The following is a 42,796-nucleotide window of genomic DNA, read 5'->3' as shown; positions in this document are numbered from 1 at the left end:
GGGGGGGGCCCGGGGTCACCGCTGCAGACGCATCCGTTGGCTCCGCCGCCGACGTTCCTACCCGCGGAAATTCAGCAGTTGTTCGTCCGGGCGTTCACCGAGGGGGTGCGCGACCCCGGTCGCCGGCCGAGCGCGGCGGAATGGCGGGACAGCCTGCTGCGGCTGCGGTTGACGACGTGTTCGTCAGGGGCGCACCGTGTTCCGGTCGGTACGGAGCGGTGCCCGTGGTGTGCGATCGACGAAGAGCGCCTCGCACGCCGGGGCGCGCGCAGCCGGCCGCGGCCCGTGGTGCGCGCGGCGCCGGTTGTCCGGTCGGCTTCCACCTTCGGGGTGAGCACGAATATCGTTGTTGTCGGATTGATTTCGGTGTCGGTGATCGTCGCGATACTCGCGGCGTTCATCGTCTGGGCGATACTCAGCGGCGCGTCGACGTTCGGGGTCTGACGCTCGCCAGCGATCAGAGGTGCGCGCGGACGAAGTGGAGCACCTCGTCGGCGGTGGCGAAGCCGCCGAGATGGCTCTCCTCGGAGCGCAGGACGAGTTCGGCGTCGGGCAGCAGCTCGACCGCTTTCTGCGCATCGGTGAGCGGGACGATGTGGTCGGCGTCGCCGTGCCACCACCGCACCGGGGCGGCCACCTCGGCGAGGCGAAAGCCCCAGTCGCGCCCGAAGAGTCGGGCGTCGTCGACGATGGCCTGGAAGCGTCCGCGGGCGACCAGGACGAGGTCGTCGATGAACATGCCCTCCATCTCGGGGTCGTGCAGCACGCGGCGGTCGCCCTCGGGGGTGGTCATCGCGTAGGCAAGGCAGGCGTAGTGCGCGGCCGGGAGCAGCGGGGTGAGAAGCGTCGAGATGAATCCCGCTAGCGGACGGCGCAATTCGTGTAGGACGGGCGCGAAGCGGCGGGCGAGGTCGACGGCGCCGGTGGCCAGAGCGTCGGGCCCGACGGAGGGGACGACACCGCCGAGGACGGCGACGGCGGCGACGCGGCTGGCCAGCGGTGGGATGGCGGCGCAGGCGAGGGCGTAGGGTCCGCCGCCGGAGAGGCCGACGACGGCAAGGCGGTCGGCGCCCAGAGCGTCGGCGACGTGGGTGACGTCGGCGGTCCAGTCGGCCACGGCGTCGTAGGGGTGCGGGTCCGACAGGCCGGTGCCGGGCCGGCCGAGCAGCACGACGCGCAGGCCGAGTTTCTCCGCGGCGCGGCGGCCGAGGAGCGGGAACTGGCGGCGTCCGCCGGGGGTGCCGTGGAACCAGAGCACCGGGTCGCCGGACGGGTCACCGAACTCGGCGTAGCCGAGGCGGCGGCCGTCGGGCAGGTAGAAGCGGCCCTCTGCGCGCGGCTTGTCGACGCGCGGCACCCGGTAGGGGTGCCGCATCAGAGTGTTCATAGGTGTCACCTCGCTGCCTGAATGTAACGGGGTGCAGGTGGGTGGCGGCGCGAAATTAGCGGAGTTCGAGGCGGCCGTCCGGGCGCGGGACGACCTCGAGGCGCTCACCCGCTGATACCGCCTCGGCGAGAGTGGCCCGGCCGACGCTGAGGACGCCGGACCGCGCGCGGTCGGGGCCGTTGCGCGGGTCCCACCGCACCTCGAGTTCGCGTCCGCGGAGGACGAGGAGTACGGACGTGCGGGCGCCGGGGAGGGCGGGTTTGGTTGCGACTGGGATCCGGATGCGCCCTGCGGCGAGGTCGGGTGCGGTGACCGGTTGGGTGAACAGCGTTCCCGCCTTACCCGCCAGCGGCACTCCGAGTTCGGCGGCCCGGGCGGCGAGCTTGGCGTCGAAAGTGGCGATGGCGGCTGTGTGATGCTCGGCGGTGTAGAGGACGCAGCAGTCGGGCATCCTGAGGCCGGTCGTGGCACGCAGTTCACCCAGGCGCCGAGCGCTGCCGGCGGGTAGATCGAGAGACTCGACCTCGAGGCGGCTCAGGAGATAGTCGAGGAGGTCTGCTCGCTCCGCCGCTGCCGCATAGATCTCGGCAAGCGTGACGACGCTGGATCCGAGTGGCTCGGACGCATGATCTGCGAGCAGGTCGGCGGCATCGGCGTGATGGGCGTCGGCGGATTCGAAGTGGGCGATCAAGACGCTCGCGTCGAGGATGATCACTCGGGCCAGTCCTCGCGGAGCTTGTGGAGATGGCTGGCGCCGAACACCCCGGTCAGCGCGCCGCCGGTTTCGTCGATCGCTTCTTGGCGGGCGCGACGCATCTCGATCTCGTTGTGCGCGAGCGTCTTCTGTCCAACCAGGATCAGTTGGCGCAGCAGTGCTCCGGGCCTGTCTGCGAGCTCGGGCCAGGCGCGACGTGCGTCATCGAGAGCGCGGCTGATGTCGTCGGTCTCGGTGATTGCGTGGCGCCGGTGGTCGGTCGGCATAGGGAAGAGTGTAACACCGAAGGCGTTGGTGTAACACCGTCGATGGAGATTAGCGGAGTCGGGGGTGTCCGCGGTGCCGCAGAATCAGAACATCATGGAAGCGGGTGCGGAGGGTGGCGATGCTGGTCGATCCGGAGATTCTGCGCGCATTTGCCGGTCGGGTGGATATCGCGGCCGGGGATATCGCCGCGGCGGACGTGGGCGGCAAGACTTCTTCCGCGGGAGATGCGCTGCCCGGGTCGACGACGCAATGGGCGGTAGAGGCAGTGGGGAAGCACTTCAATCAGATGGCGACCCGTCTAGCGGAGAACGTGACGAAGATGGGGACAGCGGTGCGCGGCGCGGGTGACACGTTCGAGGTGGCCGACGACGCGTTGGCGGGACAATTTGACGGGCTGTTCTGAGCGGTGTTGCCGTCACGAACCACCTTGAGAGGCTGGAAGCCGGATGCGCTCGCAACCTCCGCGGATGCGGTGGCTGCCGCCGCGGAATCGGTCGAAGGCTCGGTGAAAGGGATCGACAGCGCGTGTGGCGCGGATGCCGGAGACACGAGCCTGGGAGGGACGCTCCCATGACGCCGCGAGCGCAATGTTCGGACGTGCGAACAAGGACGCGACGAAGCTGTCGGAATACGCCCGAGCTGTCGCGACGGCGTTGAGAACAGGGAGCTCAGTCATCGGAGGCGCCAGATCGGCGTTGTTGAGTAAGGCCGACGCCGTCGACGCCGGGCCGTTGAACGTGTCCGATCAGTGGGTCGTGTTGATCGATCCGGTGAGAATGTCCGCTGAAGACTTCGCGGAATTGGAGAAGCTGGCCGCGACCGAACAGGCTGCGATCAACAAGCTGTTGACCGCAGTCGGAGACGCCGATGAGGACACAGCCGGCTCCGTCACGGCGGCTGGTGGGCGATTCGGCTTCGTCGAGTCTCGACCGTCCAACGACCCCTTCGCCATCCCCAGCGCCCCGCATCGACCGGCCGACGAGGTGCCCAACCCGCGAGACCCGATCGGGATGCTCAACCAGCAGGCGCTGCGCAATGGAGACATGGCGGTCACCCTCCGCGAAGTCGTCGAATCCGAGAATACGATCGGCGAAGAAGTCACGACCGTTCACATGCAGGACGGCAGCAAGCAAGTCATAACCAAGAAGGATCCGTTCGACTGGCCAAGCCGACAGAACTTCATCACAGTGGAGCAGTTCGACAAAGACGGCGAGGAGGTGTCGCGGTCGAGCTCGTGGCATGACCTCGGAAACGACTGCGACTACACCTCAGTCACGTGGCCGGATGGGTCGAACTTCACCATGTCCATGGATCCGACGGGGCATCGCACCGCTGGCTTCACGACGGCGGGTGGCCGACATCAAGCCGTTCCGGTGCAGTTGATCGACAACATGTCGCTCGGCGCCGGCGCGGCGTTGTCCGGCCTCGAGGCGCATGTCGTCAAGGGAGGCAGTCTGCCGATGCTCACCGCGGCGTCCGTGGAGGACATCGGGAAGGCGGCGAAGTTGGGAGGCCCGGCGCTTGGCGTGGCGACCACCGTCTTCGACATGGTGATGGCTGAATCGGGTCGAGATGCATGCATCGCGGCCTTTGGTGGTGGGAGCGGTGGATTGGGAGGTTGGGCACTGGCGGAGGGCGGGGCGATGGCGGGCGCCGCGACCGGACCGCTGGCGCCGGTCATGGTTCCTACCCTTGCAGCCGGCGGAGCTCTCCTCGGAGGATGGGGCTTTGCGGAACTCGGGAAGAAGATCGGAGACGTACTTTGTCCGTACTGAACCTGCCGGAGCCGGCGGGTTGGGACTCGAGCGGGCGCAGGCTGACCTGGATGGCCGTTGTCGCGGTGCTCGTTTTCCTGCCGGGCGTCGTGTACGCCGGACGCGCTGCGATGCGGGGACACTATCTGACGGCTCTGGCGTTGACCTGTCTGGTTGCCTGCCCGGTTCTCCTCGTTGTGGCCTTGCAGTTGGTACGCAGCGGCCGGACGTCTCTTCGTGCCGAGCAGGATTCAAGCGGCACGATGCTGTTGCCGGATAAGAGATTCAGCGTGCTCACGCTGATGGGTCTCGCACTCGCAATCGTGGGCTTTCTTGTGATCGCGGTCGCTACGCCGTTGCGGACGTTGGACATCCCCATGTCCGACGGGATGCGTACATTCTCACCGTTCGTGGCGGGTTTCGGTGCGGTGGTCGGTGTCGTCGGCTTGATCACCGGCTGGCGGCGAGGCGGCGTCGGCTATATCGAACTGACGCCGTCCGGGATCGACATCGCGAACATCGCGTACACCGAGTCGGTCGACTGGGCGGACATCGACGACGTGACCGATACCGCGGACACGAAGAAAACGCGAAAAGCGGTCGTTCTCCGCCTCCGCGACGGCAGCGAGAAGGTTATCGACGGCGCCGACTTCTATGTACCGCAGGGTGTGCCGCTCTATTGGATGGTTCGACACTATTGGGGACATGCTGACGACCGCCGAGAACTTGTTGACGGTCGCGCGCTCGAACGGCTCGAGTGCGCCCGTTTCGAAACCTTATAGGGACAGCAGGAAGTGAAACCGAAGCCATCTTTCGGGACCTATTCGGAATTGCAGTCGTTGTGAATTCACCGGCGGCCGGGTGGACTTCACGCCACCTTGTTCCAGGGGCAGTACGTCATATAGGCGATGACGACGTAGTCCGCGGCGTGGTCCCAATCGAACGCCGGGTTGTCGCGTTGAACGAACTCGACGACGCGCGAGTGGGGCACGTTCAGGTCGAGCTCGCGGCAGACACCGCGCGCGTACATCGTTGTTCCGTATGGACTGGTGTAGGTGATCCCCACTTCGTCGAGACGATGGAGGAAGGCTTGGTCCTGCGGCGTCGCGCCGGCTGGGGGGCTTATGGCGGTCGCCGTTGACAAGCAGCTCAGGATCAGGCCGAGACCGGTGGAAAACCGGTTGAGGGCGTTGCGGTGAAGCATGGCGTTTCCTGGCTGTCGGGTGCTGTGCGCTGCGATAGATCATGACAGCAAATACGGGCTGAGCGGGCGTCATCAGGCCTTTAGGAGCCTGGCGGGGCGAGCGCCCGGCCAGCCGGACGACCGGGGCTGGATTCGGCAAAGTCACCATCGTCGGCGATACCCGTCCTGCGAATGTCGTTCGATGCGCATAATCTAAGCGTCCGGTTGCTGAGGGGGCGTGGGATGGCGGGTGACTCAACGCCGCAAGCAGGGTGGGCCGGAGACGGCGAAGCCCCGACCGTGCTGTGCCCACAGGGCCACGTCAATGCCTGGGACTACAAATTCTGCGGCCAGTGCGGATCTCCCATCGGAGTGATCGCATACCCCGAAACGGACATCGACCCGGACAGCGAGGCTGCTGAGCCATCGAGTCGGCGTCCCTTTGTCGTGGGCACGATCGTTGTAGTCGCGGTGGTCGCCGTCGTCGCAGCCGCGGTAGCACTTTGGTTGACTGCAGTGTCGTCGGATGACGACGCTGCAGCGCCGAGAGCGGACCGGCCCGACGGGGGAGCAACGCCGATCACGGGCGGGGCCCCCGCGTGCATCGAAGCTCCACTGATCGAGGCCGAATCCGTGGACATGACGCCGGACGGCTTGACCATCAGCGCCGCATTCACTTCCCTGTGCCCGGGCGGAAACACAGAATCTGGGTCGGAAGTCCGGATAACGGCGGCTGCGGGACAGCGAGACATCGCTTCGGGTCTGTTCGACTTCGCGGCGACGCCGTTGGCGATGAAGCCGGGAGTGGTGGCGCGTCGAGTTCTGGTGTTTCCGCCTGGTGCGTATTGGCGTACCCCCGACATGTTCTCAGGGGCACCTGATCTGGTGTTCCATGGCGGTGGCGAGTCGAAAGGGGGCGCGAAGCCATCGGACGCCGACAGATTGGTCGCAATAGGACCGGCCAAACCGGAGCACGGAAGTGTCGAGGGTGTGGCTGACGCCGTCCTTGAAGAGTTGCGCGACGCCGACTACGGGTACGCGTCAGCAAGCATCGCGAATCGTTGGGTTCCCCAGATCAGTTCGAAGAAGGCCGGGATCGTCGTGGACGGAAGGACGCTCACAAGCGCCGATGTGCTCCGTGACCACCTCGACGCGCGGCGGAAGTACAGCGGGGCGCGGCTGTTGTGGTCGGGGCACTGGACGACGTTCAATTCGCCCGACTGGTGGGTGACGGTAGTAGGTCCGCCCAAGCTGACGGCGACCGAGGCGAACGGCTGGTGTGATTCCGAGGATTTCGCGGTCGACGATTGCTTCGCCAAATTCGTGAGTTCGTTGTTCGGTGTCGAAGGCACGACGGAGTATCGGAAGTGAGCGGATGCCCATGACGTTCTGTGTGTTCTGCGGTGCCGCGCTGACCGACCCGCAACGGTGCCATGCGTGCGGGGCCGTCGAGGTCAACGGCACGTGGCAGGAGTCCGACAGTGGCGTCGACTACGGACCGGCGAACGTCACCGGAACGGGTTGGAGGCCGGACCCGACTGGACGTCACGAGGGCCGATACTTCGTCGGCGGTCAGCCCACCGACCTCATTCGTGACGGCGGCGAAGAAGCTTTGGACGCGACGGGCAAGCAGCAACTGGAACAGCTTGGGCACCAGCCGCAGTCAGAGGCTGTACCGGAGGTCAGGCGAGGACGGCGTCGGGCCTGGGCCGTGGTCGGCGCCGCTGCCTTGGTTGTGGCGCTGGCGGCCGGGGGCGTAGCGGCGTATCTGTACATCAATCGTGATCGCACGACCGTCGAGGACAAGTACCTCACCGCCTTGCGAGAGGAAGGGTTCTCGGCCGAATTCAACTCCGACGCCAACGCGGTCGCCCACGGCAAGCAGGTATGCCGGGAGATGGAGGAAGGGAGCCCCCAGCAGGGGATGCCCGCGGATGAAGTCGCCGTGCAGTATTTCTGCCCGCAGTTCGCCGAGGGCTTCCACGTTCTCGAGACGGCGACCATCACGGGGAGCTTTACGCTCAAGGACGACGACCCGAATCCTTATTCGCCCGCGATCGAACTCGACGGGTCATCGTGTACGGGGGCCGGTGGATACTCCGATGTCAATCCTGGAACACCGGTGACGGTGAAGAACGGTAAGGGCGAGATTCTCACGACCTCCTACCTTGAGCCCGGGAAGGGTGGCCGGTACATGTGTACGTTTGGCATCACCTTCCAGGTCACCGAGGGTCACGATCAATACGTCGTATCAGTGGGCCGCAGAGGCGAACTCAGCTTCACTTTTGATCAACTCAAGGCGAACGGGGTGTCGCTCGTTCTGGGGTGAGTAGGCCCCGCTCCCGACGGACTACAGCGGCAGCAGAATTCCCTTCACGCTGGGATCGGTGGCCAGGAACTGCTGCACCGCAGGGTCTTTGAACGTCTCCACCAGCTTCTTGATGTTGTCGGTGCCGGCCCAGCGGCTGCCGATGGTCAACTGCCCGGCGAACTCGTCCGGTGCGGGCGGGGCGAAGATCTGCTGCTGCAACGGGATCTTTGCCGCCAGGTAGTACTCGGTGTAACCGACCGCCGCGTCGAGGTCGGGCAGCGAGCGGGACTGTGCGGCGAAGTCGAGCAGCGTGAACTTGAGGTTCTTCGGGTTGGCGACAATGTCCTTCTGCGTAGCGGTCCACTTGTCGACGGTCGAGTTCAACGTGATCAGTCCCGCACGCTCGAGCAGCCACAGCCCCTGCGCCTCGTTGGCCGGATCCGAGTACAGCGAGACGTTCGCCCCGTCGGGCAGCTGGTTGACGTCGGTGTACTTGTCCGACGAGATGCCGAAGCCCCACCGGAACACCGGCGTGGCCGCTTCCTCCTGGAAGTCCGGGTTGGCCTCCAGCACCTGGCCCAGCCACAGCTTGTGCTGGTAGATGGTGCCGGCGACCTCACCGTCGCTCACGGCGCGGTTGATGGTGTTGCTGTCCGCCAGCCCGCGGAACCCGACCTTGATGCCGTGCCGGGGCGCGACCTCGCGGGAGATGTACTCGATGAGCGCCTGCTCGGCGGCGTTGCCCTCGTTGGTGGCGACGATCAACGTCGCCCCGGGAATCTCGTTCGCCGACTGGGCTTTCCCGAAGAACAGGAACCTGCCGGCGACGAGCACGGCCACCACGAGCACCAGGCTCCCGGCGATCCAGATCCACTTTGGTCTCTTCTTGAGTTCGAACCCGTGGTCGGAGCTGTCGATTTCGGTGGCGGTCATGCGTTGACGGTTCCTCTCACGCGGGTATGCGGGGTGGTGAAGCGGACCAGGGCGTCGCCGATCAACTGCACGGCGGCGACGGTGACGACGAGAATGACGATGGTGGCCAGCATGACGCCCTGGTCGAAGCGCTGGTAGCCGTAAGTCACTGCGACATAACCGATCCCACCCGCACCGATAGTGCCGGCGATCGCGGAGTACTCGATCATCGCGATGATGTTGATGGTCAGACCGCCCAGGATCGACGGCACGGCCTCGGTGAGCTGTGCGGTGCGAATGATCTGCACCCGCGATCCGCCCGCGGCGCGGGCCACCTGGACCACCGACGGCGGCACAGAGCGCAGCGAGTTCTCGACGATGCGGGTGAAGAACGCGATCCCGGCCAGCGACATCGGCACCACGGCGGCGGCGATCCCGATGTTGGTGCCGGTGATGAAGCGGGTGAACGGCATGATCGCGGCCATCAAAATCAGGAACGGCAGCGACCGGCCGATGCTGATGACCCAACTCAACGCCGTATGCAGCCCGGGGTTTTCGAACAAGCCGCCGGGCGCCAGGTTGTGGACCAGCGCGCCGAGCGGGACGCCGACGAGCACCACGATCGTCATGACGATGCCGACCATGATGAGGGTGTCCAGCAGCGCCGGAAACAGCAGCGCCGGAAGCTCGTTGAGCGGGACCTTGGCGTTGGCCAGCAGCGTCTCGGTCATGCCGCGCTCCGCACACGCTGTTCACCGGTGGAGAGGCCGTAGCGCGCCAGCACGTCGGTGACCCGGCCGCCCAGGTCGGCGGGGACGCCGAGGGTGGCGGACCCGACGGTGACGCCGTGCACCTCCTGCACCGACGCCCCCAGCACGGCGATCGGCGCGCCGAGATCGAGGGACGCGCGGGCGATCCAGTCCGACGGCACGTCGGGCGAGTCGTAGACGACGTGCCAGACCTGCTGGCCGTCAATGGCTTTCGATGCGACACCCTGCGGGCGCAGTTCGGCGCCGAGCGTCGACTGCGGATCGGTCAGCAGGTCCACCAGACGACCGGATTCGGCGATGCTGCCGCGGTCCAGGCGGGCGACCGAGTCGGCGATCTTGAGGACGGTGTCCATCTCGTGGGTGATGAACACGATCGACAGGTCGAGGTCGTCGCGCAGCTCACGCAGCAGGGCGACCACGGAGTCGGTGGTGGTCGGGTCGAGCCCGGCGGTGGCCTCGTCGGACAGCAGCACCGAGGGCCGCAACGCCAGTGCCCGCGCGATGCCGACGCGCTGCTTCTGCCCGCCGGACAGCTGGAACGGATAGTGACCGGCCTTGTCGGACAACCCGACCCGGTCGAGCAGTTCGGCGACGCGGGCGCGGGATTCGGCCGCGGTCACCCCGAGGTAGTCCAGGGGCAGGGCGACATTCTCGGCGGCGGTGCGCCGTTCGAACAGCCCGGCGGACTGGAAGACGGTCCCGATGCGGCGGCGGGCCACCCGCAGCTTCTGCGACGACAGCGTGGTCAAGTCCTCGCCGTTGACGACGACGGAGCCCGACGTCGGCGCGGTGAGCAGGTTGATGCACTGGGCCAGCGTGCTCTTGCCGGCGCCGCTGGGGCCGACCACGGCGAGGATCTCGCCGGCGTCGACGCGGAAGTTGATGCGGTCGAGGACCATGGTGCGGTGCTCGCCGTGGCCGTAGACCTTGGTCAGCTCGGTCAGCTCGATCATGAGTGCCCTTCGAGGGGAGATTGTGCGCAGGCGTCATCGCCGATGCGGCAACCGTGGCAAATCGGGCGGCCGCTCAACAGCTTTGCGATCACGGTGAGTAGATCGCGGTGATTCAAACTGTGGGCGGTGCGCCGATTCTGCGTCACAGTGCTGGTCTCATGAGCATTGATGAATCGGTGTCGGCCGCGCCGGCCGACCCGCATGGCTTCACGCTGAGGAAGCGCCGCCGCTGGCCGTTCGTGTTGATCGCCGTGGTGGTGATCGCCGCGGCGGCAATCTTTTTCGTGGTGCAGCGTAGTGGCGGCACGACGTCGGCCAACGAGACCGCCGGCGCCACGCTCGACGTCGTCTACCTGGACTCGAATCCGGCCGAGAAGGCGATCATCGAGTACATCGCCGAGAACGTCGCCCCGGACTACGACGTGAACGTCGGTGCGGTCGGTCTGGGGGACAGCACCCAGATCAACCAGGCGATCAGCGACGGCCGCTACGCCGGGACCATCTTCCAGCACCGGCACTGGCTGCAGCAGGTGCTCGACGCGAACCCCTCCTTCAAGGAGGAGGCAGCGACGGGCCCGTTCTTCCACTGGGTGTTCGGGATCTGGTCGGACAAGTACAAAAGCCCGCAGGACCTGCCGGACGGCGCGACGGTGTCGCTGCTGGCCGACCCCGCGAACAACGCCCAAGGCATCTGGTACCTGGCGCAGGCCGGCCTGGTGACGCTGCGGCCGGACGCGGACATCACGGCGCTGACGGTCAAGGACATCGTCGGCAACCCGAAGAACCTGCAGTTCACGTTGCTGGACTTCGGCGCGCAACCCCGGGCGCTGCGCGACCTCGACGCGATCGTCGGATACGCCGAGTCGTTCCTGGCGGCCGGGGTGAGCGAGGACAAGCTCATCTTCGCGCCGAAGTCGCCCGACGAGTTCGCGTCGGTGCTGACCGTCGGCAGCGACTACGTCGGCACCGAGAACGTGCAGAACCTCATCAAGGCGTTCAAGGATCCCCGGGTGCAGGAGTTCATCGCGACCGATCCCGAGGTGAAGAAGCTCGCGCTGCCCGGTAATCCGGCGTGAGCGCACGGCAGTTGCACCTGGGCGTCAACGTGCTGTCCGACGGGATGCACCCGGCAGCATGGCAATTCCCGGGCGCGGACCCGAATTGGTTCACCGATCTGTCGTACTGGATCGACGTCGCGCGGATCGCCGAGCGCGGCACGCTCGACGCGTTGTTCCTCGCCGACAGCCCGTCGTTGTTCCAGAAGCCCGACGAGCCGTTGGTGGCGCCGCCGCTGGCGCTGGATCCGATCGTGCTGTTGTCGGCGTTGGCGTCGGCGACGACGCATCTGGGGTTGATCGGGACGGTGTCGACGTCGTTCGAAGAGCCCTACAACGTGGCGCGCCGGTTCGCGTCGCTGGACCATCTCAGCGGCGGCCGGGTGGCGTGGAACGTGGTGACGAGCAGTGATCCCTACGCGTGGAACAACTTCGGCGGCGGTTCTGGTGCCCCCGCGCAGCCGGACCGCCGCGAGCGGTACCGGCGGGCGGCGGAGTTCATCGATGTGGTTCGGGCGCTGTGGGATTCGTGGGATGACGACGCGGTGCTGGCGGACAAGGCGACGGGGGCGTTCAGCCGGGTGGGGGCGATCCGGACCATCGACCACCGAGGCGAGTTCTTCTCCGTGGACGGGCCGTTGACGCTGCCGCGCACGCCGCAGGGGTATCCGGTGCTGTTCCAGGCGGGTGGCTCTTCGGGTGGGCTGGAACTGGCGGCGCGGTATGCCGACGGGGTGTTCGCCGCGCAGGCGTCGCTGCCGGATGCGTTACGCAATGCCGCTGAACTGCGTTCCCGGACAGTGGCGTACGGGCGTCCGCGGGACTCGATCCGAATCATGCCGGGGTTGTCGTTCGTGCTGGGCAGCACGGAGGAGGAGGCGCGGCGGCGCAACGACGAGCTCAACGAGCTGGCGGGGGAGCGGCGGCTGGCGCATCTGGCGGGGCAGCTGTCGGTCGACGTGAGCGAGTTGGCCTGGGACAAGCCGCTGCCGCAGTGGCTGCTCGACGGGGCGGTGACCGACACCGGGTCGCAGGGGGCGCGGGACATCGTGGTGAACCTGGCGCGGCGGGAGTCGTTGACGGTGCGGCAGCTGCTGGACCGGGTGATCACGTGGCACCGACTGGTGGTCGGCGGCCCGGAGCAGATCGCTGATGCGATGGAGGAGTGGTTCGTCGCGGGCGCGGTCGACGGGTTCAACCTGATGCCGGATGTGTTCCCGTCGGGCCTGGAGCTGTTCGTCGACCATGTGGTGCCGATCCTGCGGGACCGCGGGCTGTGCCGGCGGGAGTACGCGACGTCGACGCTGCGCGGGCATCTGGGGTTGGCGCGGGTGCCGGATGGTCGGGTGGTGGCGCGGGCGGGGTGAGGGGTGCGTGTGCGGACCGCTGCCTGCACGTCCTCTAATCGATTTTGCTGGCTGCGATGGTTTCTCCCCAGAAGTGAGAAGTTGGTTGAAATCCGGCGAAAGCTGGAACCGTCGTGGGCCGTCCCCCGACGCCCGGCTGCTGGGTGGCTGACCGCCGCGTCCGTGCTAACGGCAGAACGTTGCTTCGGATAACGAATGTGGGCCTTAGGTGATTACATGTAGTGGCGTCACCAGCGGTGAACTGGCAATTTGTTCATTCGATAAGTACGGCGAGATAGTTCGCTTTAAGCTGCGACCGTGGTGATAGACGCTACGCCTACCGGACCGCTTGATCGGTGACGTGCGCTTCAATGCGCACCGGTATGTGTCGCGCAGGACAATTTGTCGGAGTCGAACGCTATTGTCGCCACCACGGCGAAGCGAGGTTTGCCGAAACACGATTGTGCGAGGCGAATTGGGGGACCTGCGGTGACTGACGTCAACTACAGCGGGGCAGTGGGTGAAGCGGCAAGGGAGTTGAACGGCTGGCTTTACGCACTGTGTGGGCACCCGATCCGGCGGTCAGCTGCCGCGGCGCGCTCATACTCAGAGGCTCATCAAACGAGGGCTGCTGCGGCCGTCACCGGCCCGCAACATCCTGGCTCCGGCCGTTCGATGAGGTAGCGACATGTCCCTGTCGGAATGGATGAGCGATGCCGAATACGACTGGCGGCAGCGCCTACAGCCGGTGAATCTCGTTGTTGAAACGAACTTTTCGATAGACGATATTCGGCACGCTCAGCAGCGGTACGGGGCAGCAGCGAGGCAGCTCTTCCTACGTGGTGTGCCCTACAGAAAGTTCATCCGGCGGTACCCGGCGCTCACACTTCTGGTCTTGGTCGGACATGCCGCACTCGAATACGAGCAGGGCAAGTACTGGGACAGTTTCTGGGACGAACTCGGAATTTCGCGCGACGCCGACTTCGAGGCCGAGATCAGGAAGAACCTCTTCGGGCTGCTCGACAAATTCTCGCTCGCCCGCTTCCCGCGGATCGAGGAAGCCTCTGCGTTCAGATACGTCATGACGCTGACGCTGCACGCCGGCATTCCCGTGCACTGCCTCGGCGATCTCCTACGAATCATCAACGACCACACCAACCAGGGGCGGCCTCCGCATGGAGCGGCTCTCATCGAGTGGCTGGAAGAACCCGGGAAAGAGCATCGGTCGGCTCCACTCGACGTTCCCGTACGTAACTTCCTGGCTTATGGTGCTCAGTTCGCTGTTGACATCCTCGACCGCATCATCGAGTTCATCGAGGAGACGACGGCTACGCCCACCCTCTTGGATGAGCACCTCGATGCATCGACTACCGGGCTGCCCGACGTCCTCCTCGACGAGCTCGTCAAGCAATTGCGTGAGACCCCCGTTCAAATGCGGACGGCACGGCGCATCGCACGGAGCGCCCGACAACCAGCGATTGAGTACAACGTCAGCGACGACGAAATCGTGTTGGTTCTACCCACCCCGGAGACCGATGCGGACTTGCCATGGCGCGTGTCCTTCGACGGTGACGTCCGCCAGGTACACCCCGCGCGCACGTGGGGCGCCGACACTGCAACGGCCCAGATAGCGGTCCCGAGCCCAGTCCGCGAAATCGTCATCTCACATCCCAGCGGAATCAAGGCGGCACTTCCGCTCGTGGTCAAGGCTGACCCTCTGTTGGCTTTTGACGCGTCCGGCCGGTGGATTCCGCGTCGAGACGGCCTGAAAGAGGGCGTGTGGACGGTCTTCCCTGAAGAATGCCGGCTGATCGACACTCGAACGGGCGAGACTGTCCACGCCCAAGACTCGGGGTCGCCTGGCGGATGGCATGGCTGGCGCAGCGCCTTCATCGACCTCTCCAACATCACGGCATTGCAGCTCGTCACCGCCGACCAGGTACGGCTCGGCTCACCGCACCCCGTTCGTAAGGACGCCAGACCGTCTTTCGTACTCGGATCTCCCGTCGGAGGTGCGTCGGCCCCGGATGGCCGAACGGTCTACAGCACACGGCCGTGGGTGATGCTGCCCCCGTCGCAAACCGATCCCGCGCCCGAGTGGGTCGTACGAGTGAGACGCCTTGGGGCGTTGGAGTGGATCGTCGAAGAAAGCTGGCGCGCGGAAGACGTCGAGACCTGCGTCGACCCGTTCGACGACGATGAGAACCCGCAGCTGGGACACTTCGAGATCGTTGTGAACGGACCGCTAGGTGCTGATGCGCGCTGCGTTCTCTTCATGGCGGAGGGCTTGGAACTTCATTTTGATACACCGATTCGCGTGCCCGGGCCGGACGGCCTGACACCCTGTATCGCTGAAGCAAAGGCTGACACCGTCGCGATAACTCCTGCAGAGCCCCTAATCTTCGGTCCCACCCAGCTCGAGCGACAAATCACCCTGCGGTCAGAAGACTTCGAGTCGCGGATCGCAGTGAAACCGCCCCACATCCAGATCCGCGCCGGTGTGACCGGCGAACCAGCGGCATGGAGGATGACGGCTGAGGTTTGCGACCCCGCAGACTTCGCCGAAGACCGCTTCGTGGCAGTACGCGCCTCCGGCGTCGAGCACGTCGAGTTCGCATACATCTCACCCCATGGCGACGTGCTCCAGAAGGATCTCAGCGCGAGGCGACGCCACGGTGACGTTTTCGAGTCGCGAATCCAACAGTTCGCTGACACTGTCCGGAACAACCCGGGCGGCCGGATAGTGGCGACCCTCCACACCCTTTCGGGCCCGCTCGACGTAACGGTTCTCGTCGCGCACCCACGTCGGCTGGCTTCGTCTGCTCATCTACGCGAAGACATGTTGATCTTCTCCGATGTCCCGCTCCTCGACGACCTGGCGGTGTACGTGTGGAGCAGCACCGCACCCTGGAGGGCGCCGGAGGTCCTCCGAGTCTCCGACGGAAAAGCCGTTGTCCCAGCCAATCTGATTGATGCCGGGGAGTTGCGCTGCCAGTTGTTTATCGACGACCCTTGGGTGGTCATCGAGCCGCCGCCCATGCCCCCTGATTTCGCGTTCGTCGTTGAGCAGGTCGGATGGCGCGAGGACGGTACGCCGAGCCAGGTGAAGCTCTCCCGTTACCTCGGCACGCAGCGTTCAGCGCCGGTGGAAATCGGCGCCATCCCCGAGGTCTGGGCAGCCATGGCCCGGCTCCACGCTGACGGTACAACGGAGCGATTCGAAGGGTTGACTGAACTTCTCGCCGAGGATCCGCGCTTCGCGCTTGAACGTCTGGGCAACAGTATGATTCCCGCTGGTGACAAGATGGCCATGCTCATCCGCAGTGAGCTCGTAAACCATAGTTTTTCCGCCGAGAACACTCTCAACGACCTCCACGCCCACCCTTGGTTCGGGTGCATGGTGGAACTCGCCGACCTCCCCTCTCTGCACAACCGCCACAACGAAGTGCGAGACGAGCGTGCACAGACACTTTCCTACCTCCAGGACAGAGGCGGAGTTCCGTTGATGGATCTCCTGCGAACGGGCAAGAACGACCACGCGTACGGGGCGTGTTTCGACGGCAACGTATTCCGTTGGACTGCAGTGCCGGGTGACCGAATTGCTTCAAAGCTGCGGGAGATTCAGCAGGTCCCTCTTCCGCAGCTCCACCACGACAACCTGCGTGCCGGTGTGTACGAGGCATTCTGTCGGCGCAGCGAGTGGCTCGCCTCAGGGTGGACCGCCCACTTCGCCACGCAGACCGGGTTGGTGGTCACGCCAATCAAACGCGCCTCACTCCTGGCGCACGAGGCGATCGTCACCCGCGTCGATCGTGTCCGCAAGATCGACGCTGCGGCGGATCCATGGATTCGAATGTCTGTGGAGTCAATTACTTTGGCGCTGCTCTCTCGGCTGGAAGCGCACGGGCGGATCGACGGCCGGTACCTCGACCGTGGACTGTTGCGGACGTGGTCCCGCATGGCGAAGCTCTGCCCGACCATGGTTGCCAACGATCTGTTGATCGCCGAAGCCGTTGTGCTGTACGACCGCCGCGGCGATCTCACCGGAGAGGACACATGAACGACCGTCTCGACCCCCTGAAAGCGGCAGACTCGATAGAGGCATCCTACAAGCGATATCTCAAAACGCTGTTGGCGCCACGGGACGAGGCGTTGGCGACCGCCTTCGACAGTGAGATCGATGCCAGCACGATGCTCGCCAAGGGCCCTATCCTCGAGCTGACACCCCCGTATGAAACCGGTGCGACGTGTCGAGACTTGATTAACGAAGGCGTGCTGCACCCTGATTTCGCGCGGCTCGACAGCCACGCATTCAGCATCGATCAGCCCCTTTACATTCACCAGGAAACTGCGGTTCGCAAGTTCGTCTCGGGCCGGAATTTGGTTGTCAGTACGGGAACTGGTTCTGGCAAGACCGAGAGCTTCCTCATTCCTATCATCAACGCCCTGCTCGAGGAGTCAGCCCGAGGCGCACTCGGCCCCGGCGTAAGAGCTCTACTGCTCTATCCGATGAACGCCCTGGCCAACGATCAACTCAAACGACTTCGTGGGATTCTCGCGGGGGTCCCGGAAATCACGTTCGGGCGGTACACCGGTGAGACACGCGACGACGCGCGCACAGCGGAGAGCGACTTCCTCCAGTACAACCCGGGCCAGCGTCGCCTGAGCAATGAGCTTCTCAGCCGAGAAGAGATGCGAACCACTCCACCGCACCTGCTGCTCACGAATTACGCGATGCTCGAGTACCTACTCCTGAGACCTTTGGACATCGATCTGTTCGACGGCCCTCATGCGGGCACATGGCGCTTCATCGTGATGGACGAAGCCCACGTGTATGACGGTGCGCAGGGTTCGGAAGTGGCGCTACTGATCCGCCGTCTGAAACAACGGGTTGCGCCCGACTCGAGAGTCCAATGCATCGCTACATCAGCGTCATTGACGGGTTCGGTTCGCAACGATCCCCGCGGAGAGGCAATGGAATTCGCGTCCAACCTCTTCGACGCGACTTTCGAGTACGTCGACGGCGATACAAGTAGGCAGGATCTCGTCGAGCCGAGGCGCAAGAAGCACTTGGCGACACCTGAGTGGCGACTGACGGGCGAACAATTGTTGGCACTACGCGGCGGGTCTACCACTCTTACAGAGGTCATCGGTGCGGGGGCCGACCCAGCCGAGGCGCTCGCTCGGGAAGAATCGATCGTCGAACTCAAGAACGCGCTCAGTGGCGGACCCGACGCTGTCCGGTCACTGCGTGACAAGCTCTGGCCCGATGATCCTCGATCGGCCGAGAAGCTGGATGCCCTCGTGGAACTCGGCAGCAGCACGTGCGACCAGTCTGGCCATCCGGTGCTGTCCGCTCGCTATCACTTCTTCGTCCGGGCGACTGAGGGCGCATTTGTGAGCTTCAATGGCGACGGGCCACGGATATTCCTTAGCCGTCATGAAGTGGATCCGTCGACAGGCCGGGCGGTGTTCGAGTTCGGCACCTGTACACGCTGCGGTGCGGTACATCTCGCCGGAGAACTCGAGCACCGCGACCGGCAGGAGTACTTCACGCCCTCGAAGAAGGCGGATGCGTCCGTGAACTGGTTGGTGCTTGCCGACGGTGATCATGACGTGGTGGTCGACGAAGACGAAGCCACACTGGCGAGCGACGGACCGAAGGCTCACGCCGATCCGACTACACGGCGTCTGTGTACTGGGTGTGGCCAACTCGCCGCAGCCGAAGCGGCCCGCTGCGCGACAACAGGTTGCCGCGGCGGGCAGATGCTGCTCGTTCGCGAACATCCGCGGCCCACGCGGATCATGAATCGCTGCACCGAATGCGGTACGCAATCCCGGCTCGGTATCCGCCGACTACGCACAGACGTGAATGCGGCGCCGGCCGTGGTGACCACGGCGCTGTATCAACAGCTCCCGGAGGCGGCTGGCGAAGCCGCCGATCACGTGGGTGGTGGTCGAAAGCTCCTCATGTTCTCCGACTCCCGGCAAGCGGCAGCGTTCGCGGCTCCCTACTTGGACCGTACGTACTCTCGGATGCTGGAGCGGCGCTACATCACCGAGGCGCTCCGCGACCCCGTGGCTAAAGGTAGTCATCTCACGGTCGGCGACCTAGCGATCCTTGCCCGCGAGAAGGCGCAAGCAGCAGGACATTTTGACCGCAAGATGGGCAGCATCGAGATCAGTCAAGCGGTCAACCAATGGATCTCCGGGGAGTTGATGACACTCGAGACACGCCAATCGCTCGAAGGCCTTGGGCTGATGCGGGTGGCTCTTCGGCGAGACGCCTCGGTACCACTTCGGGGGTTCACGTCACTCGGTCTCACCGAGGACGAAGCATGGGGGTTGATGAACGAGCTCGTCAAGACCGTGCGCCTTCAGGGCGCGGTGACGGTACTCGATCGGGTTGACATCAAGGACGAGCGTTTCGCGCCCCGGAATACACGGGTGCGGATGCGGTCAACCGGGTCTGACAGAGCCCGGCAGGTCATCAGCTGGAATCCTAGTGGGACCGGCACCACAAATGGGCGCATCACTCTCCTCCGGAAAGTTCTGCAGGCGCTGTCCAACACCACTCCAGCAGAGAAAATTCTCGAAGGCTGCTGGCGATTGCTCGAATCCGGCGGGTTCCTAGTCGCGGAATCCGATCGGGTTCTCGGACAGGTCTACCAACTCGACCACAGCATGCTGACTGTCACCAACGGCGCGGAATGCCGGTGGTTCCAGTGCGATACCTGCCGATTGATCACGGCATTCGCGATCCGCGGTGTCTGTCCGAACAGTCGCTGCACCGGACAGCTAAAGGACTTCGAACTCCCGACTCCAGCAGACGATTCCAACCACTACCGCACGGTGTACCAAACGATGGCGCCCGCGCCGCTGAGGGCGCACGAGCACACCGCGCAATGGGACGCCAAGACAGCAGCCCACATCCAACGCGAATTCATCACAGGAAGGGTGAACGTGCTCTCGTGCTCGACGACGTTCGAGCTCGGGGTGGACGTCGGCGACCTCCAATCCGTCGTCATGCGAAATATGCCCCCGAAAACCGCAAACTACGTGCAGCGCGCCGGTCGAGCCGGGCGCCGCGCCGCGTCGGCGGCACTGGTCGTCACTTATGCCAACCGCTCGGCGCATGACTTGGCGATGTACCAGGAACCAAACGCGATGATCGCCGGCCAGATGCGCATTCCGTGGGTGCCGGTCGACAACGCGCGAATCGCCCGACGCCACGCGCATTCGGTGGCTCTAGCGGCGTATTTCCGGCACTGCTACGAAAAGCGGAACGACCGGTGGAAGTCGGCCGGCGAGTTCTTCTCACCAGGTCCGAACGGCGAGGATTCACCGGCACGCCGAGTGGGACAGTACCTGTCGCCGGTTCCTTCGGCAGTGGAGAACGCACTTCATGCGGCACTACCGAGGAGCGTGCAAGCGGAGATCGGCGTTACCGACGGGTCCTGGGTTGGTGAGCTTGTCACTCTGCTGGACTCAGTGGAAGCTGAGCTGACCAAGGACGTCGCAGACATCGAGGAGCGGATCGAGCAGACGATCAAGGAACGCAAGTTCGGCTTGACCAAGCGTCTCGAAGACACCAAACACACGATCGTCGGAAGAGAACTGCTCGGATTCCTCGCCAACCGAAACATCCTCCCCAAGTACGGATTTCCCGTCGACACTGTCGAGCTCAGCACGCTGGCTTCGGCCGATCCGGTGGGCCGTCAACTCGACCTGTCGCGAGATCTCAGCTTGGCGATCTACGACTATGCGCCAGGGAACGAGGTCGTGGCGGGCGGCAAGGTGTGGACGTCCGTCGGTTTGAAGCGGCGTCCCGGCAAGGAGCTGGTCCGCCACAGGTACCGCATCTGCCCGACATGCGGGCGATTCCAGCGCGGGCCCCAGTTGGATCCGGCAGATACATGCCCTAGCTGCGGGGACCCGTTCCGGTCAATTGGCACGCTGGTCATTCCCGAGTTCGGTTTCATCGCAGCGAGTGATACTCGGGAGGTCGGTAGCGCGCCACCCGAGCGGCGTTGGCACGGTGGAAGCTACGTGGAGACTCCCGGGGACGACGCCGGTCTCTATCGATGGTGCGGGCCCAGCGGTCTGCGGGTGAATGCCCGTGCGGGAGTGCGTGCGTGGCTTGCGGTTGTGTCGGACGGCCGGGGAGACGGTTTCCAACTCTGCCAGTGGTGCGGGTGGTCGACGCCGGCCGAACGAGGCAGCCGGCGGCGCAAACACTACAAGCCCGATACGAGCAAGGAGTGCGACGGGCCGCTCGAGAAGATCTCACTAGGCCATCGCTACCAGTCGGATGTCGCGGAGTTCACCTTTGACGGGCTGCAATACCGCAAAGACCACGAATCCAACTGGCTGTCAGCGTTGTACGCCATCCTCGAGGGCGCGTCCCACGCGCTCGAGATAAGCCGCGATGACATCGACGGTGCATTGTCGTGGAGTTCAGATCACCGGCGAAGCATCGTGCTCTTCGACACCGTTCCAGGAGGTGCCGGATCGGCGAAGAAGATCGCGGAGAACATCGGCGAAGTGATGAATGCGGCGGCGAAGCGCGTGACGGAATGCGACTGCGGTGAAGAGACGTCGTGTTATGGCTGTCTGCGGTCGTATCGCAATGCTCGGTTCCACGAACAACTCTCGCGTGCGGCGGCGTTGCGAATCCTTGCAGGTAGCACTTAACCGAAACGCGGAGGTTGTGCATCCAGTCGAACCACTTACGGAAGGAGAATCGTGTACAACATCTACGGACCGCCTTCGGTGCGTGCGATCCGCTCCGCCCTCGAAGAGGTGCCAGGCGCCATCCGGGACGAGCCGCTGCCGGAGGACGCGCGTGGGGGCGAAGATCCTGCGACTGAGGTTCCGCTGTGGGCCCCTGAAGACGCTCTGCTTGAAACGGAGGCAGGGAACGCGCCGTTGGAAAGCGATCCGGACGAGGGCGTAACAGACGAACCCTCCGTCGTCTTCGAGGTTCCGCCGTCTGTCACCGATGCGGACATCCGCAATGTGCTCGGGGAGGACCGCATCGAGGAGCTTCGACAACTGCATCAAATCCGCGGCACAGATGCGCTTGGCTGGTACGTCACCTTCCACCAGAGGCGATATCAACATGGCGTTTACATCCCGGTAGAAGGCGTCCTTTGGCTTGTGCTGCACGCCTTCCAGAGGGTGGAACTACCTGTCGAGCGGCGGATTGAGCTCGCCTTCCACGCCATCCTTCGGCACGAGCTTTTCCACTTCGAAGTGGACTGCATGACGGCCAACTGGGAGTTGACCACCGGCGTCGATGTCTACTGGAACGCCCGAGGGTTTCTGAACGGCAGCGGGTATATCGAGCAGGAGGAAGCGCTAGCAAACGCCTACATGCTTCGCGGGTTCAAGCATCCAACGCGCTCGTTGGCCAACTCGGTCGGCACCTATGCGGCCCTCAGGCGCTTCTGTGAACGTCAGCCGCCCGTCTATGATCACGGCCCAAAAGTCGCCAAGACACGCGGTTCTTATTTGCTCGAATGCAGCTGGTTAGCCGACATGTACCACCAAGTGTCGAAAACAAGCTGGCATGTTCCGCATGAGTTGGACACTTTGATTTTCTACCCCAATCCCGTGCGAATCGACTGGACTCGATGCCCGATCATCGTCGATGACCCGGTCCACCTGCTCCAGCGGCTGGGTATCGGCATTTCTCTCTTCCGGGCGGTGGAGGATGTGGAGGAGACACCAAAGTTTCAAAGTGCGCTATCGAAGCTCGACCCTAAGCTTCAGAAGCAATGGCTGAAGAGGAAAGCAGATCTTGCCCGATCGACCGCCCTGAAGAGCCTTGACTTCAAACAGTGGAAGAAGGCGGGACCAAACGTCTACTCCGTCAGGGTTGACGGAAACTACCGCGCTCATTTACGACATGACCGCGACGAACAGGTGTGGTTCGCTGAAGCTATTGGCAACCACAAGAAGATGAAACATGGTTGATACGGGCGCGATCCGGAGTCGATTCGCAGGTGTCAACAACGTGGGCGTGCAGTCGCCAATCGGTCATTATCGGCGACTTCGTGTCCGGGGCGAATGGCGGCACGACTGTGCATGTCTGAGTCTCTGACTGTAAACCTGATCTCACTCCGGTCCCATGTACGCGCCGCGGTTGCGTCGCCGCCTTGCGGCACAGTCGGAGAGAATCTGTCCTCGTCTGAAGAGTCCGTACTCGACCGCCTCCGGTGTCACATCCCAGCTCCGCGTAGCCGACCACCGCTCGGCGAGGTCCAAGTAGTACATGTAGTCCGCCCGCCAGACCCTCCCGGCGGCAAGAATGCCTGTGCCCGCTTCGTGAAGCGCCAGCAGGACGTTCAAATCGAGGATCAGTGGTCGTGGCCGTAGAGCCAACCTATAGCCCGCGAAGTGGAGAAGTTTCGTGCCGAACGCGTATCCGAGCCCCGTGATCTTGTGTCGATGATGAAGGGCGTGCCAGCCAGCTTCGGCCCCTGCCGTCCTAACTAGCTTGACAACGTCGCGGATCTTGTCGACCGGTGGGTTCAGGAGTAGTGCTCGCTGAATCGGGAAGCGAACGTTCGTCGTACCGAATCCCCATGCCATGGCGGCGTAGAAGAGGTCGAGAGGGTCCTCATCCGCATACCCGTGTACGAAGCTCCGGCGGATCCCGCCGAATTGGGCAACTTCAGCGGCCAGAGCCTGCGCCAACTTCGGGCGCGAGTTCGACAGTCCTTCCCACGCCGAGGCGGCCTTCCATACGTTGATTTGTCCGTCGACATCGTGTTGCGTGAGGCCCAGCAGGTATTCCGGTATGTCCACTTCATGTTGGACGGGGAAACCGATTCCTCTCTGCGACGTCACGGCGTATAGCCGAACTGCTCCAGCCGACGGTTTGCGATGCCGATTTCGTCTTCGCTGAACAGCTCCGCGAAATGCGGATCGACGACGATGGCTTCCACGGTGAGGTCCATGCGCCCTCGCTCCCAGAGAGCAGCGAAGCCATCCGACACGGCGGGAGAGCTCAGCAATTTGCGAGCGGTCTCGATAGGGCGAGCTGCGCGAGCATACTGCGGTAGTAGCTGGCGTTGTATCCGGCTTCCGAAGCCGCCTGCCGATAGGCGTCCAGCATCCGCTGTGCGAAATGCTTCTCAACACTGGTGTCTTGCTTGGTGTCAGCTTGCGGTTCGTGCTCTGCTGGATCCTCACCAGCAGCACTGGCACCTTCGTTCTCGACGAAGCCCAGGAGCGCGTCGACTGACGTGAATACTTTGTATCCGAGCTCTTCCAGTCGCGGGAGGTCGGCATCGTCGGCGTCCAGCTCCAACACGACGGGATCGCCCATGCCGCTTTGTAGGCCGTCCGGCCAGAACGCCTCTGCAACAGCCAATTCCACGCCAGTGACCGGGTCTGGAATCTCGGCATCGACACGGGGCGTCGCGAAACCGCGGCCTTCCAGCTCGGAGATGAGGCTGCGGACTTGTTCCGCCCGCGGGTCATCGATGACTTCGTCGACTACCTGCAGGCGCTCGAGAGCAGCTTCCTCGTGCGGTACGTCTGGATTGCGGAGGCTCTCGAGGAACCTTTGTGCTGACGCTGCAAGTAGTTCACGACGTGCAGCGAGGAAGTCGAGATATCGGTCGACCCGCCACAGATCTGGATCGGTGGGAATCCATTGCGACTCCAGTACTCCCGGGTGCTTGCTCTGCACCTCGGGTAAGTACTCCGCGGGATCTCGCTTACCGATCTTCAGGTTGGTGTCCTGGGTGAGGAAGCAGAAATTCGCGATCGCGTTGATCTCGTTGCGGTCGAGCCCATGCTTACGCAGCAGGGCTTTCGGGAAGATGTGATGCACCTGCAGCGAGGTGAGCTTGCCCAACAGCTCTGCGCGCAATTCCAAGCCGCTGCCGAAGTCGCGGGCGCCGTCAACTCGGGTCAGGAGGTACAGCATCGGGTAGAAGCGTGAGCCGCGAGTCGCGCCCCCGAAGTCGTCAGGCCCTATCGAAAGTCGCCCTCCGCGGACTCGCTCTAGTGTCGCAATCAAAGCGTCGACTCCACCGCGCTCGACAGCTTCGTAATCCTGCTGCAGAACGGTTTCGGTGGAGCCGCTGAAGCGGCCCCAGAGCGCGGAGTGCACGTACCAGTACAACACCTTGTCGCGATGAGAGCTGTCGGTGAAACCCCCTCCGTTCAGGTGTAGCAGGCGCGTGATGACCGGTGTGGCGTATCGGCCCATGAGAACCCGGTCATGGTCGAGCCCGAGGCGTCCTGATGAGGCATCAAGGAAGGTGCCGATGTGATTGACGGACTGCTGAAGCGCGGATCGGAACTGTCCCGCGGAAACCGCGCTCAAAGAAGAGAAGAGGGCACGGCCTGTTTGCCACTGCTGTTGTGTTCCGCAGTAGCCAGTCCAGCGAGAATCTGAAGCCAGCCTTGCGCCAGCGCTCCAGGTCATCCCGGAGCTCTTTTCGGGCGTCCGGCCACTCAGCGCACAACTTGGCCAGTGCAAGATCGCCCTTCGACAGTTTGGTGCCACCAGAGTTCACCTTGTTGAAGATGTCGACGACCTCGTCGACGGTCTTGCCGGCGCCGGTGATCTTCTCCTGGTTGAAGTCTCGGTTCGCAATCTGAGCGATGCGGTTGAGCCTGTCGATGTAGGTGTCCAGTGTGTCGTCATCCGCATTCGGGAAGGCTCTCAAGTACTTGGTCGGACCACGGTGGAATAGTTCAGTGACATTCACCCATGTCGGGTCGCCGGTCATTTTTGTGGGAGCGTAGAACTCGAACGCCTCGGTTTCGACATTGAAGTAGAGACCAGTGAATGCACTTGCGTCGCCTTCGAAGAACGGCGGTGGAGTCCCGCGGATGACGCCGTACATCGACGTGACCCGCTGTTGGCCGTCGAGGAGCAATTGGCGAGTGCCACTGCCGCCAGCGGACCCCCGTACCGTGATGTCCTCCGACGTGGTCTCCCACATGAGGAGACCCCCGACCGGATATCCGCGGTAAAGCGAGCGCATAAGGCCGCGGACCTGATCCCTGTTCCACACGTAACCACGCTGGAATTCCGGGAGTAGCACTGCTCCAGAATCGATTTCATCCAGCAGTGTCGAGAGACGGGTCACCGATCCTCCAGTTCTCCAGGTACGAGGTCCGTTATGAATGGGCTGGGATCGCCGTGCCAAGTGACGAGGAGTTCTTCACGCGCCCGTGTGCAGGCGACGAACAACAAGCAACGTTCCCGTTCGAGGTCACGCCGATGCGTTTGCTTGTCATCCTCGATGGGAGTGACAGCGTTTGCCGCCGGCACCCACTTGGCGCTCACGCCAGCAACGCACATACACCGGAACTCCAAGCCCTTCATCCTGTGCATCGTGCCAATGTGGACTGCATCATCGCCCTCCGATGCGCGCGCGAGATCAACGCTTGCGATACCGGCGGCCTTGAGCGCATGCTCGATCTTCGACGCAAACCACCTGGCGCGTACGGCGATTCCCACCTCAGAAGGTGCGACACCCCGGTCGATCCACTCATTGACGGCCTGAGCGATGGACTCGGCCTCCGCTTCTGCTGTTCGCAATCCTCTCAGCGTGGGCCGAGGACCGTGAACATAGGATCTGCAGCCTGCGATCGAGTCGAGTCCACCCTCCATGTCATCGATCGGTTCGCCCCGCATGAGACCCAGGCTCCATCCCAGGATTTCAGCAGTGGTCCGGTAATTGATGTTCAGTCGAGAGGATCGGCCAGCGATGTTGATGCCGACTTCTCGGAAGCTGACGTGATTGTCGTAGATGCGCTGGTGCGTGTCGCCCGCGATGAAGATGTCGTCAGGTGCTTCGGCGACTGCTGCTCGCAGCAGTCGCCACTGGTCGGGACTGAGGTCCTGTGCTTCGTCGATGACGATGTGACGGAACGGTTTGTCGGGCGAATCTTCGAGTAGTCGGGTGGCCTCACGACGGATGGTTTCGTGGGTCCATAGTCCTTGTTTGATGAGTGTCTGCTCGAACTCCCATATCGCCTGCCAGACCTGTGCACGCTGTGCGGCGCCGAGCGCGCGGCCTCGGCCGGTGCGCTTGGCAGCCAGGTACGCGTCGGCAGTACTGATTCGTCGTGCGAGAACCACCTGACGCCACTCCTCGGACAGAAATACCGAGGTGAAGTTGAGTCCGAGTTCGTCGGCGAGGCCCGCCCACAACGCCTTCTCGTCTTCGGACCCCAACATGTGGGGTGCGCCGTGCACTTGGCGGAACACCCGATGCGCCAACCTGTCGACATGAGATACCTCGATGCGCCCGTCGACTTTTCTGTCGTCGATGAGCATGTCGAGTCCCGAACGGAGACTGTCCGAGAGGGTCGAAGTGAAAGTCGTGACAAGAACTTTGCCGCCGTCGCGTCGGGCGAGCATATGGGCTCGGTGGAGCGCAACCACTGTCTTTCCGGTACCGGGACCGCCAGTGACACGCGCCGGTCCTTTGTACGCGGCGTCGACGACCGCCCGCTGCGTGGGGTGGAGGTACACCCGCCATGTAGCGAACGGATAGGCGAAGATCTCCATCAGTTCGTCCGGGCCCTCCACCAAGACCACGCGGTCCCGGCTACGGAGGATCGCCGCGTCGATGTCCTCGGTATCGACCGGTTCGTTCAAGATCTCGGCGCCCAGTTCGGCCCAGACTTCTTCGGGAGTGAACCCGGCTGCCAATCCCATGAGCACATCCCACTGCGTTCCCGGGAGGAAAGACTTCGCCGCCTCGAGCTGCGCGTAATCTGTCACTGTTCTGGCAAAAGCTCGTACGCTCTCGTCGACGCCGAGCTTCGATAACTCACCGTCGCGGACATGATCGAAGAGCGGGGTCTCGGCGGTTCTTGCACTCGCCTCCATCCCCGGGATCTGACGTTCCAATTCGACTTCATCGCGAATTTCGATGCCGCCAGTGGCCGCGTTCACTGAGATATTGCTCCGCTGCGCCCACGCGTAGGCGTCATCGTGGGGCAGCACCTTGAGGAGCGTGTACACGTCCCCGCTGGCGGGCGCCAGCACGATGCCACGCCACGACTGGTCGATACGGATCGAACGGAACCGGGGATTTCGGGCGTTGTTGATCTTCTCCAGGTGCAGACCGGTATGGGTGGCAGCGTCGAACTCGTCGAAGACCTCGGTCACGCGCCTGACAACGGGCTTCTCCAGCTTTGCGAGATCTCCCAGGAAACCTCTATCGATCGCTAGAGTGGGCATTTTTCCTTGCTCCATTCGCGCTATGTGTCACATCGTGCCACGGGACTCAAAGTGACCATACGGGCAGTTGCTGACACTCGGGACATTTCCCGTCTGCATCAGCCGGTGAAGCCGACCGTGCAATGTTCCCAGGGTCCCCTAATAGCGAGAGTCGGCGGTTGCCACTGTTCTTGAGCCCTGGCCACTCGAACCTGCTTGCTCAGACCGCTCGTCGAATTGCACTTCCTTTCCGGTGCGAGCGACTAGCTGGAAGGGGAGGGGCAATCAAATGCGCGCATAAACGAGACGCTGTGCTGAGTTCCTCGTAGGCTTAGCCGACGGAGGAGGGAAGTGTCCGCGCTTGGGTCGATTAAGTTCGCTGAAACGTCACGTCATCTGCTGGCCAGGTCTTTGAGGTCATCGAGCTGGCGGTAAATGCCTAGCTACCGGTTCCGGTGGTCCAATCTGCCCGTGTGGCTGCTCGACCCCCTTTGTCAAGCGCTCCTCGTCAACTACGAGAACCTCGACCGCGCAGAGGCGCTGAGGTCTGTCTACCGGGCGCGCCCTACAGATGACTTCATCAAGGAAGCATGGCCCGCACTTCGAGACGCGTGGTTGCCCCGGGACCGCCATTCGCGCACTCTTGTCGTGGATGCTCTGCGCGCACTCCGCGGCGATGAGGGTCGAATCACCAACCGCAAGGCTCAGATGGCGTATCTTCGCGGACTGCGGAACACGAAAAACCTCCGAGAGGTCGTCCGCGTAGCTTTCATCGCGTACGGGGAGACGCAGCGCTCTGCGGGTGCCAGGCAAGACTGCGCCGAGCACACAAGTCCCCGCAGCTCCCCCTCAGGCAACGGAGGATCCGTGACAACCAGTACTCAGGCGGCCTCGGACGACCACATCGGAGTTCCCGAGGTCGGCCAAATCGTCACCGTTCGCGGTTCCAATTGGGCAGTTACGGATGTCCAGCAGCAGAGTCTCCCTCGCAGCGCCCACGACGATGCGGTCCGGCAACTGCAGAACGCAGTGACACTCCAGTCGGTCGAGGATGACCGACTTGGCGACGAGCTACGCGTCGTCTGGGAACTCGAACCGGGACGGGGCCTCAAGCCGCCCCAGGACCTGCCAGTCCGAATCGACGCGAGCAGGTTCGACCCGCCCGAACGCCTGGCAGCATTCATCGACGCGCTGAGATGGGGTGCCGTCACGAGCGCCGACGTCAAGACAGTCCAGGCGCCCTTCCGTTCGGGCGCAAAGGTCGAGCCGTACCAATTGGAGCCGCTCCGACGAGCGCTGAGCGCACCTCGCGCCAACTTGCTTCTCGCCGACGACGTCGGTCTCGGCAAGACGATCGAAGCAGGAATGGTCATCCAAGAACTGTTGCTTCGCCACCGGGCACGCACGGTCATCATCGTCTGCCCCGCCGGTCTGTCCGTGAAGTGGCAGAACGAGATGCACGACAAGTTCGGCCTCGACTTCCGGATCGTCAACTCCGAAACGATGAAGGAAGTTCGTCGCACACACGGCGTCCACGCCAACCCGTTCACGCTGTTTCCGCGCATCATCGTGTCGATGGCGTGGCTTCCCGGCCCACGCGCGCAGCGCCAACTCCGCGACGCGCTGATCACCAAGTCACGTGGCGCAGGGTCGCGCTTCGCCTTTGACGTCCTCGTCGTCGACGAGGCTCACCACGTGGCTCCGGCAACGCCGACAAGAACGGACAAAGTCGGCCTGCGCAAGGGCTACGCCGTCGATTCTCAGCGCACCCGGGCCGTCCGCGACCTCGCTGAGCGCTCCGAACACCGGCTCTTCCTCTCGGCAACCCCGCACAACGGCTACACCGAGTCGTTCACTGCACTGCTGGAGATGATCGACCCGCAGCGCTTCGTCCGGGGCAAGTTCATGGACGAACAGGCACTTGAAGCCGTCGCCGTACGACGTCTCAAGAAGGACTTGCCCGGCCAATTCCGCGAACGGAAAGTCGAAAAGCTGCTCATCACGCCATCGGCAGACGAAGAAGCAGCATACGACCGGTTGATCGCTTTCACACAGCGCCGCGACGCTGCCGCCAAGGGCGACGACCGCGGCGCCAAGGACATGGCTACGCTGCTCCTGAAGAAGCGGTTCTTCTCGTCACCCGTGGCTTTCGCCCGAACTGTCGATGTATACAAGGACACCCGCCAGCGTGGCTTGGCTATCGACTTCGACGCGGAGTACGACGAAGTCCTTGGTGTCGATGCCGACGAGCTGGAAGAAGGGCGCGTCGAGCAGCCGGAAATTCAGACTCTTCAACAAACCAAGAATGCGCTACCGCCACTGACCGCCGCGGACAAGGACGACCTCGACTGGCTGAGCGATTGGGGACACAGCTACGAAGCACGCGCCGACTCGAAGCTCACGGCCCTCGTCGACTACCTCGAAGCCAACACCAAAGCCAACGGTGAATGGCTCAACGAACGAGTCGTCGTCTTCACCGAGTACGTCGATACGCTCGAATGGATCCACGGCATCCTCCGACAACGCGGTTACGAGGCGGACCGCGTCGCGGTGATCGACGGCTCTACGGACAGTGAACAACGCGAAGTCATCCGTGCCCGTTTCAACACCGACCCGCCTCGTGAGAAGCTGCGGATTCTGCTGGCGACGGACGCCGCCGGCGAAGGCATCGATCTGCAGGATTACTGCCACCGGCTCGTCAACTTCGACATCCCGTTCAACCCCAACCGGCTCGAGCAACGCATCGGCCGCATCGACCGTTATGGACAGACCCACGACCCGGAGATCCGCCATTTCGCGACCGATGACGAGCAGTCTCAACTCACAAGAGACGTCGACTTGCTGGCACGAGTCGCCAAGAAAGTCGCGCAGATCATGGCCGATCTCGGTTCGGCCAACGAGATCATCGCGCCAGACCTGCAACGCCAACTCGGCGGCATCGACGCAGCGCCGCGCAAGGGGAAGGCCGAGAAGAGTCCGATCGGGCAGATGCTTGCTGGCGGGCGGGATGTCGGCGCAGAGCTCACCAAGTTGGCGCAGGACATCGCTGAAAGTCGTGAAACGCTCCACTTGCGGCCGGCGAATTTGAAGCGGGTCGTCGACGTCGCGTTCGAGCTTGACCGGCTACCTACTATCGAGGAAGTCGGGTCGGACCGCACCGATGTTCCGGTCTTTCGCCTGCCCGCCCTCGGCAGCTCTTGGGAGCAGGTGACGCGCGGGCTCACGACGGCCCTGGACCGTGAAAATCTCCGACCGATCGCCTTCGATCCGGCCGTGCTCGCGGAAGATCCCGACGTGGTGTACATGCACCTCGGTAGCCCCCTACTGCAGCGCGCCACTCGCAGATTGCGGTCCGCTCTGTGGGGCGGCGAGCGATCGCTGGAACGGGTGACCGCAGTCGTCGTTCCTGGCCTGGAGGAGTCCTTCGCTGCGGCGGTCACGCGCTTGATCCTCATCGGGAAGGCGGGGCTTCGACTCCACGAAGAGGTGTTCCTTGCGGGTACACGGTTGGGCCGGCGGCAAGCGGTCGGCGAACACCGCGCCGAGGATTTGCTCGAGAAGGCCCTCGACGCAGAGCGCCTCGAGCCTGTCCCGGTGTCCATCGCCGAACAACTGGCGAGAGCGTGGGATGACGATAAGGATGACGGCCTCCGAGCGCGCGTGGCCAAGGCTGTTGCCGACCGGGTGGAACGTCGACAGAACGCGATCGCGGCGCAGCTGGAAGAGCGCCGGAAGGCGGATCGTGAGCGAGTCATCGCGACATTCGGACGATTTGGTGTGACGCTGAAATCGGCTCTAGCGGAAGCGGAGGCGATCGAATCCGAGCTCACGCTGTTCGATGATGAGCGCCGCCAAAGCGAACGGGACCTGCGTCAGATCCGGGCGCGCATGGAGGCTCTGGCTGATGAGCGTGACGAGGAGTTGGTGGCGGTGGACGCGCGTTATACCGATGTGCAGGCCCGAACGTTCCATGGTGCGGTGTTGTTCGCGTTGTCGCCGAGGGACATCGAGCGGGGGGAGGTGAGCATCCGATGAGGCGGTCCCGTCGGGGCACTGGTCCGGATTTCGGTTGGCTCGAGCAGTTCGACGTCGATGGCCCGTTTTTGTCGTTGCCTGTCGTCAAGGGGTTCTGGCCCAGTGGGGTTGATCGGTTGGGGGATGCCGATGACCGGTTGGTGCGGTTCAAGCAGGGCTTCACGGTCTGGCTGCGTGCCTATGACCAGCAATCGCTCGAGAAGCGGGATCAGTACGCAGCGACGGCGCGGGCCTGGATCGATACGGTGCTCGACGAGCTCGCCGGCTGGGACGGTCTTCGTATTGGCGCCGACGAGTTGCCTGCGGAGTTCGAGATCCATTCGCCGGGTGAGCAGGTACGGATTCGCGCGGACGGAGGGTTGCGGGGCCGGGAGAGCGGTGAGGTCGCGGCGTTGTTGCGGGTGGTCTCGCCGACCGAAGATTTACGTGGGCCTGGCTTGGATGGGTGGGCGGCGACCGAAATCGACCGGATGGCAGCACTTTTACGGCAAGCAGGGGTCCCGATCGGTCTGGTCACGGACGGCCGGTGGTGGGGTATCGTATGGGCCGAGGAAGGCACGGCCACCGGTTCGGGCATCGTTGACGCGGTCACCTGGGGTGAAGAACCGCTGCTGCGTGACGCGTTCCTGACGCTGATCGATCAGCAGCAACTACGGGCGAAGAATCCCGATCACAGGCTGGCGCGGCTGTTGCAGCGCAGCGAACTCGAGGCCGAGGAGATCACCGAGGCCCTCGGTACTCAGGTCCGTAAGTCGGTCGAGCTTCTGGTGCAAGCGTTCTCCGAGACACGACTGCTTGCCGCCGAGAATGGTGAGTCCGATCCGCTGACAGAGAAGCCCGATGACGTGTATCAAGCAGCGGTCACCGTGATGATGCGGGTGGTGTTCCTGCTGTTCGCGGAAGAACGGGGGATGCTGCCAACCGAGCGGTTGTATTGGGACTCCTACGCTATCCGTGAGCTTCTCGACGACCTCAAAGACCGGGCGTTGGCTCACGGTGAAGAACATCTCGACGAAACGCACGATGTGTGGCATCGGCTGTTGGCGGTCAGTGATGCGCTGTACTTCGGTGTGAACTACGACGAGATGCGCATGCCCGCCTACGGCGGCTCGCTGTTGGATCCGGCTCGGTTCCCGTGGCTGACCGCGACTGATCAACATGGTCTGCGGGTGCAGGTGTCGGATCGAGTGATGCTGCATGTGCTGCAGTCTGTGCAGGAGGCGAAGGTTCGCGGTGAGTCGCGTCGGATTTCGTTCCGCGACATCGATGTTGAACAGATCGGCTATATCTACGAAGGCTTGCTGGGATACACCTGCGCCACCGTTTCCGACGATGTCGTGGTTGGGCTGGTCGGCAAGGAGGGCGAGGAGCCGGAGATCACTCTCAGCCAGCTGAACGAGCTGCGCGAAAGCGCAGGCAGTACCAAGACTTTCGTCGACAAGTTGATCGAGTGGGTGAAGAAAGACCAACCCGCCGCGAGCATCAAGACGGCCGCCAAGCTTAAGAAGCTGACGGACGATCCGGTCGATGAGGCGGAATTGCGGCGTCTCCTCACACCGGTCGCAGGGCATGAGCCAGAGCTGCTGGTTGATCTGATTCGGTGGGGAAATCTCATCCGTCGCGACCTGCGAGGTATCCCGCTGGTTGTCCCGCCGGGTGGATTGGTGGTGATCGAGACTCCTTCGCGTCGCAACGCCGGAGCGCACTACACACCGCGGTCGCTGGCCGAGGAAGTTGTCAAGTATGCCCTCGAACCAGTGGTGTATGAGCCGGGCCCATTGCAGACCAACGATGTCGACGAGTGGAAACTGAAGTCCAGCACGGCAATTCTTGACCTGAAGGTCGCTGATATCGCCGCGGGCTCGGGAGCGTTCCTGGTCGCAGCGGCGAGATTCCTGGCCAAGCGCGTCACCGAAGCATGGACCGAGGAAGGGATGCTCAGCGACGCCGAAGTCGCCAATCCTATACTCGCCGAGGAGCGCGCAATCCGCGAGGTGGTGGCACGGTGCCTTTACGGTGCGGACATCAATTCAATGGCCGTCGAAATGTGCAAGCTCTCGCTGTGGTTGGTGTCGCTGGACAAGACGAAGCCATTCTCTTTTGTCGACGACAAGATCCTTTGCGGCAATTCACTGCTCGGAGTGACGACACTCGATCAACTGCGCCACCTTCACATCGATCCGAATAGGAAACGCAAGTTCCTACAGCCCTTTGTCGATGTCGATGCCGTTCTTGCGGAAGCTACTCGGTTGCGGCGTGAATTGGCCTCCCCGGTCGACGAGGACGATCCCCAACGGTCAATAGCAGGCAAGCTAAGGCTCCTCCGGCGAGCCGAGGAAGTCACCGCACAACTGCGGCTGATGGCCGACGGGATCATCGCAGCCGGCCTCGTCCTTGGAGGGAAACCAGGCGCCCAGCTCGAAGACGCCTACAAATCGCTGGAATGGGCACTGGCCGAGGCGTTCCCAAGTGATCGACCAACCGGTGACCGGGCGAAACTCGACGCCATCATCGCGAAAGGGCTAACCCCGACAGTCGAAACCGACTACGACCACTGGCAGCCCCTGCACTGGGCTATCGAAGTACCCGACGTCATGGAACGTGGCGGCTTCGACACCATCATTGGCAATCCGCCTTTTCTTGGCGGCCAGAAACTAACAGGTGCGTCCGGTACCAACGTGCGCGATTGGTTCGTCAACGTTATCGCTGAAGGCACTCGAGGAAGTGCCGATCTAGTCGCGTACTTCTTCTTACGAGCCTATGCAATCCTGCGCGATTTGGGTACGCTCGGTCTTATCGCCACAAATACGTTGGCGCAGGGTGATACACGCGAAGTCGGGCTTGATCGAATGGTGGCTTCGGGCTTCACGATCGTAAGAGCGATTCAGAGTCGGACGTGGCCAGCATCAACCGTGAACCTAGAGTTCGCGGCAGTCTGGGGTACGAAGGCCGACGTACCCGCTGATGTTTCTCGGGTTAGCGACGAAGTTGCTGTGAATCGAATCTCGACGCTCCTAGAACCGGTGGGTCGCGAAGATGGAAAGCCGCTCCGCTTGGAGGAGAATGCCGGCATTGCGTATCAAGGCTGCATACCGTTGGGTAGAGGCTTTCTACTTTCGCCCACCGAGGCGCATGAGTGGATCAACATGGATTCGGCGAATGCCGAGGTACTCTTCCCCTACCTCACTGGAGAAGACCTCAACGGTCGGCCGGATCTCTCTGGGTCCAGGTGGATTATCGACTTCAACGACCGCAGTGAAGGCGAAGCGCAGAGGTACCGAGCCCCTTTCGCTCGCTTAGAGCGGGAAGTCAAACCGGAACGAGCAAAAAACGCTAGAGCCGCCCGCCGTGACCGATGGTGGCAATTCGCAGAGCGGGCGACCGGGCTACGAACGGCGGTCAGGCACCTTGAGCACGTGCTAGCTATCGCGCAGGTGAGCAAAACACTCATGCCAGTGAGGGTTCCCACAGGGCAAGTCTTCAGCATGATGCTCGTTGTGTTCGCAACGGACTGCTATGGAGTCCAAGCAGTTCTCTCATCCGGGCTTCATCAAGCCTGGGCAATCAAGTATGGCTCTGCTATGCGTAGCGATCCACGCTATACACCGTCCGATGTTCTAGAGACCTTTCCGCTGCCGCAAAACACTGACCGCCTTCACGCTGTGGGTGAAGTGCTCGACACGAGGCGCCGCGAAATCATGTGTCGGAGGAAGCTTGGGCTGACCGCTCTATACAGCCTTGTCAATAACCCAGACGTAGTCAACGATCCTGACGTTGCGGAGATCCGCGAAAATCACATTGAGGTCGATGCAGCCGCCATCGCAGCGTACGGATGGGATGATGTTCAGCTTGGCCATGGTTTTCATACTTATCGACAGATGGAACGGTTCACAATCTCGCCGTCCGCACGTGTGGAAATACTCGACCGGCTGCTAGAAGAAAACCATCGCCGCGCAGGCGTCCTGAGCGGGCACGTGTCCGGGAGACAGGAAGAATTGTTCTCATGACCGTAACCCCCTCTACCGTTGTTCGTTTTGAACTGCTGTCGCTGATAGAGAGGGAGCTTCTCGGGCCGCGAAACGCACCGGAAGAGGAGATACTCCGAACTCCGCGCGACGCTTATGCCGTCGGAGCTCTTGCCCCAGTGACAATTGACCCCTCGATCAAGCCATCGGCGGAAGCAGAGTCCTCAGACCCGAAGGAAAGTGGCATCGCGATCACCGATGCCGATGTAGAGCATGCGGATCAGCGCGGTGTGCTGGTAACCACGGACGAGGAACCGGGCGATGCCCGAGAGGAGGAGGAACGTGACGAAGGCCCCAAAGGGGCTCTGACGCATCCGTCTTCGATGGGTTTGCGATTTCAGGTGCCCGTTGACTGCGGTCTACTCGCCGTCAGGGCATCATGGGGGCGGTATGAAACCTTTCGGCGAGAAGACAAAGACGGTCGAAAGGTTCAATGGTCACGTCGGACCCCCGTTGAGAAGACCTCTGAGATTGACGTCCGTGGTTATATCAGCCACACTTCGCTGCCGCCAATTGAACTTGACGACTTCGTTTCGTTGCGAGTCGAACTATTTCCTTTTGCCGACCGGATAATCGTCGAAGTGGCACTGTCGAACGACAAAGTCACAGATATGAACGCACCGCCCGCCGACTGGCTCTTCCAGACGAAGCTCAGAGTTGAGGCGAACAGCGGTGAACCCGTCTTCCTGCCTACTCGTGATGTGTTGCAGTCGGGTTACGACGAAACCGAAGAAGAGCGACAGCGCCTCGATCTTCAGTATCGGCACCGCCTTGAATTCGCGGTTGGCCGAACTACATCTGTCACTTGGGATGAGCCGACGGATGCCGACGGCAACGGTGTTCGCCGTGCTGTCAGCGTCGAGACTACATGGCTTCCGACGGCCGACGTCCCGCAAACCAGACCTGGATCAGCAGGTACGGCAATCACCTCAATGCGTGAGTTGGCAGAGCTCCCGTCGGAACAGGTAGTCGATGCGTTCGCGCCGCTGATCGACGGGTATAACGCCTGGCTGGATCAGCAGCGCGCGATCGCCGAACAGCTTCCTGAGCATCTCCAGGACACAGCGGCGAACGCTATCGCGGAAGCAGAGCTCGCGGCTGCTCGTTTGCGCGAAGGCGTGGACTATCTGAGTTCCCAGCCCCAAGCGATGCAAGCCTTCCGATTCATGAATCGAGCGATGCGCGATCAGCGCATTCGCAGCCAGGTCGCCATGCGACGTGCCGCCGATGATTCCCAGACTATCGACGATGCGCTGAGCGTGATTGAGGCCAAAGGTGATTCGGCAGCTTCTTGGCGACCATTCCAGCTCGCATTCATCCTTCTGCAGATACCAGCCCTGACGAATCCGGCACATCCATTCCGCAGTGGTGACGCCGCCAACGTGGAGCTGCTGTTCTTCCCGACTGGCGGCGGTAAGACGGAGGCATACCTTGGCCTCGCCGCCTACACATTTGCGATCCGTCGCTTGCAGGGCAAGATCGACACCGACGATGGTGTTCTCGATGGTGGCGACGGCGTCGCTGTCCTCATGCGGTACACCCTGCGGTTGCTCACATCTCAGCAGTTTCAGCGCGCGACCGCGCTCGTTTGCGCGGCAGAGCTCATTCGACAGGAGGACCCGATAACCTGGGGTGAGAAGCCCTTCACCATCGGACTCTGGGTCGGGGCCGCAGTGAGCCCCAAGCGCTTCGATGATGCGAAAACGCAAGTCGAAGAGGTGAAATCCGGGAATAGCAAGCCATTCGGTTTGACGGTCTTGCAGCTGCAGCGGTGCCCCTGGTGCGGCACCAAGATCGATTCGAAGCGAGACCTTCACGTCGACCGGACTGCCGAGCGCATCGAGGTCTATTGCGGAGAGCGCCGTGGCGAATGCCCGTTCAGCAGCGAGGGCGATGCTGATGGCCCACTACCGATCCTCACCGTTGATGACGAAATTTACCGGCATCCACCCACATTCCTACTCGCTACAGTCGACAAATTCGCGCGGCTGGCGCGCGAAGGAGAGGCCGCGAGCCTGTTCGGGTACGTGAACGAATACTGCCCCCGCCACGGGTACCGGCATCCCGACAGCCGCGGCCTGTGCGGCAAGGGCGCGTCGCACAATGCCGTCAAAGGTGGTCGTCGCGACTATCCGAAGGTCGCAGTGCAACGCGTTGACCGACTGCGCCCACCGGATTTGATCATCCAAGACGAGCTCCACCTCATCACAGGCGCTTTGGGAACGTCAGTCGGTGTCTTCGAGAACGCCATCGACGTGTTGTGCTCGTACCGGCGTGACGGCACGATGGTTCGTCCATTGATCGTGGCGTCTACCGCCACCGTCCGCAACGCCGAGCAGCAAGTACAGGCGCTCTACGGGCGGGGCGTCGACATGTTCCCGCCCCAAGTCCTCGACGTTCGGGACACCTACTTCTCGAAAGAAGTGCCAGTCACCGACGACGCGCCCGGGCGCAAGTACCTCGGCGTGTGTGCACACGGAATCAGATTGACTCTGGCGGAGATTCGGATCGCCGAGGTGCTACTGCTCGCGGGACAGAAGCTGCTCGACGAGGCCGGTGAGGCGGCTGACCCGTACATGACAACCGTCGCATACTTCTCGGCCACTCGAGAGCTCGCAGGTATGCGCCGCTACCTCGATGATGACGTCACAACCCGCGTCACCGGCAACACGGAGCCATTTCCGCGTCGTACCAACGATTTCGAGCGGCTCGAAATCGGCGAGTTGACCTCGCGGATTTCCTCAGAGGACATCTCGGTGAACCTCGACAAACTGTCGCTGCCGTTCACTCAGCGATGGAGTACGCAGGGACGCCAGAAGTTTTTCAAGGACCGGGATGCTGCCCGCCAGGCAGGTAAACCGGAACCCGACTGGGGGACCAAGCCATTCGACTTCGTTCTCGCAACGTCGATGCTGCAAGTGGGAGTCGACGTTCCCAGGCTTGGACTCATGCTCGTCGTCGGCCAGCCGAAGAACACGGCCGAATACATCCAGGCGTCATCCCGCGTCGGCCGCGACCCGTCGAAGCCCGGCCTCGTGGTTTCGCTGGCCAACTGGTCGAGGCCACGTGACATGGCACATTTCGAGCAGTTCCGCCACTACCATGAGACCTTCTACGCGCAGGTCGAGGCATTGAGCGTCACTCCTTATTCGGATACGGCGATGGAGCGGGGTCTCATGGGTGTGCTCGTCAGCGTTGCTCGGGTGACCCAGGCACGCACGGCTGCGGGCCTCTCTCCCGAAGCCGGCGCCGGCGAGATTCTCAAATCCATGGGCAAGGTGGCTGAGCTCATCGAACAGATCACAGCGCGAGCGCTGCCGGCCGTCGAGGACGCTGCCGCCGCGGAACGATTGCGGCTGAAACTGATTCAACGCCAGGACCGCTGGCACGACAAGGCTGAGGAAACTCAAGGCGCATTGGTTTATGAGCGTGTGCCAAAGAACGCCACAGCGTGGCCTTTGTTGATCAGCCCGGAATCATCGCTGCTGAAACCGGCGGATCAAGTGTTCGTTGTCGCAAATTCGATGCGAGAGGTACAGCCGGAACTGAACCTGTTGGTCAGCCCTACGGTGGACAATCTCGCGTGCAAAGAGAAGCCCAATTACCCCAAGTGGAACATTCCAGCCGAGAGTAAGAAGTGACCGAATCCCTCGCCGACGCCGGCATACTCCAGGACGCCGACCCCATCGTGGTGGGTGCAGAGACCCTCGACCCCATCGCCGATATCGAAGCCAAGACCTCGAAGAACTTCGCGCGTGTTGGATCGATACGGCCATCCGCGATGCTCTACACCAACGGCATCGGAGCTACGGTCGACCTTCCGCATTTCGCAGTGATGCCGTCAGGGCTCGATGCGTGGGAGCGGGTGTACGCGCGTAGACCCGGCGGAGCGGAGACAATCGTCGAACCTCGGCTGCTCGAGCTCACCCGGGGACACCTTGGCAGCCAAGTAGCGGAGCTCCGCAAGCCGCCGTGGGCGCCAGAAGAGAAGGGATGGGCGGCCGGGTCTGCGATCGATCTGGGGATTCCTTGCCGCATCTTTCCGCAATGGCTGAGGTGCACGGGGTGCGGCCTGCTGGCGCCGGTGTCGCACAATCGATTCGTCTATCGCAATGTCGTGAGATACCGACCGGACCGCGCCGAGTTTCAACACGAGAACTGCAAGGGCTTCGAGGGGAAGAAGAAGGCGTTCAGGGCGGTCGCGCTTCCGGCGCGCTACATGATCGCATGCGTGAACGGTCACCTCGATGAGTTCCCATACGACGCGTGGGTGCACCGCGGCGGGTCGTGTCGCTCAGGCAGCAAGTTCCCTGAACTCCGGATGCGGGAATGGAAGAGCAACATCGGTCCCGATGTGCAGATCCATTGCCTTACTTGTCAACAGAGCCGAGGCATGCTCGAGGCCGTCGGACCGAAAGCAGCCGATAAGCTCCCCATGTGCCGAGGTCGGCATCCACACCTTGACGCGTTCTACAAGTGTGGCCAGCGAGGGCGTCTGCTGATGCTTGGAGCGGCCAACCAGTGGTTTGCGTCCACGCTCGGGTTGCTCGCCTTGCCTCGCGAAGAGGTCAAATCAGTCACGGACCTCGCTGTGCTATTGCGGATGTTGCCGAAAGCCGATCTCGACGACCTAGACGGTGTCGCCGAGATGAAGGTGTTTCGAAAGATGGCGGCAATGGCATTGAAGACCGACGAGTTCGACGATGTCGCTGGTGAAAGTCTCTGGGAAGCAGTGCAGATTGCGCGGGGGAGTGTAATTCCGAAGGCCGCGGATTCATCTGGACAGCAGACAGATCCTCGTACGATTCTTGCGCCTGAGTGGGCTTTGCTGACAGACGAACCGAAGTACACACAAATGAGCGGCTCGCGTGACTTCCGGGCAGTACGCCGCGAAGTGCCCCAGATATTGCAGCCAGTGGTTTCGGCGGTCGTTGCGGTAGAGAAGTTGAAGAAGGTGAACGCCTTCATCGGTTTCACGAGGATCGACGCTCTCGATCGCATCGACGATGCGGCTGCCCGTGTTGCACCGCTCTGCGCCAACGGCAAGCCGACGTGGGTGCCTGCCACGGAAGACAGGGGAGAAGGGATCTTCCTACAGTTCGATGAGTCAGTCATCGCTTCATGGGAGCAGCAGGTGCTTGCTCTGCCTGTGTGGGACGCCTTCCGCCAAGCGCATCGTTTGAACTTCCTACGCCGCACGAGTAAGACGGCCGGCGACATCGATCCGGATTCACGGTTCCCGGCTCCGCGCTACTGGGCAATCCATACGTTGTCGCATCTACTCATCCGCCAGGCGGCGATGTCGAGCGGGTATGGCAGCGCCAGCCTGACCGAGCGAATCTATGCCTGGCCGGCGGACGAGGAGCACCCGGCTGCGGCCGGGTTGTTGATCAGTACGACTGCCTCCGATGGTGAAGGTACTTTGGGAGGCCTGGTCGAACTCGCCAAGCCGGCCAAGCTGGAACGTCTGTTCTCGGATGCGATCCGTCGCGGACAAAGATGCTCGTCCGATCCGATCTGTTCTCATCGCTCGCCCAAGGGCAAGGAGGAGTTCCTCCACGGCGCCGCATGCCATTTCTGCCTCTTCCTCAGCGAGACGAGTTGCGAGCGGACGAACCGCTTCCTTGACCGGCGCCTCCTGCTCGGCCTGATGACCGATCCGGATGTCCGAACACCGGCTCTGCTTGAAGGGCTTCCGCTTCTCTGATGAGTTCCCCGGAGGTCGCTCGACTAGGTGAGTTGCTGAGTGCTGACGAAGCCAGGTCGATCGCCGCGGCTCTTCGTCAACTCAAGCTGCCTCACCTCGCGGCCAAGCGGGCGTATCCCGCCCACCGGTGGGAAGTGCAGCGGCTGTTGCGGCAGTTGCTCTGCGGGGACAGTGACTTACTCCGCGTGGCGGCAGTGCTTGACGGAATCGCGGCGGTGCCGCAGGTGGAGCGTCCAGTAGCGGTATGGACCTCACCCTCGGTCCCTGGCTCTGGCGGACACACGACTCTTGCGGCGCTCGACATGATCAACAGTGCGACGGCGTTCATCTACGCGGCGACTTACTCCGCGGGCAAGAAATCCCCCCACCTGCTGGCCCTCCGTCATGCAATCGACCGCGGAGTCATGGTGACTGTCGTAGTCGACGTCAAAGAACGCGCTGAGCAGGCTGAAATGATTTGCAATGTGCTTGCTGGTGCACGCATTTGGAGGCTGGCTGAACCGGAGGACGGCGAGTGGGCGATCCAACATTCGAAGCTGATTGCTGTCGACGACACTGCCGTCTTGGTGACCAGTGCCAACTTCTCGACCGCGGGGGCCAAACGCAGTTTGGAGTGTGGAATCCTCAGCAGGGATTCGCTGGTGGCCGCCAGTGTGCGCGAGCATTTGCAGAACCTACACAAGCACGGGGTCCTTATCGATCTAGCCCGGTAAGAAGTGTTGACGGAGTGATCCGGCTTCAACGACGCCGCTGGGAGAACGCGCCCGGGCGGCTACACGGCCGCAAAGCTGGAATCGTACAAGTGCGCGGTTCGCATGATCATCTTGTCGTAGTGGAAGTCGTTGTCCGGTTGGGGTGCAGGCGGTCCGGCAACGATGTGCATTGGTGAGCCGTCATTCTGCAATTCGACGACCATGATGCCGAACGCGTCGAAGCCAGACTGAGCTGTCTGCGGGCCGGGCCGTCGGTTGATCTCTCGGAGCTTTTCGATGACCTTCACTGTGTCGGCTGGTTGCTTGTGCCGGTTGTAGTGGACTTCAGAGCCTGACTGGTTGATCGGGCTGACGAATCGCTCGGCGTTATTCACCATTGCGAAGTGTCCGTGGCCATGAAAAAGTACCCACTGGTGGCCAGGTCGAGGTATCCGTTTTTGGCCAAGTAAAAGTATCCACCC

The 42,796-nt window shown here is 62.9% G+C and carries 26 protein-coding genes and 2 pseudogenes; 16 read left to right on the top strand and 12 right to left on the bottom strand.

Translation table 11 applies throughout. The features are described 5' to 3' along the window. Positions 1-444 (top strand): annotated as a pseudogene (locus AU194_RS31975) (hypothetical protein); the annotation flags it as partial. 13 nt (positions 445-457) lie between these two features. Here AU194_RS31975 and AU194_RS23115 read toward each other — a convergent pair. From AU194_RS23115 to AU194_RS23105, 3 genes are read right to left on the bottom strand one after another with little or no spacing between them, the layout of a single operon-like run. Further along, entirely contained in the window at positions 458-1,387 is a 930-nt protein-coding gene (locus AU194_RS23115) for an alpha/beta fold hydrolase (RefSeq protein WP_059091598.1), read from the bottom strand. A 55-nt stretch (positions 1,388-1,442) separates the two neighbouring features. Continuing rightward, positions 1,443-2,102, bottom strand: a complete 660-nt coding sequence (locus AU194_RS32290; protein WP_082698809.1) for a type II toxin-antitoxin system VapC family toxin — start codon at positions 2,100-2,102, stop codon at positions 1,443-1,445. Beyond that, positions 2,099-2,368: a hypothetical protein gene (locus AU194_RS23105; RefSeq protein ID WP_059091597.1), complete on the bottom strand. Its 270-nt coding sequence runs from the start codon at positions 2,366-2,368 to the stop codon at positions 2,099-2,101. The genes AU194_RS32290 and AU194_RS23105 overlap by 4 nt, the downstream gene beginning before the upstream one ends. 119 nt (positions 2,369-2,487) lie before the next feature. Between AU194_RS23105 and AU194_RS23100 the strand changes: the two genes are divergently transcribed. From AU194_RS23100 to AU194_RS23090, 3 genes are all read left to right on the top strand, one after another. Continuing rightward, on the top strand, positions 2,488-2,772 hold the full coding sequence (locus tag AU194_RS23100; RefSeq protein ID WP_059091604.1) for a type VII secretion target: 285 nt from the start codon (positions 2,488-2,490) through the stop codon (positions 2,770-2,772). 124 nt (positions 2,773-2,896) lie between these two features. Then, entirely contained in the window at positions 2,897-4,144 is a 1,248-nt protein-coding gene (locus tag AU194_RS23095; protein ID WP_231743555.1) for a hypothetical protein, read from the top strand. 50 nt (positions 4,145-4,194) lie between these two features. Next, entirely contained in the window at positions 4,195-4,905 is a 711-nt protein-coding gene (locus tag AU194_RS23090) for a hypothetical protein (RefSeq protein WP_059091596.1), read from the top strand. An 86-nt stretch (positions 4,906-4,991) separates the two neighbouring features. Here AU194_RS23090 and AU194_RS23085 read toward each other — a convergent pair whose 3' ends face one another. Beyond that, positions 4,992-5,327 (bottom strand): DUF732 domain-containing protein, encoded by a 336-nt coding sequence (locus AU194_RS23085; RefSeq protein WP_082698807.1) that lies wholly within the window; start codon positions 5,325-5,327, stop codon positions 4,992-4,994. A gap of 222 nt (positions 5,328-5,549) precedes the next feature. On the opposite strand from AU194_RS23085, the gene AU194_RS23080 reads away from it, so the two are divergent. Together AU194_RS23080 and AU194_RS23075 are read left to right on the top strand one after the other, a co-directional pair. Beyond that, positions 5,550-6,677 carry a zinc ribbon domain-containing protein gene (locus AU194_RS23080; protein WP_059091602.1) on the top strand — a complete coding sequence of 376 codons (1,128 nt, stop codon included), beginning with the start codon at positions 5,550-5,552 and terminating at the stop codon, positions 6,675-6,677. Between the two features lie 10 nt (positions 6,678-6,687). Next, entirely contained in the window at positions 6,688-7,635 is a 948-nt protein-coding gene (locus AU194_RS23075; RefSeq protein WP_059091601.1) for a DUF732 domain-containing protein, read from the top strand. Positions 7,636-7,656: 21 nt separating this feature from the next. Here the strand turns inward: AU194_RS23075 and AU194_RS23070 are convergent, their stop codons facing one another. The 3 genes from AU194_RS23070 to AU194_RS23060 are packed head-to-tail and all read right to left on the bottom strand — an operon-like array spanning position 7,657 to position 10,252. Further along, complete coding sequence (locus tag AU194_RS23070; protein ID WP_059091595.1) at positions 7,657-8,550, bottom strand: MetQ/NlpA family ABC transporter substrate-binding protein; 894 nt, start codon at positions 8,548-8,550, stop codon at positions 7,657-7,659. Then, on the bottom strand, positions 8,547-9,260 hold the full coding sequence (locus AU194_RS23065; protein WP_059091594.1) for a methionine ABC transporter permease: 714 nt from the start codon (positions 9,258-9,260) through the stop codon (positions 8,547-8,549). The genes AU194_RS23070 and AU194_RS23065 overlap by 4 nt, the downstream gene beginning before the upstream one ends. Next, complete coding sequence (locus AU194_RS23060; RefSeq protein ID WP_059091593.1) at positions 9,257-10,252, bottom strand: methionine ABC transporter ATP-binding protein; 996 nt, start codon at positions 10,250-10,252, stop codon at positions 9,257-9,259. Before AU194_RS23060 ends, AU194_RS23065 begins: the two co-directional genes overlap by 4 nt. A gap of 158 nt (positions 10,253-10,410) precedes the next feature. On the opposite strand from AU194_RS23060, the gene AU194_RS23055 reads away from it, so the two are divergent. The 5 genes from AU194_RS23055 to AU194_RS23035 all read left to right on the top strand — a co-directional run bounded on the left by AU194_RS23055 (position 10,411) and on the right by AU194_RS23035 (position 22,631). Beyond that, on the top strand, positions 10,411-11,328 hold the full coding sequence (locus tag AU194_RS23055) for a MetQ/NlpA family ABC transporter substrate-binding protein (protein ID WP_059091592.1): 918 nt from the start codon (positions 10,411-10,413) through the stop codon (positions 11,326-11,328). Then, positions 11,325-12,674 (top strand): LLM class flavin-dependent oxidoreductase, encoded by a 1,350-nt coding sequence (locus AU194_RS23050; protein WP_059091591.1) that lies wholly within the window; start codon positions 11,325-11,327, stop codon positions 12,672-12,674. The genes AU194_RS23055 and AU194_RS23050 overlap by 4 nt, the downstream gene beginning before the upstream one ends. 667 nt (positions 12,675-13,341) lie before the next feature. Beyond that, complete coding sequence (locus AU194_RS23045) at positions 13,342-16,713, top strand: hypothetical protein (RefSeq protein ID WP_059091590.1); 3,372 nt, start codon at positions 13,342-13,344, stop codon at positions 16,711-16,713. Next, positions 16,710-21,347, top strand: a complete 4,638-nt coding sequence (locus AU194_RS23040; protein ID WP_059091589.1) for a DEAD/DEAH box helicase — start codon at positions 16,710-16,712, stop codon at positions 21,345-21,347. Before AU194_RS23045 ends, AU194_RS23040 begins: the two co-directional genes overlap by 4 nt. Positions 21,348-21,398: 51 nt before the next feature. Continuing rightward, the gene (locus tag AU194_RS23035; RefSeq protein WP_059091588.1) at positions 21,399-22,631 is read left to right on the top strand and encodes a hypothetical protein; all 1,233 of its coding nucleotides are present in this window, start codon (positions 21,399-21,401) and stop codon (positions 22,629-22,631) included. Positions 22,632-22,772: 141 nt separating this feature from the next. On the opposite strand, the gene AU194_RS23030 is transcribed toward AU194_RS23035, so the two are convergent. The 4 genes from AU194_RS23030 to AU194_RS23020 all read right to left on the bottom strand — a co-directional run bounded on the left by AU194_RS23030 (position 22,773) and on the right by AU194_RS23020 (position 27,876). Next, positions 22,773-23,507: a hypothetical protein gene (locus AU194_RS23030; RefSeq protein WP_059091587.1), complete on the bottom strand. Its 735-nt coding sequence runs from the start codon at positions 23,505-23,507 to the stop codon at positions 22,773-22,775. A gap of 160 nt (positions 23,508-23,667) precedes the next feature. Beyond that, entirely contained in the window at positions 23,668-24,996 is a 1,329-nt protein-coding gene (locus AU194_RS32730) for a hypothetical protein (protein WP_231743554.1), read from the bottom strand. Further along, positions 24,923-25,768 carry a DUF262 domain-containing protein gene (locus tag AU194_RS32725; protein WP_231743553.1) on the bottom strand — a complete coding sequence of 282 codons (846 nt, stop codon included), beginning with the start codon at positions 25,766-25,768 and terminating at the stop codon, positions 24,923-24,925. The genes AU194_RS32730 and AU194_RS32725 overlap by 74 nt, the downstream gene beginning before the upstream one ends. Then, positions 25,765-27,876: a UvrD-helicase domain-containing protein gene (locus AU194_RS23020; RefSeq protein ID WP_059091600.1), complete on the bottom strand. Its 2,112-nt coding sequence runs from the start codon at positions 27,874-27,876 to the stop codon at positions 25,765-25,767. The genes AU194_RS32725 and AU194_RS23020 overlap by 4 nt, the downstream gene beginning before the upstream one ends. An 846-nt stretch (positions 27,877-28,722) precedes the next feature. On the opposite strand from AU194_RS23020, the gene drmD reads away from it, so the two are divergent. From drmD to drmC, 5 genes are read left to right on the top strand one after another with little or no spacing between them, the layout of a single operon-like run. Next, the gene (gene drmD, locus AU194_RS23015) at positions 28,723-31,890 is read left to right on the top strand and encodes a DISARM system SNF2-like helicase DrmD (RefSeq protein ID WP_231743551.1); all 3,168 of its coding nucleotides are present in this window, start codon (positions 28,723-28,725) and stop codon (positions 31,888-31,890) included. Continuing rightward, the gene (locus tag AU194_RS23010) at positions 31,887-35,897 is read left to right on the top strand and encodes a DNA methyltransferase (RefSeq protein WP_059091585.1); all 4,011 of its coding nucleotides are present in this window, start codon (positions 31,887-31,889) and stop codon (positions 35,895-35,897) included. Before drmD ends, AU194_RS23010 begins: the two co-directional genes overlap by 4 nt. Then, positions 35,894-39,556 carry a DISARM system helicase DrmA gene (drmA, locus tag AU194_RS23005; RefSeq protein ID WP_059091584.1) on the top strand — a complete coding sequence of 1,221 codons (3,663 nt, stop codon included), beginning with the start codon at positions 35,894-35,896 and terminating at the stop codon, positions 39,554-39,556. The genes AU194_RS23010 and drmA overlap by 4 nt, the downstream gene beginning before the upstream one ends. Beyond that, a complete protein-coding gene (gene drmB, locus AU194_RS23000; RefSeq protein ID WP_059091583.1) occupies positions 39,553-41,622 on the top strand; it encodes a DUF1998 domain-containing protein in 2,070 nt (689 codons plus the stop codon). The genes drmA and drmB overlap by 4 nt, the downstream gene beginning before the upstream one ends. Then, complete coding sequence (gene drmC, locus AU194_RS22995) at positions 41,622-42,335, top strand: DISARM system phospholipase D-like protein DrmC (protein ID WP_231743550.1); 714 nt, start codon at positions 41,622-41,624, stop codon at positions 42,333-42,335. The genes drmB and drmC overlap by 1 nt, the downstream gene beginning before the upstream one ends. A 59-nt stretch (positions 42,336-42,394) precedes the next feature. On the opposite strand, the pseudogene AU194_RS22990 reads toward drmC, so the two are convergent. Then, positions 42,395-42,796 (bottom strand): annotated as a pseudogene (locus AU194_RS22990) (hypothetical protein); the annotation flags it as partial.

It is taken from the genome of Mycobacterium sp. GA-2829 (assembly GCF_001499965.1).
Taxonomy (GTDB): Bacteria; Actinomycetota; Actinomycetes; order Mycobacteriales; family Mycobacteriaceae; genus Mycobacterium.
Note: the sequence above shows the minus strand (reverse complement) of the source record. Positions and strands in the feature narration are given on the sequence as shown.

Excerpts from the sequence above, each read along its gene's own strand:
- drmA (WP_059091584.1), top strand. The coding sequence starts at position 35,894 with ATGACCGTAACCCCCTCTACCGTTGTTCGTTTTGAACTGCTGTCGCTG.
- AU194_RS23070 (WP_059091595.1), bottom strand. The coding sequence starts at position 8,550 with ATGACCGCCACCGAAATCGACAGCTCCGACCACGGGTTCGAACTCAAG.
- AU194_RS23085 (WP_082698807.1), bottom strand. The coding sequence starts at position 5,327 with ATGCTTCACCGCAACGCCCTCAACCGGTTTTCCACCGGTCTCGGCCTG.
- AU194_RS23090 (WP_059091596.1), top strand. The coding sequence starts at position 4,195 with ATGGCCGTTGTCGCGGTGCTCGTTTTCCTGCCGGGCGTCGTGTACGCC.
- drmC (WP_231743550.1), top strand. The coding sequence starts at position 41,622 with ATGAGTTCCCCGGAGGTCGCTCGACTAGGTGAGTTGCTGAGTGCTGAC.
- AU194_RS23105 (WP_059091597.1), bottom strand. The coding sequence starts at position 2,368 with ATGCCGACCGACCACCGGCGCCACGCAATCACCGAGACCGACGACATC.
- AU194_RS23045 (WP_059091590.1), top strand. The coding sequence starts at position 13,342 with ATGTCCCTGTCGGAATGGATGAGCGATGCCGAATACGACTGGCGGCAG.
- AU194_RS23020 (WP_059091600.1), bottom strand. The coding sequence starts at position 27,876 with ATGCCCACTCTAGCGATCGATAGAGGTTTCCTGGGAGATCTCGCAAAG.
- AU194_RS23100 (WP_059091604.1), top strand. The coding sequence starts at position 2,488 with ATGCTGGTCGATCCGGAGATTCTGCGCGCATTTGCCGGTCGGGTGGAT.
- AU194_RS23115 (WP_059091598.1), bottom strand. The coding sequence starts at position 1,387 with ATGAACACTCTGATGCGGCACCCCTACCGGGTGCCGCGCGTCGACAAG.
- AU194_RS23040 (WP_059091589.1), top strand. The coding sequence starts at position 16,710 with ATGAACGACCGTCTCGACCCCCTGAAAGCGGCAGACTCGATAGAGGCA.
- AU194_RS23080 (WP_059091602.1), top strand. The coding sequence starts at position 5,550 with ATGGCGGGTGACTCAACGCCGCAAGCAGGGTGGGCCGGAGACGGCGAA.
- AU194_RS23075 (WP_059091601.1), top strand. The coding sequence starts at position 6,688 with ATGACGTTCTGTGTGTTCTGCGGTGCCGCGCTGACCGACCCGCAACGG.
- AU194_RS23010 (WP_059091585.1), top strand. The coding sequence starts at position 31,887 with ATGAGGCGGTCCCGTCGGGGCACTGGTCCGGATTTCGGTTGGCTCGAG.
- AU194_RS23060 (WP_059091593.1), bottom strand. The coding sequence starts at position 10,252 with ATGATCGAGCTGACCGAGCTGACCAAGGTCTACGGCCACGGCGAGCAC.
- AU194_RS23055 (WP_059091592.1), top strand. The coding sequence starts at position 10,411 with ATGAGCATTGATGAATCGGTGTCGGCCGCGCCGGCCGACCCGCATGGC.
- AU194_RS23065 (WP_059091594.1), bottom strand. The coding sequence starts at position 9,260 with ATGACCGAGACGCTGCTGGCCAACGCCAAGGTCCCGCTCAACGAGCTT.